General features: G+C 43.1%; 62 protein-coding genes, 1 rRNA gene and 2 pseudogenes (1 of these 65 cut by a window edge). 46 read left to right on the plus strand and 19 right to left on the minus strand.

Annotation, left to right across the window (positions count from 1 at the left end; genetic code table 11):
* Positions 1–324: the final stretch of an amino acid permease gene (locus tag BQ4305_RS03295; protein ID WP_110926456.1), read on the plus strand. Its footprint begins 1,065 nt before the window's first position; only the last 324 of its 1,389 coding nucleotides appear in the window; its start codon lies off the left edge, out of view; its stop codon occupies positions 322–324.
* Between the two features lie 82 nt (positions 325–406).
* On the opposite strand, the gene BQ4305_RS03300 is transcribed toward BQ4305_RS03295, so the two are convergent.
* Positions 407–937: a hypothetical protein gene (locus tag BQ4305_RS03300; protein ID WP_110926457.1), complete on the minus strand. Its 531-nt coding sequence runs from the start codon at positions 935–937 to the stop codon at positions 407–409.
* Between the two features lie 244 nt (positions 938–1,181).
* On the opposite strand from BQ4305_RS03300, the gene BQ4305_RS03305 reads away from it, so the two are divergent.
* The 5 genes from BQ4305_RS03305 to BQ4305_RS03325 all read left to right on the plus strand — a co-directional run bounded on the left by BQ4305_RS03305 (position 1,182) and on the right by BQ4305_RS03325 (position 4,812).
* Positions 1,182–1,397, plus strand: a complete 216-nt coding sequence (locus BQ4305_RS03305) for a YjzC family protein (protein ID WP_110926513.1) — start codon at positions 1,182–1,184, stop codon at positions 1,395–1,397.
* A 72-nt stretch (positions 1,398–1,469) separates the two neighbouring features.
* Complete coding sequence (yunB, locus tag BQ4305_RS03310; protein WP_110926458.1) at positions 1,470–2,228, plus strand: sporulation protein YunB; 759 nt, start codon at positions 1,470–1,472, stop codon at positions 2,226–2,228.
* Positions 2,229–2,330: 102 nt separating this feature from the next.
* A complete protein-coding gene (locus BQ4305_RS03315; protein WP_110926459.1) occupies positions 2,331–2,945 on the plus strand; it encodes a class I SAM-dependent methyltransferase in 615 nt (204 codons plus the stop codon).
* Between the two features lie 75 nt (positions 2,946–3,020).
* Positions 3,021–4,079: a C45 family autoproteolytic acyltransferase/hydrolase gene (locus BQ4305_RS03320; protein WP_110926514.1), complete on the plus strand. Its 1,059-nt coding sequence runs from the start codon at positions 3,021–3,023 to the stop codon at positions 4,077–4,079.
* A gap of 175 nt (positions 4,080–4,254) precedes the next feature.
* Positions 4,255–4,812, plus strand: coding sequence for a tyrosine-type recombinase/integrase (locus BQ4305_RS03325; protein WP_110926460.1), 558 nt, complete (start codon positions 4,255–4,257; stop codon positions 4,810–4,812).
* Between the two features lie 55 nt (positions 4,813–4,867).
* On the opposite strand, the gene BQ4305_RS03330 is transcribed toward BQ4305_RS03325, so the two are convergent.
* Positions 4,868–5,560, minus strand: coding sequence for a universal stress protein (locus BQ4305_RS03330; RefSeq protein WP_110926461.1), 693 nt, complete (start codon positions 5,558–5,560; stop codon positions 4,868–4,870).
* A gap of 342 nt (positions 5,561–5,902) precedes the next feature.
* Here BQ4305_RS03330 and BQ4305_RS03335 point away from each other — a divergent pair, with 342 nt between their 5' ends.
* From BQ4305_RS03335 to BQ4305_RS03390, 12 genes are all read left to right on the plus strand, one after another.
* Entirely contained in the window at positions 5,903–8,284 is a 2,382-nt protein-coding gene (locus tag BQ4305_RS03335; protein ID WP_110926515.1) for a Na+/H+ antiporter subunit A, read from the plus strand.
* On the plus strand, positions 8,281–8,706 hold the full coding sequence (locus tag BQ4305_RS03340; protein WP_110926462.1) for a Na(+)/H(+) antiporter subunit B: 426 nt from the start codon (positions 8,281–8,283) through the stop codon (positions 8,704–8,706). Before BQ4305_RS03335 ends, BQ4305_RS03340 begins: the two co-directional genes overlap by 4 nt.
* A gap of 2 nt (positions 8,707–8,708) precedes the next feature.
* Positions 8,709–9,047 (plus strand): Na(+)/H(+) antiporter subunit C, encoded by a 339-nt coding sequence (locus tag BQ4305_RS03345; protein WP_110926463.1) that lies wholly within the window; start codon positions 8,709–8,711, stop codon positions 9,045–9,047.
* Complete coding sequence (locus tag BQ4305_RS03350) at positions 9,040–10,515, plus strand: Na+/H+ antiporter subunit D (protein WP_110926464.1); 1,476 nt, start codon at positions 9,040–9,042, stop codon at positions 10,513–10,515. The genes BQ4305_RS03345 and BQ4305_RS03350 overlap by 8 nt, the downstream gene beginning before the upstream one ends.
* A gap of 38 nt (positions 10,516–10,553) precedes the next feature.
* Positions 10,554–11,033 carry a Na+/H+ antiporter subunit E gene (locus BQ4305_RS03355; protein ID WP_110926465.1) on the plus strand — a complete coding sequence of 160 codons (480 nt, stop codon included), beginning with the start codon at positions 10,554–10,556 and terminating at the stop codon, positions 11,031–11,033.
* Entirely contained in the window at positions 11,033–11,317 is a 285-nt protein-coding gene (locus BQ4305_RS03360) for a Na(+)/H(+) antiporter subunit F1 (protein ID WP_110926466.1), read from the plus strand. The genes BQ4305_RS03355 and BQ4305_RS03360 overlap by 1 nt, the downstream gene beginning before the upstream one ends.
* The gene (mnhG, locus tag BQ4305_RS03365; protein ID WP_199880539.1) at positions 11,295–11,690 is read left to right on the plus strand and encodes a monovalent cation/H(+) antiporter subunit G; all 396 of its coding nucleotides are present in this window, start codon (positions 11,295–11,297) and stop codon (positions 11,688–11,690) included. Before BQ4305_RS03360 ends, mnhG begins: the two co-directional genes overlap by 23 nt.
* A 165-nt stretch (positions 11,691–11,855) precedes the next feature.
* Positions 11,856–12,791, plus strand: a complete 936-nt coding sequence (locus BQ4305_RS03370; protein WP_110926467.1) for an AEC family transporter — start codon at positions 11,856–11,858, stop codon at positions 12,789–12,791.
* 283 nt (positions 12,792–13,074) lie between these two features.
* Positions 13,075–14,037 (plus strand): YsnF/AvaK domain-containing protein, encoded by a 963-nt coding sequence (locus BQ4305_RS03375; protein ID WP_110926468.1) that lies wholly within the window; start codon positions 13,075–13,077, stop codon positions 14,035–14,037.
* 340 nt (positions 14,038–14,377) lie between these two features.
* On the plus strand, positions 14,378–15,712 hold the full coding sequence (gene brnQ, locus BQ4305_RS03380; protein WP_110926469.1) for a branched-chain amino acid transport system II carrier protein: 1,335 nt from the start codon (positions 14,378–14,380) through the stop codon (positions 15,710–15,712).
* A 137-nt stretch (positions 15,713–15,849) separates the two neighbouring features.
* Positions 15,850–16,080 (plus strand): excisionase family DNA-binding protein, encoded by a 231-nt coding sequence (locus BQ4305_RS03385; RefSeq protein ID WP_110926470.1) that lies wholly within the window; start codon positions 15,850–15,852, stop codon positions 16,078–16,080.
* A gap of 160 nt (positions 16,081–16,240) precedes the next feature.
* Positions 16,241–17,278, plus strand: a complete 1,038-nt coding sequence (locus BQ4305_RS03390; protein WP_234396861.1) for an AI-2E family transporter — start codon at positions 16,241–16,243, stop codon at positions 17,276–17,278.
* A 68-nt stretch (positions 17,279–17,346) separates the two neighbouring features.
* On the opposite strand, the gene BQ4305_RS03395 is transcribed toward BQ4305_RS03390, so the two are convergent.
* Entirely contained in the window at positions 17,347–18,627 is a 1,281-nt protein-coding gene (locus BQ4305_RS03395; protein ID WP_110926471.1) for a histidine--tRNA ligase, read from the minus strand.
* 429 nt (positions 18,628–19,056) lie between these two features.
* Between BQ4305_RS03395 and BQ4305_RS03400 the strand changes: the two genes are divergently transcribed.
* The 3 genes from BQ4305_RS03400 to BQ4305_RS03410 all read left to right on the plus strand — a co-directional run bounded on the left by BQ4305_RS03400 (position 19,057) and on the right by BQ4305_RS03410 (position 21,399).
* Positions 19,057–19,878: a basic amino acid ABC transporter substrate-binding protein gene (locus BQ4305_RS03400; protein WP_110926472.1), complete on the plus strand. Its 822-nt coding sequence runs from the start codon at positions 19,057–19,059 to the stop codon at positions 19,876–19,878.
* 145 nt (positions 19,879–20,023) lie between these two features.
* Positions 20,024–20,680 carry an amino acid ABC transporter permease gene (locus tag BQ4305_RS03405; RefSeq protein WP_110926473.1) on the plus strand — a complete coding sequence of 219 codons (657 nt, stop codon included), beginning with the start codon at positions 20,024–20,026 and terminating at the stop codon, positions 20,678–20,680.
* The gene (locus BQ4305_RS03410) at positions 20,677–21,399 is read left to right on the plus strand and encodes an amino acid ABC transporter ATP-binding protein (RefSeq protein ID WP_110926474.1); all 723 of its coding nucleotides are present in this window, start codon (positions 20,677–20,679) and stop codon (positions 21,397–21,399) included. The genes BQ4305_RS03405 and BQ4305_RS03410 overlap by 4 nt, the downstream gene beginning before the upstream one ends.
* Before the next feature lie 52 nt (positions 21,400–21,451).
* Here the strand turns inward: BQ4305_RS03410 and BQ4305_RS03415 are convergent, their stop codons facing one another.
* The 3 genes from BQ4305_RS03415 to BQ4305_RS03425 form a co-directional block, all read right to left on the minus strand.
* Entirely contained in the window at positions 21,452–21,823 is a 372-nt protein-coding gene (locus BQ4305_RS03415) for a hypothetical protein (protein WP_110926475.1), read from the minus strand.
* A 121-nt stretch (positions 21,824–21,944) separates the two neighbouring features.
* The gene (cidR, locus tag BQ4305_RS03420) at positions 21,945–22,850 is read right to left on the minus strand and encodes a cidABC operon transcriptional activator CidR (protein ID WP_110926518.1); all 906 of its coding nucleotides are present in this window, start codon (positions 22,848–22,850) and stop codon (positions 21,945–21,947) included.
* Positions 22,851–22,980: 130 nt separating this feature from the next.
* Positions 22,981–23,406 carry a universal stress protein gene (locus BQ4305_RS03425; RefSeq protein WP_199880540.1) on the minus strand — a complete coding sequence of 142 codons (426 nt, stop codon included), beginning with the start codon at positions 23,404–23,406 and terminating at the stop codon, positions 22,981–22,983.
* A 270-nt stretch (positions 23,407–23,676) separates the two neighbouring features.
* Here BQ4305_RS03425 and BQ4305_RS03430 point away from each other — a divergent pair, with 270 nt between their 5' ends.
* Genes BQ4305_RS03430 through BQ4305_RS03440 form a run of 3 tightly spaced genes read left to right on the plus strand, consistent with a single transcriptional unit; the run spans position 23,677 to position 27,567 of the window.
* Complete coding sequence (locus tag BQ4305_RS03430) at positions 23,677–24,822, plus strand: acyl-CoA dehydrogenase family protein (protein ID WP_110926477.1); 1,146 nt, start codon at positions 23,677–23,679, stop codon at positions 24,820–24,822.
* A gap of 18 nt (positions 24,823–24,840) precedes the next feature.
* Entirely contained in the window at positions 24,841–25,992 is a 1,152-nt protein-coding gene (locus BQ4305_RS03435; protein WP_110926478.1) for a thiolase family protein, read from the plus strand.
* Between the two features lie 18 nt (positions 25,993–26,010).
* Positions 26,011–27,567, plus strand: a complete 1,557-nt coding sequence (locus tag BQ4305_RS03440; RefSeq protein WP_110926479.1) for a fatty acid--CoA ligase — start codon at positions 26,011–26,013, stop codon at positions 27,565–27,567.
* A 97-nt stretch (positions 27,568–27,664) separates the two neighbouring features.
* Here the strand turns inward: BQ4305_RS03440 and BQ4305_RS03445 are convergent, their stop codons facing one another.
* From BQ4305_RS03445 to BQ4305_RS03455, 3 genes are all read right to left on the minus strand, one after another.
* Complete coding sequence (locus BQ4305_RS03445) at positions 27,665–27,844, minus strand: YfhD family protein (protein WP_110926480.1); 180 nt, start codon at positions 27,842–27,844, stop codon at positions 27,665–27,667.
* A gap of 103 nt (positions 27,845–27,947) precedes the next feature.
* Entirely contained in the window at positions 27,948–28,073 is a 126-nt protein-coding gene (locus BQ4305_RS03450) for a YfhE family protein (RefSeq protein WP_110926481.1), read from the minus strand.
* Positions 28,074–28,125: 52 nt separating this feature from the next.
* Complete coding sequence (locus BQ4305_RS03455) at positions 28,126–29,037, minus strand: TIGR01777 family oxidoreductase (RefSeq protein ID WP_110926482.1); 912 nt, start codon at positions 29,035–29,037, stop codon at positions 28,126–28,128.
* A 148-nt stretch (positions 29,038–29,185) separates the two neighbouring features.
* Here BQ4305_RS03455 and recX point away from each other — a divergent pair, with 148 nt between their 5' ends.
* Together recX and BQ4305_RS03465 are read left to right on the plus strand one after the other, a co-directional pair.
* Positions 29,186–29,977: a recombination regulator RecX gene (gene recX / locus BQ4305_RS03460; RefSeq protein ID WP_324611560.1), complete on the plus strand. Its 792-nt coding sequence runs from the start codon at positions 29,186–29,188 to the stop codon at positions 29,975–29,977.
* Positions 29,978–30,043: 66 nt separating this feature from the next.
* Positions 30,044–30,370, plus strand: a complete 327-nt coding sequence (locus tag BQ4305_RS03465) for a YfhH family protein (RefSeq protein ID WP_110926484.1) — start codon at positions 30,044–30,046, stop codon at positions 30,368–30,370.
* Between the two features lie 25 nt (positions 30,371–30,395).
* On the opposite strand, the gene BQ4305_RS03470 is transcribed toward BQ4305_RS03465, so the two are convergent.
* The gene (locus BQ4305_RS03470) at positions 30,396–30,548 is read right to left on the minus strand and encodes a small, acid-soluble spore protein K (RefSeq protein WP_110926485.1); all 153 of its coding nucleotides are present in this window, start codon (positions 30,546–30,548) and stop codon (positions 30,396–30,398) included.
* 103 nt (positions 30,549–30,651) lie between these two features.
* On the opposite strand from BQ4305_RS03470, the gene BQ4305_RS03475 reads away from it, so the two are divergent.
* Positions 30,652–30,918, plus strand: coding sequence for a YfhJ family protein (locus BQ4305_RS03475; protein WP_110926486.1), 267 nt, complete (start codon positions 30,652–30,654; stop codon positions 30,916–30,918).
* Between the two features lie 6 nt (positions 30,919–30,924).
* Here the strand turns inward: BQ4305_RS03475 and BQ4305_RS21790 are convergent.
* Positions 30,925–32,634: pseudogene (locus BQ4305_RS21790) on the minus strand (IS1182 family transposase); the annotation flags it as partial.
* A 448-nt stretch (positions 32,635–33,082) separates the two neighbouring features.
* Here BQ4305_RS21790 and BQ4305_RS03485 point away from each other — a divergent pair.
* On the plus strand, positions 33,083–34,441 hold the full coding sequence (locus BQ4305_RS03485) for an IS1182 family transposase (RefSeq protein WP_110926488.1): 1,359 nt from the start codon (positions 33,083–33,085) through the stop codon (positions 34,439–34,441).
* Between the two features lie 150 nt (positions 34,442–34,591).
* On the opposite strand, the gene BQ4305_RS03490 is transcribed toward BQ4305_RS03485, so the two are convergent.
* Positions 34,592–35,569: a metal-dependent hydrolase gene (locus BQ4305_RS03490; RefSeq protein WP_110926489.1), complete on the minus strand. Its 978-nt coding sequence runs from the start codon at positions 35,567–35,569 to the stop codon at positions 34,592–34,594.
* 394 nt (positions 35,570–35,963) lie between these two features.
* Between BQ4305_RS03490 and BQ4305_RS03495 the strand changes: the two genes are divergently transcribed.
* Both BQ4305_RS03495 and mutY read left to right on the plus strand, forming a co-directional pair.
* Positions 35,964–36,194, plus strand: coding sequence for a hypothetical protein (locus BQ4305_RS03495; RefSeq protein WP_110926490.1), 231 nt, complete (start codon positions 35,964–35,966; stop codon positions 36,192–36,194).
* A gap of 269 nt (positions 36,195–36,463) precedes the next feature.
* Positions 36,464–37,579: an A/G-specific adenine glycosylase gene (gene mutY / locus BQ4305_RS03500; RefSeq protein WP_234396862.1), complete on the plus strand. Its 1,116-nt coding sequence runs from the start codon at positions 36,464–36,466 to the stop codon at positions 37,577–37,579.
* A gap of 65 nt (positions 37,580–37,644) precedes the next feature.
* On the opposite strand, the gene BQ4305_RS03505 is transcribed toward mutY, so the two are convergent.
* A complete protein-coding gene (locus tag BQ4305_RS03505; RefSeq protein WP_110926492.1) occupies positions 37,645–37,869 on the minus strand; it encodes a hypothetical protein in 225 nt (74 codons plus the stop codon).
* 81 nt (positions 37,870–37,950) lie between these two features.
* On the opposite strand from BQ4305_RS03505, the gene fabL reads away from it, so the two are divergent.
* From fabL to BQ4305_RS03535, 6 genes are all read left to right on the plus strand, one after another.
* Positions 37,951–38,700, plus strand: coding sequence for an enoyl-[acyl-carrier-protein] reductase FabL (fabL, locus tag BQ4305_RS03510; RefSeq protein WP_110926493.1), 750 nt, complete (start codon positions 37,951–37,953; stop codon positions 38,698–38,700).
* A 118-nt stretch (positions 38,701–38,818) separates the two neighbouring features.
* The gene (locus tag BQ4305_RS03515; protein WP_110926494.1) at positions 38,819–38,974 is read left to right on the plus strand and encodes a gamma-type small acid-soluble spore protein; all 156 of its coding nucleotides are present in this window, start codon (positions 38,819–38,821) and stop codon (positions 38,972–38,974) included.
* 168 nt (positions 38,975–39,142) lie between these two features.
* The gene (locus BQ4305_RS03520; protein WP_110926495.1) at positions 39,143–39,400 is read left to right on the plus strand and encodes a YgaB family protein; all 258 of its coding nucleotides are present in this window, start codon (positions 39,143–39,145) and stop codon (positions 39,398–39,400) included.
* Positions 39,401–39,766: 366 nt separating this feature from the next.
* Complete coding sequence (gene ntdP, locus BQ4305_RS03525; RefSeq protein WP_110926519.1) at positions 39,767–40,297, plus strand: nucleoside tri-diphosphate phosphatase; 531 nt, start codon at positions 39,767–39,769, stop codon at positions 40,295–40,297.
* A gap of 143 nt (positions 40,298–40,440) precedes the next feature.
* Entirely contained in the window at positions 40,441–42,192 is a 1,752-nt protein-coding gene (locus BQ4305_RS03530; protein ID WP_110926496.1) for an ABC transporter ATP-binding protein, read from the plus strand.
* A 139-nt stretch (positions 42,193–42,331) separates the two neighbouring features.
* Positions 42,332–42,451, plus strand: coding sequence for a DUF4023 domain-containing protein (locus tag BQ4305_RS03535; protein ID WP_110926497.1), 120 nt, complete (start codon positions 42,332–42,334; stop codon positions 42,449–42,451).
* Positions 42,452–42,683: 232 nt separating this feature from the next.
* On the opposite strand, the gene BQ4305_RS03540 is transcribed toward BQ4305_RS03535, so the two are convergent.
* Positions 42,684–43,589 (minus strand): EamA family transporter, encoded by a 906-nt coding sequence (locus tag BQ4305_RS03540; protein WP_110926498.1) that lies wholly within the window; start codon positions 43,587–43,589, stop codon positions 42,684–42,686.
* A gap of 305 nt (positions 43,590–43,894) precedes the next feature.
* Between BQ4305_RS03540 and BQ4305_RS03545 the strand changes: the two genes are divergently transcribed.
* Positions 43,895–44,341: a MarR family winged helix-turn-helix transcriptional regulator gene (locus tag BQ4305_RS03545; RefSeq protein WP_110926499.1), complete on the plus strand. Its 447-nt coding sequence runs from the start codon at positions 43,895–43,897 to the stop codon at positions 44,339–44,341.
* 110 nt (positions 44,342–44,451) lie between these two features.
* Here the strand turns inward: BQ4305_RS03545 and BQ4305_RS03550 are convergent.
* From BQ4305_RS03550 to BQ4305_RS03565, 4 genes and pseudogenes are all read right to left on the minus strand, one after another.
* Positions 44,452–45,776: pseudogene (locus BQ4305_RS03550) on the minus strand (IS1182 family transposase).
* 216 nt (positions 45,777–45,992) lie between these two features.
* On the minus strand, positions 45,993–47,084 hold the full coding sequence (locus BQ4305_RS03555) for an FUSC family protein (RefSeq protein ID WP_110926500.1): 1,092 nt from the start codon (positions 47,082–47,084) through the stop codon (positions 45,993–45,995).
* 292 nt (positions 47,085–47,376) lie between these two features.
* A complete protein-coding gene (locus BQ4305_RS03560) occupies positions 47,377–48,699 on the minus strand; it encodes a glutamate-1-semialdehyde 2,1-aminomutase (protein ID WP_407640131.1) in 1,323 nt (440 codons plus the stop codon).
* A 66-nt stretch (positions 48,700–48,765) separates the two neighbouring features.
* A complete protein-coding gene (locus BQ4305_RS03565; RefSeq protein ID WP_110926502.1) occupies positions 48,766–49,077 on the minus strand; it encodes a hypothetical protein in 312 nt (103 codons plus the stop codon).
* Between the two features lie 100 nt (positions 49,078–49,177).
* Here BQ4305_RS03565 and BQ4305_RS03570 point away from each other — a divergent pair, with 100 nt between their 5' ends.
* The 7 genes from BQ4305_RS03570 to perR all read left to right on the plus strand — a co-directional run bounded on the left by BQ4305_RS03570 (position 49,178) and on the right by perR (position 54,623).
* Complete coding sequence (locus BQ4305_RS03570) at positions 49,178–50,185, plus strand: ABC transporter ATP-binding protein (RefSeq protein WP_110926503.1); 1,008 nt, start codon at positions 49,178–49,180, stop codon at positions 50,183–50,185.
* Between the two features lie 42 nt (positions 50,186–50,227).
* Complete coding sequence (locus BQ4305_RS03575; protein ID WP_110926504.1) at positions 50,228–51,019, plus strand: ABC transporter permease; 792 nt, start codon at positions 50,228–50,230, stop codon at positions 51,017–51,019.
* 4 nt (positions 51,020–51,023) lie between these two features.
* A complete protein-coding gene (locus BQ4305_RS03580; protein WP_110926505.1) occupies positions 51,024–51,809 on the plus strand; it encodes an ABC transporter permease in 786 nt (261 codons plus the stop codon).
* A gap of 102 nt (positions 51,810–51,911) precedes the next feature.
* Positions 51,912–52,322, plus strand: a complete 411-nt coding sequence (locus tag BQ4305_RS03585; RefSeq protein ID WP_110926520.1) for a potassium channel family protein — start codon at positions 51,912–51,914, stop codon at positions 52,320–52,322.
* A 72-nt stretch (positions 52,323–52,394) separates the two neighbouring features.
* Complete coding sequence (gene bcp, locus BQ4305_RS03590; RefSeq protein ID WP_110926506.1) at positions 52,395–52,865, plus strand: thioredoxin-dependent thiol peroxidase; 471 nt, start codon at positions 52,395–52,397, stop codon at positions 52,863–52,865.
* Positions 52,866–53,069: 204 nt separating this feature from the next.
* On the plus strand, positions 53,070–54,014 hold the full coding sequence (locus tag BQ4305_RS03595) for a D-2-hydroxyacid dehydrogenase (protein ID WP_110926507.1): 945 nt from the start codon (positions 53,070–53,072) through the stop codon (positions 54,012–54,014).
* Positions 54,015–54,185: 171 nt separating this feature from the next.
* A complete protein-coding gene (gene perR, locus BQ4305_RS03600) occupies positions 54,186–54,623 on the plus strand; it encodes a peroxide-responsive transcriptional repressor PerR (protein WP_110926508.1) in 438 nt (145 codons plus the stop codon).
* 61 nt (positions 54,624–54,684) lie between these two features.
* Here the strand turns inward: perR and BQ4305_RS03605 are convergent, their stop codons facing one another.
* Entirely contained in the window at positions 54,685–55,050 is a 366-nt protein-coding gene (locus BQ4305_RS03605) for a YgzB family protein (protein ID WP_110926509.1), read from the minus strand.
* A 138-nt stretch (positions 55,051–55,188) separates the two neighbouring features.
* Between BQ4305_RS03605 and BQ4305_RS03610 the strand changes: the two genes are divergently transcribed.
* Positions 55,189–56,052, plus strand: a complete 864-nt coding sequence (locus BQ4305_RS03610) for a nucleotidyltransferase-like protein (RefSeq protein WP_110926521.1) — start codon at positions 55,189–55,191, stop codon at positions 56,050–56,052.
* Between the two features lie 332 nt (positions 56,053–56,384).
* Positions 56,385–56,601 (plus strand): 16S ribosomal RNA (locus BQ4305_RS03615); the annotation flags it as partial.

Consider the following 56,601-nt stretch of genomic DNA (forward strand, 5'->3'; position numbering starts at 1 on the left):
TTTGTCTATGTGTACAGTGCCAGTGTTCTGCCTGGGATGGTTCCATGGTTCGCCCTGCTGATCAGTGAGCTTCGGTTCAGAAAGATAAAAGCGGATGAAATGGAAGATCATCCGTTCAAAATGCCGTTTGCTCCTTTCAGCAATTATGCAACGATTGTCTTTTTATTAATCGTGCTCGTCGGAATGTGGTTTAATCCGAGCACCCGGCTTTCTCTGATTGTCGGCATCGTATTCCTTTTACTCGTTACCGCAAGCTTTTTCATGCTGAAAATGGGTAACAGGACACCGCTTCATGTGCGTCAGGAAGACAAGCTTTCTAAGTAAAACAGCAAAAAGGATAAAGGACGGCTGATGCCGTTCCTTTATCCTTTTTTTATGGGATGCTGTTTAAGCAATCCGGCTTGTATTATTTTGTTTCTCCGGCAGCAGCGGCATCAGCTGTTGCTGAATAGTCGCCATTGCTGTAGACAACGGTAATGTTGGAAAGGGTGACGAATTCAGGTGCATCCTCTTCTCCTTCTGTTTGTGTGCCAGTCAGGGCTTCTGGATTATTGATTGCCACTTCTACCGGTTTAGGAGATTTGAATCCTTTATGGTGATAATATTTGTGAACTGGCGGAATTACTTTAAGTGTTCCGTCTTCTTCATCATAAAATCCTTTTACAGTGATTGACCCACTGAGTCCGACCGTTTTTGTATCATTTTCTTCTGTAACAGAGGCAACAGTCAATCCTGCAAACTGGTCCCCTTCTTTGAGTTTTTCAAGCGGGTTAAATTGGTGCTTACCCCAATGTCCTTTATGTCCAAAGTGTTCGGCTTTTACATCTTGATTTCGATCATTATGAGTTGGTTCATCTGCCATGGCGGGGACGGCTAATCCAAACGATGATGCTAAAATCGCTCCTGCTGTAAGTTTTTTGACTGATTTCAATTTCATAATCTGCATCTCTCCTCAAGAAGTATTTGCCTGATCTTCCAGGCATGTTCTAACGGTACCCGCCTATTTTAAGAGAAAAACGCAATTCCAGACTATTAACAGGAATGTAAAATGACGGAAACATTGAAACCTTAACGAAATCCCTCTGTTTTTTCTGTTATAAGCGGGAAGGCGTATAGTTTAGGGAAACAATCATAATATGAATGGAATGGAAAAACGGATAAAGGAAAGGGATGAAGGGCATATGTCAGTATGTAAATCAGGAGAAGTGGCCGTCTTGTCAGGCATATATGCGGAAGTGGGGCATGGCGGAGGCAGAGTGAAGGGCGGACGCCGTGTGGAAGTGAAGCAGGGAGAAAAATTGCCGGAACTTGATCCGTATACGGTTACCGTTGAATATAAAGGAGAGAAGAAATCAAGGAGACGCCAGCGCGGCTGGCAGCTGGTTAAAAGGAAATAATGTGCTTTCACCTGTTCATGGGACGAAAAATCTTGGATTTCCTGCATAGATTGATAGAAAGGAGTTGAATCTATGTTCAGGAAACGATTCCGTCCTAGAATGAAGCAGCTGAAACGGCCTTTCTCATGGAAGAAAACCTTTATCTATACTCTTTTGTTTTTTGCGGTTACGAATTTACTGACAATCTGGCTGGTGGATCGATCGATTGAGCCGGTCATCAAAAATATTGCCAAAGCCGAAACAAGACGGATTGCGACGCAGTCTATTAATGACTCCATATATGAAAATATAACAAAGAAATTAGATGTAAAGGATTTGATCCTTCTCCAAAAAAATGGGGAAGACGGGCCGACGACGTGGAGTTTTGATTCAAAAGTGTACAATACCTTTTTGCTGGAAACAACAAAGGATATCGAAAAAAGATTAAACATCAGCCAGAAGGAATCACCGAGCTCTAATTTCAATGATGTCATGGATGAGGAGATGCAATCCATTGTCTATGATATCCCTCTGGGTGTGGTTACCGGCAACTCGCTTCTTTCCAATTTTGGACCGAAAATCCCAGTGCAGCTTTCATTGGTGCAAAATGTAGAGCCAAGATTTGAAACAAAGGTCACCTCATCAGGCATTAATAATACCTTCCTTGAACTATTTGTCTATTTCAAAGTGAATGTGCAAATTGTCATTCCATTTTATAAAGATACATATACCATTGAAAACCAGACGAAGGTCGGTGACATGTTTTTCCCTGGAGAAGTTCCTGAATATTACAGCTCGGATAAAAGCCTCCCTAACCCAGTCATAGTGGAGCCGGATAAAAAAAACAAATAGCGCTGTCTGACTTTAAAGCCTGAAGAAGGCTTTTTTCTTTTGCAATGGAGGGCGGGGAGGTTTATGGTAACAATGAAAACATCTTTAAAATAGGAGAGAAATATGAAAAAGAAGGATTATGAAGCATTCCTGCATATTAACACTGGAGCCATTCAGAAATCGTTTTACGATTCTCTTCATTATAACCGTTATGAACCCACCCCTTATCAAGCGTTAGAAGTGCTGTTTGAGCATTGGGATGCAGAGGAGACAGACCGGTTGATTGATATTGGATGCGGAAAGGGAAGACTTGGTTTTTTTGCAGATTATTGGCTGGGAATGCCCGTTTTGGGAATTGAGATGAACCGGAGATTTGTTGAAGAAGCGATAGAGAACCGCGAAAGCTATCTTGAAAAAACAGGCCGGGCCGGTGCGGATATCCAATTTGAATGCTGTCTGGCGGAGGAGTACCACGTTCAGGATGCGGATACGGTTTTCTATTTCTTCAATCCTTTTTCCGTCCAGATTTTCATGAAAGTAGTCAGGAACATTCTGCGGTCTGCAGAGAATAAACCAAGGAACATCCGGCTCGTTTTATATTATAGTTCTGCTGACTATCTATTTTATTTGGAAAATCAGACACCGTTTGAATTGCTGCAGGAAATTGCTGTACCTGGACTGACGGAGCATGATCCGTCAGATAAGTTTTCCATTTACAGCCTGTTTTTTTCTTCTTAGAAAGCCATTCTTTATTTTTGGGAAACCTTCCCGTATCCTTAAGTGGACAAGACTATGAAAAAAGAGGGATGGAGATTGAGAGACATATACATCGATGTGATTCAGTTTCGGGGCACACATTATGATTTTGGCTTTATGGAAGGGGAGAAGCTGAAGGACTCCCTGACCGTTCGGAACCGTGAGAACCAATGGAAGGTCAGGCAGCCGCGCTTTGAGGTGCCGGAACAGGAGATCAGGCAGGCGATCACTTCTTTGGCACCCGGCATATGGGAGGAATTCCTCGGACTGCAGGATGCCTTGAAGTGGCCGATGGAGAAGATCTTAATGGAATTCGGGGGGTACCGGGTCAATTATGTCAAATCAGGCTGTTCCATTATGACAGGCGGCGATTACCTGATTCGGAATTATGACTATCATCCGAAAACCTATGATGGCCGTTATATGCTTTTTCAGCCGACAGATGGGGGATATGCGATGGTTGGGCCGAGCCAGAAGATTACCGGCCGGATGGATGGAATGAATGAAAAAGGACTTGCGATGGGATACAACTTCATGAACCGAAAAAATCCGGGAGAAGGTTTTGTCTGCAATATGATCGGCAGGCTGATTTTGGAATGCTGCGGCAATGCAGAGGATGCTGTCGATTTGCTGAAAGAAATACCGCATCGTCATTCGTTTACATACGTTGTATATGACCGCACCGGCAAGACCTATGCAGCGGAAACCTCCCCAAGAGGAGTAGAAATTCGTGAAACCAATGCCTGCACCAATCATTTTGAAATCATGACACATGAAAACAGACGGCATCTGGCGGATTCCAATCGAAGGCTTAGTGTGATCAAAGAAAAGCAGAATCTGCCCGCATATGAAGCATTCCGCCTCATGAATGATACAGGCCGGGGCGTCTTTTCTGATCTGTACAGCAGCTGGGCAGGAACGATTCATACCTCTGGTTATTTTCCGAAGGAATTGAAAGCCTGGATGGCACTTGGCGGGGACCAGAAGCCTGCAGAAGTCGATTTTGGCAGCTGGCTTTCAGGAGAGAATCTGAAGGCGGACACGATTCAAGGACAAATTGCAACGGATATTCCGTTTGTACATATAGATGAAAAAGCAGATTGGTTTTCACGCTGACTGCTAAGAGTTTGCTCCCTGCCGATTGGCAGGGAGTTTTTTTGGTTAAGAGCTGACTGTTAGCAGGAACTGATTTTCCTGTCTGAGAAAAAATTCAGAAAAAAGTGGGCGGTTTCTTTGTTATGTAACTTAAATTATGATACCATTAAATTAAGTAACATTAGGAGGAATTCTGGTGGAGTATGTTGAGCCCATTAGGGAGATTGAAAGCATTAATGATATTAAGGAAAATCTCTATAACCACTCGAAACGGGATTATCTTCTTTTCGTCCTGGGGATCAATACGGGCATCCGGGTCAGTGATTTACTTTCCTTGAAAATAGAGGATGTATGGGATGACGGAAAAATCAGGGAGTTTATGAAATGGGAAGACGGGGAAGAGAAAAAGGCTTTTTATCTCAATGGAAATGTAAAAAAAGCTTTAGAAGAATACTTGGCTTCCATTTCATTTAAGGGTTCTGATTATCTATTTAAATCCAAAAAAAATGACCTTCCGATCACAAGGCAGCAAGCCTACCGGATTATCAACCAGGCGGCAAGAGATGTAGGCATTCCGGGGAAAATCGGTACCCATACCCTTCGAAAGACTTTTGGCTACCATGCTTATCGCAAAGGAATTGCCATTTCTATCCTTATGTCCATCTATAATCACCACTCAAGGGGAGAGACGTTACGGTACATTGGGATTGAAAAAAATGACCAGCAGGCCATTAGGGTGGATGTCAATCTGTAATAGAAAGAAGCGGACAAAAAAAGCCCCCGCTTAGGAGCGGAGGCCTGTCTTCCAATTATTTATCATCATTATACGTTTCAATGGTACTGTTCATGTCAACATTGGTTAATTCTTTAACAAGGTCATCCGTTACTATGACTTGCAGCGTTTCCTTGTTGCGCATGAATTTAAAAATACCGTTATTGAAATCAGTTCCATAATCCTTAAAGAAGATTCCTTCATATTCCACGTCTTTGGTGTATTTGAAGGTCAGGCGATAATGGTCCCCTTCCGGAATCAAGTAAGCCCGAACACCCTTTTCATATTGGCCTTCTTCGCCTTTCAATGCACGCGCCACTGAAATGATATGAAGATCGATGAAGGGAATTTCCCGCAGCAGAGAGTTAATGATCGACCCTTTGGCAATCTGTTCCCAGCGGCTTTGGGCGGTTTGGCCAAGAATAATTTGGGTGATGTGCTTTTCTCTGGCTACCTCTGCTATTACTTTAGTAACCGGACGCTTTTCGTCATCTTTTATGATGAATTCCTCTGCATTATGTTCTTCTGCAAGCTGTTTCCATCTTGTGATATAAAATGATTTTTCAGCATCCATTTCATCAAATGGCTTGGGATCGATCGTTAATATATATAGAGGGCAGTCAAGCATTCCGGCGATTTTACAGCCTCTTTTAATGAGACGTTCCCCATTAGGTCCATAATATACGCAAACGAGAATGCTTTCGTCCATGCGTCCTTTTGCTTTCTTCATCTTTCTCACCTCATGATCGATGGGAATATTGATATTTTTGGTGTTGTTCACCCAAACTATGTATGACTATAGCTTATGCTACTACGTGAGTCAATGAGATTTATGAAAAATCATACGACAGCGCAGGTGAACCTTGTCCAAAATCGATGAAAATACTAAATAAAAAGGACCGTTGAATACGGAAAGAATGCCTTATGTTTTTGATCTCGACCGTGTTTTTCATCTTATTGAAAAATGTCTCTTCTCGCAAACGGATTGATCATTTACATCATTTTATTGAAACAGTAAAAAAGAGTTTTATGTTTTAACGAGTTAGGAGGGGTGGATATTTTGCTAGTAATCATGCTTTTGCTTCCGTTTGTTTTTGCCATATTGGTTCCTTTTCTGTATAAACGCTTCGTTTCATCTATACATACAGGATGGTTCGTGATGGCAGTCCCGCTTGTGATCTTTCTCTACTTTCTTAGTTTGATACCGGAAATCGCTAAAGGGAATGTGCCATCCTATACTGCCGCCTGGATTCCTTCTGTGGGAATTAATTATTCGGTTTACGCAGACGGCTTAAGTCTTATTTTTGGTCTGTTAATTACAGGAGTCGGCGCGCTTGTTGTGCTTTATTCCATCTATTATCTATCCAAGAAACGGGAAGCCCTGCACAATTTTTATGTGTATTTGCTTCTATTCATGGGGGCGATGCTAGGCGTTGTCTTTTCTGATAATATTCTTGTTTTGTATGTATTCTGGGAGATGACGAGTGTTGCTTCCTTCCTATTGATTGCTTATTGGTATCAGCGGGGGAAATCCCGCTACGGAGCCCAGAAATCATTATTGATTACAGTGATGGGCGGACTGTGCATGCTGGCTGGTTTCATCCTGCTGTCCATGATGGCTGATACCTACAGCATTCGAGAACAGTTTAAACAGATCAGTACGATTCAGGAAAGTCCGCTGTTCCTTCCTGCAATGCTATTGATTCTGACCGGAGCTTTTACAAAGTCTGCGCAGTTCCCTTTCAGTATCTGGCTGCCGGATGCCATGGAAGCGCCGACGCCGATCAGTGCTTACCTGCATTCAGCGACAATGGTCAAGGCCGGTATTTATTTAGTGGCGAGGCTGACACCCATCTTCGGAGGTACAGGTGAATGGTTCTGGCTCGTTTCTGGAATCGGAATGATTACTCTGCTGTATGGGTCATTGAATGCCGTTAAGCAAAAAGATTTAAAAGGACTGTTGGCTTTTTCAACAATCAGTCAGCTTGGCTTAATTATGAGCCTGCTGGGACTTGGTTCAGCTTCTGTGTATTTCGGAGGCGGCGAAGAATCGTCGTTTTATGCGGTAGCAGTATTTGCTGCACTCTTCCATTTAGTTAATCACTCCACGTTCAAAGGCAGTCTGTTCATGGTTGTCGGAATCATTGACCATGAAACCGGTACACGTGATATTCGGAGACTTGGCGGTCTGATGGCTCTCATGCCTCTTTCTTTCACGGTTGCCGTGATTGGCAGTTTTTCGATGGCTGGATTGCCGCCTTTTAATGGATTCTTGAGTAAGGAAATGTTTTTCACGGGCGTTCTGCATGCATCGAAACTGCAGCTGTTCGGAATGGATCATTTTGGCACGGCATTTCTCGTTGTTGCCTGGGTCGCCAGTGTCTTTACTTTTATCTATTGTATGATCTTGGTCTTCAAGACGTTTACAGGGGAGTATGAACCTTTAAAGCTGGAGAAAGAGGCCCATGAAGCGCCAATAGGGATGCTGATTGCTCCGCTTATCCTGGCTGGATTGGTTGTCTTAATTTTCTTTTTCCCGAATACGCTCGCAGACTATTTACTCCATCCTGCCCTGAATGTGATTCTCCCGGAGATTGCTGCAAATGGCGGGCTTGCATTAAAGATCAGTGCGTGGCATGGATTTACACCGGAATTATTCATGACGTTCGGGGTCGTGGCATTCGGTGTGCTGATGTACATCTATTTATGGAAATGGGTGAGACTGTATCGTCTGTATCCGCAGGCTTTAACGCTCAATCATCTGTATGATGCCGGCCTTGAAGGGATAGAAGGGTTCTCCCGCGGTTTAACTGGAGGATATATGACAGGCTACAGCCGGGATTATCTCCGCTATATTTTCCTTTTCATGATCATTCTGGTAGGCGGCGCTTTATGGCTGCTGGACGGTGTCTCGTTTGATTTCAGCAAGGATGCTCCTATCCGGTTTTATGAGGGGGGACTGGTCTTAGGCATGTTTATTGCTGCTTTGACGGTACTCTTTTCGAAGACGCGTTTGGTTTCGCTCGTAGCAGTAGGGGCAGTAGGCTATCTCTTATCTATGCTGTTTGTCGTCATGAGTGCGCCGGATTTGGCTCTGACTCAAATCGTCGTAGAAACCGTGACAGTCACCTTATTTCTGCTCTGCTTCCGCCATCTGCCGGAGCTTTGGAAGGAAAAGCTTCCTTTCAAGTGGGTGAACATGTTGATTTCCGTTGGAGTTGGGGCGCTAGTTACACTGACAGCTCTTGCTGCAAATGGCCATAAATTGTTCGATTCGATTTCGGGATATTATAAAAATTCATATGAACTGGCCGGAGCGAAAAATATAGTGAACAGCATCCTGGTTGACTTCAGGGGGCTGGACACGATGCTGGAGATTTTTGTTTTATGTATTGCCAGTCTGGGCGTATACACCTTAATTAAAATACGCATGTCAGGAGGCGGGGATGAATGAAGGAACCTAATGATTTAATCCTGCATTCCGTTACCAAAATTGCGGTTGTCATCATTCTGACCTTTTCCATTGACCTTTTTTATTCCGGTCACCATAATCCCGGGGGAGGCTTTATCGGAGGATTGAGCATCGCTTCAGCACTGACCCTGCTTTTCCTTTCTTTTGATGTAGAAACGGTGACCGAAAACATGAATGTGGACTTCAAGATTTTTACGGCAGTCGGCCTGCTGCTGGCCCTGTTGACCGGGGGAGGCTCCTTTCTTTTTGGGGAACCATTTTTAAGCCAGGCGTTCAATTACTTTGATCTTCCGGTATTTGGAGAAACGGAATTGGCGACTGCCTTGATTTTTGACCTGGGGGTGGCCATGGCCGTAATCGGTACGGCAGTCACTATTATATTAACGATAAGTGAGGATCGATAAGCATGGAAACTTTATTGTCAATCTTGGCTGGTCTGTTTTTCATGATCGGAACTTATTTAATTCTGTCCAGGCAATTACTACGAATCATTCTGGGGACCTCTATTATCAGCCATGGCGTCCATATCCTTATTCTTACGATGGGCGGGCTGAAAACAGGCGGGCCGCCGCTTTTAGGTTTTAAAAGCAGCAGTTATACAGACCCGCTTCCCCAGGCGCTGATATTAACAGCGATTGTCATTAATTTTGGGACGACCGCTTTGTTTCTTGTATTAAGCTACAGGGCGAATAAGGTGCTGGGTTCGGACGATATGAAGCAGCTGAGGGGAAATGAAGATGAATAATTTGATTATACTGCCTATAGTAATTCCGCTGTTGTGCGGAATCGTGATGCTTATTTTTCAGAAGCGGATTAAGCTGCAGCGGTTGGCCGGGATTCTGGGACTGGTTCTCGTCAGTGCAGTTTCTGTCATTTTGATCAGAACGATCCATACCGAAGGCATCCTGGTCCTCCATGCAGGAGGCTGGAAGGCTCCTTATGGAATCAGTTTTGCCGCAGATATGTTTTCCGCCTTGCTGTTACTGACGGCAAATATTGTTGCTTTATGCTGTTATATTTTTTCTTTTAAGACGATTGGAAGTGAACGGGAAAGGCATTATTACTACCCCTTGTTCTTGTTTCTCATCGCAGGTGTCAATGGTTCATTTTTGACCGGGGATATCTTTAATCTGTTTGTCTGTTTTGAAGTTATGCTGATTTCTTCGTATGTGCTGCTTGCGCTCGGAGGAACAAGGAGGCAGCTTCGCGGTTCTTTAAAATATATCTTGATCAATCTGCTTTCCTCTTTCCTCTTCCTTATAGCTGTGGCCTATTTATACTCCGCTTTGGGAACGTTGAATTTCGCCCACTTGTCTGTAAGGGTGGAAGAGGCGGGACAGGATGGATTGCTGACAGCCATATCTCTCTTGTTTCTGATTGTTTTTAGTATAAAAGCAGCCCTGCTTCTCTTCTTTTGGCTTCCGGATTCGTATGGGTCTGCACCAAGTGCGATTGCAGCTCTTTTCTCGGCGCTGCTGACAAAGGTAGGGCTTTATGCGATCTTCCGATTGTTTACTCTTATCTTTTATCATGAGCCGCAGGTTACTCATCTTATTATTGGGATCATGGCGGCCCTGACCATGCTTCTGGGGGCATTTGGCGCAGTAGCCTATGGAGATATCCGGAAAATCCTTACTTATAACGTCATTATCGGAGCCGGGTTTATCGCGGCGGGACTGGCGGCATTTAATCATGATGCCCTGCTCGGCGCCCTGTATTACCTGATCCATGACATCATCATTAAGGCCTTGCTGTTCATGATCGGCGGAGTGATTATCTTATTAACAGGCACAAGCAGGCTGAAGGAAATGGGGGGGCTAATCTCCACCCATCCTTATCTCGGCTGGTCCTTTTTTATCGGTGCCCTGTCCCTTTCCGGTATTCCGCCTTTAAGCGGTTTTCTTGGGAAAGTGTTTATTACGGAAGGAACATTCGAAGCCGGGCATTATTGGCTGGGGGCCATTGGCCTCTTGACGAGCTTAATGATCCTGTATTCGGTGATGAAGATTTTCATGAATAGCTTTTGGGGAGGGGGCTCGCTCGGCTCAGATAAAGAGGCCAAAGGCGCAGCAGTTGCCCTGCCGATTGGCATTCTGACAGCCTTGACCGTCCTCCTTGGCATTGGTGCGGAAGGGATTATGGCGTATGCTGGCCAGGCAGCAGATGAATTGCTTGATCCCGCTCAATATATTAAAGCCGTTTTAGGAAAGTGAATCTGTAGTTAGCCTTATATGAAAGGGGGTGCAGCCCTTTGCCCATCCAAGTATTAGTTCATTTAATCATTGCCTTCCTGTGGATGTTTCTGCAGGACGAATGGAGCGTTCTGTCCTTCATAAGCGGATACTTTGTCGGTATTATCGTTTTGTTCATGATCCGCCGTTTTTTTCCTACCGAATTATATTTCAGGAAGTTATTTTCGGTTATCAAGCTTATTCTTGTTTTCATTAGTGAGTTGATTACATCAAGCATCCTGGTCACTCGTGAGGTGATTCAGCCGAAAGTCAATATCACGCCTGGCATTTTCGCTTTGGAAACAGACCTGGAAGGGGAACTGGAGATTACCATGCTTGCTTTATTGCTGAGCCTTACTCCGGGATCGGTTGTGCTTGAAATTACACCGGATAACAAAGTGTTTTATATTCATGCGCTGAATATTCCGGAATCGAGTGATGCCGTGTTTAAAGCCCAGGCCCGTTTCGAGGCTGCCATTAAGGAGGTGACCCGGAAATAATGTTTTCGTTTATTTTATCAACTGCATTATTCTTTCTCACGCTTTCTATACTGGCTGCCTTATACCGGCTCATCAAGGGCCCGTCGATACCGGACAGAGTCCAGGCACTGGATTTTATAGCGATTAATTTGGTTGCAGGTGTAGCGATTTTCTCTATTATATTCAGAACGTACGCCTATTTGGAAATCATCCTTTTGATCGGAATTCTGTCGTTTGTCGGCACAATTGCGCTTGCCCGGTATCTTGAAAGGGGGATTGTCATTGAGTATAAAAGACGTAGGTGAAATTCTGGGCGCTTTGTTTGTTCTTGCCGGATCCGTGCTCACGTTTTTGAGTGCCATTGGGCTCATCAGACTTCCAGATGTATATACTCGGTCACATGCGGCTTCTAAAAGTGCCACGCTGGGTGTTTTATGCATTCTGCTGGGCACCCTGCTTTACTTTATTTTCTCTGAAGGATACTTCAGTATCCGGCTGATTCTCGGCATTTTGTTTGTCTTCCTTACTGCTCCCGTGGCAGCTCATCTTATCTGCAGAGTGTCCTACCGGACGAATGTAGAATTGACAAACAGCAGTGTACGGGATGATTTGAAAGCTGTTTTCGAGAAGGAAAAGGGAATAGTGCGGGAAAGTGAAAATACGCATGGTAAGCAGTGATCTGTAAAAACAGACAGAGAAATCTTTTTCTTTGTCTGTTTTTTAATGGCGGAAAACCTAAGTGTTTTATTGACTGAATATTCTAAATGATTTACGATTTATAAAGCTAATCTTCCATAAAAAAAGGAATTTTGCTAAAGAAGACACGGGGTGAGGGGGGATGGGATGGACTATTTTGTTCTCATAAGCACGATTTTAAGACTGGCGGTTTTATTGGGGATTGGAATGTGGCTGACAAGGAAGGTTTCTGTCACAAAGGATGTCAGAGGATTTCTGATTTTTTTGCTGATTAATCTGGCACTGCCCGCCATTATTCTTAATGGATTCTTTCAAATTGAAATTACAGATGAGTTAATGAAACAGATGATTTTTGTGTTTCTCTTTTCTATTTCTTTCAATGCTGCAGGGCTGCTTTTAGCGTGGGGTGTCTCAAGGGGAATCGGACTTGGAGCGCTTAAGGCAAGGGAGACGGCTTTTTTATCTGCCTTTGGAAATACCGGGCTTATTGGAATCCCCTTATGCGCTTCTATTTTCGGAGCAAAAGGAGCAGTGCTCGCGGCCGTATTTGATGCCGGTATGTCACTGACCCTCTGGACGCTCGGGGTGCTTTTTATCCAGGGAAGCAAAGAGATTTCGGCGAAGAATATGAAGGCAATGATTTCGGCTCCGAATGCCGCCGTCTTTATTGGATTGATTGTAACCGTTTTTAAGCTGGATATGGTTTTTTTTGTCAAGGATGTAACGGCTTCAGTATCGGCTATCGCAAGCCCGCTTGCGATGTTTTACATAGGGATGCTGACGATGACCATTATTAAAGAAAAAAGGAAAGTGCCGGCCAAATTAATTATGATGCCGCTTTCACTCAAGCTTATCGCCTTTCCTATTTTAGGAATCCTGGTGATTTCCGCCATGAACCTGCCGGCGGATATGGGGCAATTGATGATGATTGAAATGGCTATGCCTACGGTTACAAGCGCATCGGTCATTTTCGGACTCTATCAGGCGGATGAAGATTATGGGGTCATGCAGACACTGGTGACAAATTTGGCCGTATTAGTAACGGTTCCGGTCATTGTCTTACTCGGCGGGCTGCTGCTATAAAGTAATGAAAATCGATTGGTACGGAGGGCGGCGGCTCCAGCGGGAAAAGCGGCTCTGCCCTGCCCGCAGAATGCGTTATCCGAAGTGGAGTTTGACCTACACTCTTAAACAGCTGATTTCTCTATGAAATGGGCTTTTTTTATTTTCTCACGCCTTTTTAAGTAAAGGGTTTTTTATCCAATTCCAGCGGGCTTGTTTAGGGGGGACCAGAGCGGGTAAAAGTAGGGTGTAGCAACAATTAACATTGACAAAAGCAAAAATGAATCCAGAGGAGGAAGTTGAAATGGCTAAAAAAATCATCGGAGTATATGAAACACCACAAGAAACGGTAGCGGCAATTGAAGGCTTGACTTCTAAAGGATACAATTCGGATAATATTGCAGTCATTACCAATCGGAACGATACGAATTATGTAGAAAATCGAACAGGTGCAGATGTGGCACATGCCGGAACGGCGAATGAACCAGACTCTTTTTGGGATAAACTAAAGGAATTCTTTGTGATGGATGATACGGCAGCCAATCGATTCCAGGGGGTTGATGTTCCTGAGGGTGAACTGGATGCCTATATGACAGATTTAGATGAGGGAAAATATTTGCTGGCTGTTGACACAGCAGCTCAAGCGTCTGATATTGATCAAATTGGCAATGATACGACTGGAGCATCTGGCCTTTATGGAGGACGCAGCGGTCTTGATGAAAGAGGAAGCACCCCGTTAACCGGCGTATCCGGAACAGCAGGTGAGGCGGATACTTCAGTGGGTGATTATGGCGTGACGGAGACGCGGGCCGGCAATCCACTGGAAAGTGATAATGCCAACCTTGATACAGTAGAGGAAAACTCAATGAAACTTCGCGAGGAAGTTTTGGATGTGGATAAGGACCAAGTGAAGACAGGTGAAGTCCGCGTAGAGAAAGAAGTGACGACAGAGGAAAAGAATATCGATGTTCCTGTTTCCCGTGACGAGGTGTATGTCGAGCGGCGTCCGGTAAACGAAGAAGATGGAACAACTGAACCGGTGGATGGAAATGAAACCATCAAGGTGCCGATTGTTGAAGAGCAGGTGGAAGTGACAAAGAAACCTGTCGTAACTGAAGAAGTTGTGATCGGAAAACGTAAAGTTCAGGACACCGAACATATTTCCGAGACACTGAAAAAAGAAGATGCGCATGTGGATGAAGAGAATGACAAGGAACTATTTAGGGAGAGTGACAGGGAAACATCTTCCTCTATGAACCGCAGATAAAATAGTACTGTCTGTTCTTTCAAAAGGGATCGAGAAACTTTCTCGATCCTTTTTGCTGCGGGAAAAGGCATGGTGGGTTCGTTATCTAATGGAGGAGAAGTAAATGTATGAAAAATGTAAATGAAAGGGAAAATACAAGCGAATGAATGACAATAATCCCTTTTTTTACAAAAAAATTGTCTAAAAAACTGAAATTTTATATTTTTTTGCGATAATTAGGTTCAAAGCCGTACGTCTTTATGTTAAGATACGTAATCGACAGTGTTAATTCTGATATTGAATCATTGAAAAGAAAATTCAGAATTATTGGAAGTTTAAATGAATTTTGGAGGTCCTGTTTGTGTCGAAAAATGTTCCATCATCTTTTATTATTGTTGTGGGCTTTATGCTCTTTGCTTTATTTTTCGGGGCAGGAAACTTAATTTTCCCGGCCATGCTTGGTCAAGCCTCGGGATCAAATATATGGGAAGCTAACGCCGGTTTTATTGTGACGGGTGTCGGTTTGCCGCTCCTTGGTGTAATGGCCTTTGGCTTTTCTGGAAAGGGTGATTTACACTCTCTTGCCAGCCGTGTTCATCCTGCATTTGGATTAATCTTTACAGTCGTTTTATATTTGGCGATTGGTCCGTTTTTTGCATTGCCGCGTACAGGCAGTGTTTCTTATGAAATAGCGGTCAAACCATTTTTGTCAGGAGATCCCGGCTTTTTGCCTTTGTTGCTGTTTACGGTTCTTTTCTTTGCGGTGACTTGCTTTTTCTCTCTTAATCCTGCCCGTATTGTGGATGTCGTGGGCAAATGGCTGACACCTTTATTGCTGATTTTCATCGCAATTCTCATTTTTACGGTGATTTTCAAGCCAATGGGTGAGTTTGGGGAGGCAACAGGTCCATATGTTTCCCATCCGTTCTTTAAAGGGTTCCAGGAAGGATACTTAACGATGGATACACTGGCATCGTTTGTATTTGGAATTATTGTCATCAATGCCATTCGGGAAAAAGGAGTTACAGGAAAGAAGCAGCTGATGATCATTTGTACGAAAGCTGGTCTGATTGCCGCACTCCTGTTGGCTGTCATTTATACGTCGCTTACTTATATGGGGGCGCTAAGTATTGAGCCGCTTGGCTATTTAGATAATGGCGGAGCTGTTCTGGCCGGTATTTCCCATTATTACTTCGGCGGTTTTGGCGGTGTCCTGTTAGGTTTAATTGTAACGGCTGCCTGCCTGACGACGAGTATCGGCCTGGTAACTGCATGTGCCGCTTACTTTCATAAGCTATTCCCTAGATTGTCCTATAAAGCATTGGCTATTATTTTATCTGCGTTCAGTGCAGTAGTAGCAAATATAGGATTGAATCAATTAATTTCGATTTCTGTTCCAATCTTAACAGCCATTTATCCATTGGCGATTGTGCTCATCGCTTTAACATTCACTCATTCATGGTTCAAAGGCAGAGCTGCTGTATATCGCATGTCCCTTTTATTTACCTTTATCGTCAGCCTGTTTGATGGATTGAAAGCAGCGGGTTATGAATGGTCCGCTCTTTCGGATTTCTTCATGTCCATCCTGCCGCTGTATGAAGAGGGGCTTGGCTGGCTTCTGCCTGCGATCATCGGTGCTCTGTTAGGGTATATCATCAGTCTGCTGGTGAATCCGAAGCTTGAAACAACAGAATGATCAAATTTTTGAGAGCCCTTTTAGTCCATAATGGTCTAAAGGGCTCTCTTCATAAAAAAATGCTGATTCCGTCAGAAAGCCAAACAGATGAAATGCAAACGAGAATTTAGTATAGTAATGATTAGAGGTGATGGTGTATGTACATGACTATAAAAGAAACAGCAGAATATCTATCATTGCCGGAATCCTATATTGAAAGCCTCGTGCTTCAGAATAAGATTCGTACAGTGGACGATGGGGAACAATGCTTGATTTATAAAGAACAATTTAATGCCCATCTTGAACAAATGGAGAAATACCGAAAGCAGCTTGCGGAGTATTATAACGAACCCATACCGGAAGATATCGACATAAAAGATGAAGATTAATGTCTGCCTGGATAAGGCAGATTCTTTTTTTGCCGATGCTTTGGTATAAAAAGGTTAAGGAAATGAACAAAAAAATAGTAATGGTAGTACATTGAACATATTATGTGTAAAATAAAAGATAGAGTCTTGAAAAGCAAATTGTTAGTTAGGGGATAGTGAATTGTTTAAAGAATACATTCAAAGTGAAGGATTTTCAAAGCTGATAACTTTGATTGTGCTGATTGTTCTGCTGATCAGCATAGGCGATATGATTCATCTATTGTTATTCACCTTCATTTTTACCTTTTTGATGGGCAGGCTCGAACAGTTTGTAACCGAACAGCTTCGGAAGTTCATCCCGGTAAGCTCGAAGCTTGTAACCATCATCTTGTATATCATTCTGTTTTCAAGTCTGGCGATTGTTCTTTATAAGTATTTGCCGGTGATTACCGCACAAATGACGGCTCTTATATCCCAGATTGTCGTATTCTTTCAGCATCCCCCAGACAACCGGGTGATCCAGTACATCTCAGGTTATCTGAATGATATGGAGACACCGCTTGATTTCCAAAAGCAAGTCAACATGCTTTATCTGTATATTGCAGATATTGGACATCTTACTTTGCAAATCTTCCTTTCCATCTTATTGAGCCTATTTTTCTTATTGGAAAAAGATAAGATCTTTCGGTTCGCAGGAAGATTCACAAAAGGAAAATTCAGCAGCTTCTTTATCAATCTTGGGCATTTTGGACAGAAGTTTATCAACACCTTTGGTAAAGTCATCGAAGTACAGTTCTTGATTGCTACAACCAATGCGATTCTGTCAGTTGCTTTACTATGGATTTTAGGTTTCCCGCAGCTGATCGGACTGGGAATTATGATTTTCTTCCTTGGTTTAATCCCTGTCGCCGGCGTCATTATCTCGCTGGTTCCGCTCAGTATGATTGCCTACAGTATTGGCGGGCTTTCTAAAGTCATCGCTGTACTGATCATGGTCGTTGTGATCCATGCTCTGGAAAGCTATATCCTTAACCCGAAATTCATGTCAGCGAAGACGAACCTTCCGACATTTTTCACCTTTATGATTCTCCTGTTTTCCGAGCATTTCCTTGGTATATGGGGGCTGATTATCGGGATTCCTATTTTCATTTTCCTTTTGGATATGCTGGAGGTGGACGAACCGATGCCAGGTATCCAGAAAAAGAAGACCATTACCTGATTGGCCTTCTTCCTATCAGCCAGAAACCAAACTGCAGCGTGAAGTTTGGTTTCTGGCTTTTTTATATGTTACAGACTGGTAAAAGAGAAGCTTACGTTTCTTTCTTCGCCGGTCATCATATCTTTCACCTTGAAATAGCTGTTCTTCACTTCTTCTTCGCCTATGATGACTACATTTCGCACGTTTGCTTTGTTTGCATAATCCAGGGATTTCGCAAGCTTTTTAGGTCTCATTTCCATTTCAACTTTAAATCCTTTATCTCGCAGATCAGCGGCTGCTGCAAATGCTTCTTTCCGTGTCCCAATCGGAATTATATAATAATCTATATAAGATGCGGCTGAAGAGAGCTCCTTCTTTTGTTGGACGGCATTGAAAATAACATCAAGCCCAAAGGAGATTCCGACAGTAGAAAAGGTTTGAGAAGTTCCCAAGAGACCGCCAATGGCCTGATCATATCTGCCGCCGCTGCCAATGCTTGAAGTGATGGTTCGATCGGCCAGAAAGATTTCATAAATGGTACCCGTATAGATGTCCAGCCCTCTGGCCAGATAGGGATTAAACACACACTGTTCCTTTATGCCCAAGACAGATAAATAGGTTTCAAGTTCTTTCATCTCCTCTAATCCCTGTTTGATTTGATCATTTTGCTCGGCAAAGGGCAGAAAGTAATTAAAGCTCCCGGCGTTTAAAAAGTGAGTGATCGATTCTGCAGCCGAATCTGTCAGGCCCAGTTCTTCCAATTCTTTCGTTACCCCTTGTCTGCCGGCCTTTTCAAGTTTATCTAAGATGAGAATAACAGGATTGCGTTTCTCCATCGGAATTTCAAAGTCTTCTAAAAGTCCCGTTAATAATTTGCGGTTATTCAGCTGAATCTTCACGTCAAGGTCTAACCTCTGAAAAACATCTGCAGCCATTTTCATTAATTCGGCTTCTGCAAGAACCGAATCGACGCCTGCAATGTCTACATCACACTGAGTAAATTCACGGAGCCGTCCGGTCTTAATGGGACCGTCTCTAAACACTTTGCCAATTTCGTATCTCTTAAAGGGCAGTCTGATTGCGGGATTCATGGCCACGACTTTGGCAAAAGGAATTGTGAGATCATAACGAAGAGATAAATCTCTATTTCCCCTGTCAGTCAGTGTGTACATTTCTTTTAAAATTTCTGAACCTCCCCCATATTTAGAAGCAAGCAGCTCTGTATAATGCAAAATTGGCGTCTCTAATGGCTTGCATCCGTATAGACTGAAGACCTCCTCTAAGGTTCTCCGAATGTCTCTTCTGACCAATTCTGCCTCCGGTAAATAATCCTGTGTGCCTTTAACATTTTGATCTTTCATTTTTTTCATTCGGTTTGCCTCCAAGGTTTTGTAAAATAAAAAACCGCTCAGAGTAAGTTGTTTCAACTTAATCCATGCGGTTTAATGGGAAATAGCCTTCCTAATACGATTTTTTTAATCGAATAGCAAGGCTATCATGTATGATGATGTTGGAAAAGAGAAGAGAGCGGTATGTATGTCAGCATGTTATCACCTCATATATTTCCAATTACTGTAACATCCTTTTGGATTCGTTACAACCCTGTTTTAAAAGACAGCTGCCATTTAGTCAGATTGGTATGTTCTGTGTGGGAATTTCTTCGCAGAATAACGAAGATAAACAAAACTTCCTAGACTTTATTGCCTAATATAACAAAAAAAAGTATAATATTTTTAAAATACTGAATATTCCTTATTTGGATTTGTGAAAATGAATACATAGTGAAAAGGGGAGAATTTATGAAAAAAAGATCTTGGTTTGCGGCAATGCTGGTTTCTGTCTGTATGCTGATTTTGGCCGCATGCGGCGGGGAAGAGGCATCCACCACGAATGAGGGCGAAGACTCAGGAGAGAAAAAGGAACTTCGTGTGGTCACGGATGCAGCCTATGCACCTTTTGAATACATGAAAGGTGACAAGGTCGTCGGGTTTGATGTGGACTTTATTAATGCCGTTGCAAAAGAAGCAGGGTACGATGTGAAGATTGAACATGTAGGCTGGGATCCAATCTTTGTTGAAATTGAATCAAAGAGAGCGGATTTGGCGATTTCGGCGATTACGGTTAATGATGAAAGAAAGGAGTCCTATGATTTCTCAAGAAACTATTTTCTGTCAACCAACAAAATCCTTGTTCCAGAATCCAGTGATATTCAGTCAGGGGAGGATTTAAAAGGGAAAACCGTAGCTGTTCAAACATCTACAACGGGTCAGGAAGCGACCGAGGCACTGCTTGGAAAAAATCATAAAGATATTAAAAAGTTCGAGAATAATAACTTGGCCATCCAAGAGCTTCTTCAGGGAGGAGCAGATGCAGTCGTGGCTGATAATACAGTCGTGGAAGAGTATGTGAAGAATAACCCGGATCAAAAGCTTAAGGTAGTAGAGGACAGTGACAGTTTTGAGCAAGAGTTCTATGGGTTAATGTTCCCGAAAGGAAGCAAGCTGAAAACTGAATTTGACGAAGCAATCAACACGGTCTTCGATAATGGAAAATATGAAGAAATCTACAAAGAGTGGTTCGGCTCAGAGCCTGACTTAGAAACGCTGAAGGCACAGCAGTAGATCTGCCAGTCTGACTTATTTGCGTAACTTTATGTAAATAAAGTTACGCCATTTTTTTTCAGGCAGGGAAACCGTTGGCATAAAACCTGTCAGCCTTCTAGTTGCAAGAATCCGCTCTGCTTTCATTCTGACAAGGAGGAAGACTATGAATTTTCGGTGGGATATTATTATAGAATACATGCCTTACTTGCTGAAAGGAACGCTGCTTACCGTTGGCTTTTCCATCGGATCCATCCTGCTTGGGACCATTTTGGGTCTGTTGATTGGCCTCGGACGGACGATGAGAAATAAGGTGCTTGCCTTTCCTTTTTTAGTATATGTAACGGTTTTTAGAGGAACGCCATTATTAGTTCAAATCTTTTTGATTCATTTTGGAGCAGTGCCGCTCTTCTTAGGAGAGACCAACGCCATTACGGCAGGGGTCATTGCCTTATCATTAAACGCAGCTGCCTATATTGCGGAGATTTTTCGTGCCGGGATCCAATCAATCGACCGCGGTCAAATGGAAGGGGCCCGCTCACTCGGCCTTACCCATGGCCAGTCGATGCGCTATGTTATTTTGCCGCAGGCTTTCAAACGGATGATTCCGCCGCTAGGAAATGAATTCATCGTATTGCTGAAGGATTCTTCACTTCTTTCTGTCATTGCGGCACCTGAGCTTATGTATTGGGGAAGGGCAATGGGAGGCCAATACTTTAAAGTATGGGAGCCTTACCTGGCCAGTGCATTCATCTACTTGATATTGACGCTTGTCCTCAGTTATCTGCTAAATCTTCTCGAAAGAAGGATGAAAACAGAATGATCAAAGTCGAAAATCTAAAAAAGTCATTTGGATCAAATGAAGTTTTGAAAGATATTAATGTGACAGTGGATCCAAAAGAAGTGGTCGTCGTGATCGGCCCTTCCGGATCTGGAAAATCAACCTTCCTCCGGTGCATTAATCAGCTGGAAACGGTCACTTCAGGAACCATTCTAATTGAAGGGCTGGATACGACGGATAAAAAGGTGAATATCAATCAGGTTCGGACAGAGGTAGGGATGGTCTTTCAGCACTTCAATCTGTTTCCGCATAAAACGGTTCTGGAGAATATCATGCTTGCTCCCCTTAAAGTACGAAAAGCGGCGAAGCAGCAGGCGGCAGAGAAGGGAAGAGAGTTACTGAGAAAGGTCGGGCTTTCTGAGAAAGAGAATGCCTACCCTGATTCCCTGTCAGGAGGCCAGAAACAAAGGGTGGCTATTGCCCGGGCGCTGGCGATGGAACCTAAAATCATGCTTTTTGATGAACCGACGTCGGCACTCGATCCTGAAATGGTTGGGGAAGTGCTGGAGGTCATGAAGCAGCTTGCCAAGGAAGGGATGACGATGGTTGTTGTAACCCATGAAATGGGATTTGCAAAAGAGGTAGGGGACCGGGTCATCTTTATGGATGAAGGCTACATTATCGAACAGAACAGACCTTCCGAGCTGTTTGCGAACCCGCAGCAGGACAGAACAAAAGCTTTTCTAAGCAAGGTATTATAAAGTGCTCAATGAAAAAACCCTTCCTGGGCGGGAAGGGTTTTTTGATAAGGAGTTATTTGATATAAGATGTTCCAAGTAGTGATTCAGGGGTATTTCCAAGCACTAGCATACAGATTTTTGCGTAACCTATATTTTCACATTCTGTAAAAAGCTGCTGCAGAACGGTAATATCAGGATCACATTTCAGCTGTTCAACTTCACGTACATACAGGCTGAGAATGGAAGGCATCACAAATTCAGGGGTATGTGGATTTGCCGCATCTCCCATAATCAAAGATCCCATGTACTGGTATTTAAATTGAAAAGCTCTGGTTAGACCAACGACATGAAGGAGCTTCTTAAATAATTCGGGGTAGGAGTCTTTAAGGGAAACAACTCTTTCTTCTGTCTCCTTCAGCTCATTCATACTGGATAATGCAATCATGCTGTCTGCCCCTTTCGCAGAATATGTAGTGCTTACGATGCTTTCAGTGTACGCTCATTGGAAAAGAATGTACAATGGAAGTTTTTTATTGAATCTATAGTCCTTGTCTATGATATCGCTTTCAAACCTGAGACTGATTTCCCTGAGGTCCTTCTAGGGAAAGCGACGTTTTGATGAACTGAATCCATTCTTTCGCTGCATAGGAAAGGTAGCGGTCCTTCATCCAAAAGACCCCCAGCTCCCAGCTGATAGAAGGATTTTTAAGACGGACAGCACTTACTCTTTCTGTCCGGCAAAGGCTTTCAGGCAGAAGGGCGACACCGAGTCCGCCGGCTACCATTTCTTCAATGAAGTCCCATCTTGAACTTTCGGTGATAATATGAGGGGTGAAACCTGCCTCCCTGCAAGAAGAGAGTACGAGATCATGGAGAGTAAAATCCTTGTTAAATAGAATGAAGGGTTCTTCCTTGAAGTCGGCAAGATCCATCACTTCATTTTTTGCATAAGGATGTGATGGGTGAAGGATCATCATAATATCTTCTTTAATGATGGGAAAATGGCTATAGAATGTGCCATTAGCCGGCAGAACCATCACTCCGAGGTCCAATTGATCCTTCTCTACATATTCTTCAATCTTCTTAGAGCCATCCTCTACTAATTGAAAAGTGATCTTCGGATATTTCTTATGAAATTTGCCAATCATTTCCGGAAAGAAAGAAGCTTTCAGGATAGGCGGGAGCCCAATTCGAATATGCCCTGTTTTCAGTCCGAGCAGGTTATCCATCTCTATTTCGAGATTGTGGAAGGCATTATTGATCAATTTGGCCTGTTCTAATACGACCTGCCCTGCATCCGTCAATGTCAGCTGCTTTCTCGAACGGTCAAAAAGTTCCACGCCCAGTTCAGTTTCCAGGTTTTTAATCATTTTACTGATGGTCGGCTGGGTAATATAGAGCCTTTCAGCGGCTTTTGTGAAACTATTATATTTGGTTACTTCTATAAAATATTGAAGATGTTTAATATCCATTTTGCCACCCGCTTTCACTGCTACCATTTTACCTTCTGTCCGCAGGAAAAGTAAAACAATACATTCCCCATAAAAAAAGATCCGCCCTGCAGCGGATCACAAGCTTACCATAGTTATAAATTGGGTCCATCTATTTTACTAAAAAGACTGGTACAGGTGATTTTTGAACGATGTAATGACTGACACTTCCGAGGAATTCCTTCAGCCCGCTCAAGCCTCTACTTCCCATAATTATCAAGTCGCAGCCGTTATTTGTCACATGCTCCAGAATTGTTTGGGTAGGAGCCCCTTCGAGCAAATGCACGCTGCATTTATTGGGAAGATCCGTCAAAAGGTTTTCCGCTTTTTTGACGATGGTTTCTCCGTATTCTTTTAGAGAATCTTCAAGCTCTGTATACGCATTTCCATACATATTGGGATGGATAGGGAACGTAATGGAATAGAGCACGTCCACTTCAATCTCAGGATTTGTCCGGGCAATGTCAACGGCCTTTTGGAGGGCTTTTGCTGCAAGCTCGGAGTCATCAAAAGCTACAAGAATTTTTGAACAGATCATCTCAATCACAAACCTTTCATTAATAGGTATGAATTGCACACCCTTATTATAGCATTTATTTAATGGATAGACTTTCCTGAAAATTGAACGTTTATTGAATACAGTCAATCAGGAGGATCGGCTCCGTTAGAATGAAAATTCACATAAAAATAATGAATAACTATTCAGGATGGGTTAATATGTATATATGAACTTGAATATTCTGGCAATATCATTTTCTTTTTGAAAGCGCTAACAATTAAGCTGTCGTGTAAGAGAGGGCGTGATGGTATGCATCCTTCTTATTTAACGGAGGAGCATCAGATATTTCGAATGGCTTTAAGAAAGTTTTTGGAAAAAGAGGCGGAGCCCCATTATGAACAATGGGAGACGGACCGCATCATTCCAAGAGCGTTTTGGAAAAAACTTGGGGAACAGGGTTTTCTTTGCCCGGGTTTGAAAGAGATGTATGGCGGATCAGAGGCGGACTGGGGTTTCTCTGTGGTTATCAATGAAGAACTGGAGAAGGTTGGTTCAGGAATGGTCGGCATAGGGCTTCACAGTGATATCGTTGTCCCGTACATTGCCTCTTACGGAACGGAGGAGCAAAAGAAAAAGTGGCTCCCAAAATGTGCATCTGGAGAAATGATCACAGCCATTGCCATGACCGAGCCTGGGGCGGGATCAGATCTAGCGAATATTAAAACGACAGCGGTACTTAAAGACGGACATTATCTGGTCAATGGGGAAAAGACCTTTATTACAAATGGAATTCATGGAGATTTAATTATTATTGCCTGCAAAACTGATCCAAATGCTGTCCCAAAGCATAAAGGTATCAGCCTCCTGGCAATTGAAAGAGATACACCCGGCTTTTCCCGCGGACGGAAGCTGAATAAGGTAGGTCTTCATTGCCAGGATACAGCAGAATTAATCTTTGACGACTGCAAGGTACCAAAGGAGAATCTCATAGGCGAAGAGGGGAAGGGTTTTGCTTATCTGATGGAGAAACTTCAGCAGGAACGCCTGGTCGTTGCCATCAGTGCGCAAACTGCATCAGAGGATATGCTTTCTGAAACGCTGGAATATGTGAAGAGCAGGGAAGCCTTTGGCAGGCCGGTCAGCCAGTTTCAAAATACGCAGTTCAAACTGGCAGAGATGGCCACCGAGGTGAAAATGGGCAGAGTTTTTCTTGACCAGCTGATTGCCAGACATATGGCCGGACAGGATATTGTGACAGAAGTATCCATGGCGAAGTGGCGTCTGACGGATACAGCCCGCAAAATCTCAATGGAATGTATGCAGCTGCATGGCGGATACGGATATATGGAAGAATACAAGATTGCCAGAAGGTACAGGGATATTCCTGTAGCAAGTATTTATGCGGGCACGAACGAAATCATGAAGAAGATCATTGCCAAAAATCTTGGGTTATAGCTGAAAGGGGAGGATAGTATGCGAGAGGCTGTCATTGTGGAAGGAGTCCGGACACCGGTTGGCAGGAGGAATGGGGTATTCAGGGAGTTTCGTCCTGATGAGCTTGCAGCGCTTGTGCTGAAAAGCCTTGTGGAACGTACAGGGATTGACCCTGGTTTAGTGGAGGATGTGATCTTGGGGTGTGTTTCCCAGTCAGGAGAACAGGCGGGAGATATAGCGCGTGCAGCAGCCCTCATTGCTGGATTTCCAGCCAAAGTCCCCGGAACGACAATTGACCGTCAATGCGGTTCCAGCCAGCAGGCTGTTCACTTTGCTGCCCAGGCAATTCTTGCGGGAGATATGGATATTGTGGCGGCAGGAGGAGTGGAAAATATGAGCCGTGTCCCAATGGGGTCTAATTTTCAAGGGGCCAAGCCAAGTCCAAAATACGCTGAAAAATATGAAATTATTCATCAAGGCCTTTCGGCGGAACGAATCGCTCAAAAATGGGGCATCAGCCGCGCTGAATTAGACTATTATTCAGCAGAGAGCCATAAGCGCGCATTGCATGCCCAAAAATCAGGTTTTTTCGAGCGGGAAATCATCCCGGTCAGCGGGATAGATAAAGAAGGGCACCAGATCATCGTAAGGGAAGATTCAGGGCCGCGTGAAGGAACAACTCCAGAAGTGCTGTCAGGCTTGAAAGCTTCCTTCATGGAGAATGGCCAAATCCATGCAGGAAATTCAAGCCAGATCAGTGACGGTGCGGCAGCTCTTCTGATTATGGAACGGACAAAAGCAGAAGAACTTGGCTTGAAACCGCGTTTCAAAATTCATACGAGAATTGTTGTTGGCTCAGATCCGACCTTGATGCTGACAGGACCGATTCCAGCAACGGAAAAAGTGCTTCAAAAGGGAGGCCTTTCAGTTGAAGACATCGATGTTTTTGAGGTGAATGAGGCTTTTGCATCTGTACCGCTGGCCTGGCTGAAAGAGACAGGTGCCGATCCTAAGAAACTGAATCCGAACGGCGGTGCTATCGCACTTGGCCATCCATTAGGGGCGAGCGGTGCGCGGCTCATGGTGACCATGATGCATGAACTGGAACGAACAGGCGGGCGATATGGGCTGCAAACTATGTGTGAAGGACACGGGATGGCGAATGCAACAATTATTGAAAAGCTTGATTAACTAAAGGGGGGAAATAAAATGACATGGACGGTCGGCAGGATATTTGAGGCAGCGGCGGAAAAATTCAGTGAAAAAGAAGCGATTTATGATGTGCGGCGAAACCGGAGATATACGTACGGACAGTGGGCTGACAGAATTGACAGGATTGTCGGAGCCCTTCAGGCCGAAGGAGTAAAGAAAGGGGACCGGGTATCCGCCTATTTGTATAACAATGAGGAATTGGCGGCCGTTTATTTTGCCTGTGCCAAAATGGGGGCTGTTTTCAATCCGATTAATTTTAGACTTGCGGCAGAGGAGTTAGCGTACATTCTTAAGGATGCAGGACCGAAGATTGTCTTATTTGAAAAGGCTCTGGAGCCTGTCATTACGGCTGTTGAATGGAGGCATCCAGAAATGGCCTTTTGGTACATTGATGAACAGCCGCCGTCCTATGCTAAAAGCTTTCAGGAAAAAATAGACTCAGCCCCTTCACCGGAATGGAAGGAGGAAATCACGGAGGACGACCTGTATGCAATCATGTATACAAGCGGGACAACGGGGCGTCCGAAGGGTGTCCTCCACTCTCATCGGGAAATGGCCATCCAAAGCGATATATTGATGGAGGCAATGAAATTGGAAAGCGAGGATGTCGGGCTGATCACAGCTCCGATGTTTCATTGTGCCGAACTGCATTGCGCTTTTCTGCCCCGGGTGCAGGCAGGTGCCAGGAATGTCGTCCTGCATCAGTTTCAGGCGAAGAAAGTGCTGGAACTCATTGAAAACGAGCGGATTACTAAGCTTTTTGCGGCCCCGGCCATGTGGAATATGCTGCTGCAGGAGAAATTGGCGGACTTTGACCTCTCAAGCCTGCATCTTGGCTTGTATGGAGCAGCCCCTATGGCTCCGGCCCTTGTTACTGCCTGTCAGGAGAAGCTCGGCGTCCGGCTTATTCAGGCATATGGAATGACGGAAATGGGGCCGGCGATAACGCTGCTCTCAGAAGAAGATCAAATCAGGAAATCCGGCTCAGCGGGAAAGGCCTGCAGGGAGCATGAAATCATCATTGCCAGACCGAGTGAAGACGGGCCGTCGGATCCTGATGACAGGATGGAGCCAGGAGAAGCAGGAGAAATTCTTGTCAAGGGACCATGTTTGATGCAGGGATACTTCCAGCTGGAGGAAGTAACGGAAAAGGCACTGTACAAAGGGTGGTATCATTCAGGAGATATTGGTTTCCTGGACGAAGAAGGGTACCTGTGGGTGAAGGACCGGGTGGATGACATGATTATCTCCGGCGGGGAAAATATCTATCCGCGGGAGGTCGAAGATACGTTATATGAGCATCAAGGGATCTTGGATTGTGCAGTAATTGGCCAGCCGGATGAAAAGTGGGGAGAACGGGTAACAGCCTTTATTGTAGCCAAGAAGCCGGGTCTCACGGAGGAAGAGCTGGAGCAGTGGTGTAAAAACAGCAGGAAACTTGCCAATTATAAGCGGCCGAGAACGTACATTTTCTGCGATGAATTGCCGCGGAATGCAAGCGGCAAAATTCAAAAGTTTCTTCTGCGCAAACGGTTGGATACAATTACAGGTTAATTTTTCAGAAAATACTGATATTTATCCACATCCGTGGATAAACCTGTGTGTAAAACAAGAGAAGGATGGGCTATTTCCCATCCTTCTCTCCATTATGTTAGCCTTTTTTTGCCCGGCGGTCTGCTTCTGCTGATCTTTTTTGGGCAACTAGATCGTCATGATCGGCAAGTTCAGCGGAAAATTCAATATCACGGCCGTCACTTTTCATGTTTTGAGGCACTTGAGGAAGATATTGCTTATTTTTATCACGATTTTTGTGTATGCTGTTCCTGCCCATTCGAAACGCCTCCCAAGCTAATCTGGAAATGGTTAAAGTCAAAACCACTTCTGGCTTAGTCTGCGTCAGTGCTCCCCTCTTCATGCACGCTCTCAGCAAAAAGTTAACGGTCGGACCTTTTTTCCGTAAACCCGCCTGCCCGGTCAGCCTTTTTGAATTCATGGGCATATAGCACAGCTTGGGTAGTTGTCAGATTGCTTTTAAGTTTTACCTGTTTATTTTTAGACATATTTCTTCAGCTCCTATCCATTTATTTCTATCCTCCCCCTATAAATTAAGGCTCATACCTCTTTTTTTAAGAGATTCTTTAAGGCGCTGTCTAAATCAGGGTACCTAAAAGGAAACTGCGCATCCAGCAGCTTCTTCGGCAGCACTTTTTGTCCTTTCAAGACTAGTATGCTTTTTTCTCCGAGTGCCGCTTTCAAAGCCGGTGAAGGTACAGGAAGCCAATGCGGACGCCGCAAAATTCTCCCTGCTGTCTTTCCAAAATCCTTCATTCTTGATGGAGAAGGAGAGGTTAGATTGACAGGACCTTCAATATTCGGATGTGTCAGGCAAAAATGAATGGCTGCCGCCGTATCTTCAATATGGATCCATGACAGCCACTGTCTGCCATTGCCGACTGTTCCGCCTGCGAACAATCGGTAAGGAAGAAGGATGGAAGGCAAAGCCCCTTCTTCTTTCCCAAGAATGACGCCAAAACGCGTCAGGACGACTCTTCTGCTGTAAGCGCGGGATTTGGATGCCTCTGCTTCCCAAAGCTTGACTGTTTTTGCAAGAAAATCATCCCCGGAGGACTCGCTGCTTTCATCAAAAACCTGTTCTTCTGAAGTTCCGTAAAAGCCGATCGCACTTGCATTGATTACAACAGATATCTTTTCATCGAGTTGGGAGAGAATCCGGTTCATCTCCTTGGCGGCTTCAAGTCTGCTTTCAACGATCTCTCTTTTGCGCGGCTGGGTCCAGCGGCCGCTGTTCAGAGAGGTTCCGGCCAGATTTATGAAAGCGTCAATATCACGCAAGTAGTCTTCAGGAGCTGTTCCTTCTTGGAGCCAGCCGATATATGTAACATTTTGCTTATTTTGAAACCTGTCTGGATTTCTTGTCAGAATATAAAGGAAATGCTCATCTGAAAGCTGTCTGATAAGCTCTCGGCCTACAAAACCGCTTCCGCCGGCTATCGCAATTTTCATGGACTGCTGCCCCCTTGCTTTTAGTTTATGAACCTCTCCCAGGCATAGGGCGGTTTCTTGTCTTTACTTTATCATGGATGGGTTTTGGAGAGAAAACGTAAGGGGGCAAAAATTGTGGTAAAGTAGAGTGGGGGTGAGCAGATTGCCGGTGATCTCGAAAGTGACAGTGCAGAAAAAAAGAAGTGACCGTTATAATATCTTCATTGATGATCAGTATGCTTTTAGTGTCGATGAAGAGATTTTACTGAAATACGAATTGAAAAAGGGAAAAGAAGTGGATTCCCTTCTTTTATCACAAATACAGTATGTGGATGAAATTCAGAAAGCGTTTAATGATGCCTTGAATTACCTTTCCTTCCGGATGCGTTCAGAATCAGAAGTCCGGAAGCACCTAAAACAAAAAGGAATAGAGGATCCTGTTATTAAAGAAGCCATTCACAAGCTTTATCAGTATAATTATCTGAATGACCTTGATTTTGCAAAAGCCTTTGTACAGACAAAGGCTAATAATGGAGCGAAAGGGCCGATTACGACAAGACTCGAACTGAAGGAAAAGGGAGTAAGTGAAGCTTTGATTGATCAGGCGATGGACGAATATCCATTCGAGCTTCAGCTGGAACATGCTATAAAATTGGCGGAGAAAGCCATCCAGAAGGAGAAAAAGCTGTCTGAACGGGCTCTTGAACAGAAAATCAATCAAACGCTTGCCAGAAAGGGCTTCAGCAGTCAGGTCATCCAAGAGGTGCTTATGGAAGTGTCCCTTGAAAAAGAGCAGGATGAACAATGGGAGGCTTTATGCTATCAGGCAGAAAAGGCCAGCCGCCGATACTCCGGCTATGAAGGCTTTGAATATGAACAAAAAATGAAGCAGGCTTTATTTCGAAAAGGCTTCCCAATCGAATTGATTGACCGTTACTTGGATGCAGATAAAGAGGAATAGCCAAAAATCATTATTTTAGGTACTATATAAGTGAAAATGCAAACTAACGAATTTGGGGTGTAGAACATGGCTGACGCTAGATACAGCACCATGACAGAATATGAGCTCAATCAAGAGATTGCTGCCTTAAAGGAAAAGGCCAGAAAAGCAGAGCAATTAGGGATGGTAAGCGAGTTTTCCGTTCTCGAGCGAAAAGCTGCCATGGCTAAAGCATATTTACTGGATCCAAAAAATTTTAAGCCAGGGAAAATATATGAAATTGAAGGGGATCCGGGGGTCTATTTCAAAATTGATTATATGAATGGGGTATTTGCCTGGGGATATCGTTTAGGCGGAAATGGAAAAGAAGAAGCTTTGCCGATATCCATGCTGAAAGGGGAATCAGGGAATTAAGCAGCCGCTTAATCCCTGACTACATTTAACCGCGTTGGTTTGAAGCTTTCATCCGTTCCTGCGGATGGGAGTTAATCGAACCATCTGCACGTTTTGATGCAAATTCGGCTTTAGCTCGGGGTTCACCCTGGAACTTATTATTTGCTTGATTAGGAAATCCTTTTGCTTTATTCCGCATTTGGCCACTTCCTCTTATTTTTTACGCGTTTCCGCGTATTACTAGTATGGGTATAGAACACCGAGATTAATGCTGCGAAAATATGGGTAATGAGGTGGTTGTAATGAACGATTACCACGAAAAATTAGCGAGGAAATTGCTTGAAAAAAATGACTTAATCTCCTATGGAGAAGCCTTGACCTGGGTAGAGTTATTATGGGAGGATTTTGAGTCCACCTACGCAAAAGCCGGACATGAGTACGCCGGTGAAGAAATGACCATGCGGGTGGTCAATACGTGGATTGATAATTATGGAGAGCGCCTGCATGAATTTGTCGCTCAAAATCCTAAATATAAGGATTTTTTTGCAAACCAGCAGCGTTATCATTAAAAAAAAGGGGCTGTCTGATAAGTCCCTAAAATAAAGCACGTGGAGAAAAACCAGCCGTTTTTCTCCACGTGCTTTTGTATGTTTTCGATTTTTCTCTGAAAGTAGCTGGCGGATGCCTGCTACTTTCAGTATATTGTGGGCTAATGCCACAATCCCAAACTCGACATGTACCTTGTCGAGACCCCGCAAAGAAAATCTGCGGAACGACCGATTGCCCTTGATGTGACCGAACACACTTTCTACTTCGACTTTCCGCCGAGCGTAGATGGTGGCTTTCTCTTCACATTCAAGGGCTGTTTTTGCCTTCGCTTTCATTTCCTCGAAGACGGTATTCCAGTGTACTTGACGATTTCCCTTCGCTTTCGTGCATTTCTCTTTCAATGGGCAATCTGTACAATCTTCACATTCGTATATTTTGAAGCTTTGCTCATAACCAGACTGATTCTTTTTGTTTTGGTATTTTTTAAGCGTAACTTTCCTTCCATTCGGGCAAATAAAACAATCATCTTGCTCACAGTAGGTCCAGTTTTTCGCGTTTTTGATGTCCTTTTTGTATTTGCGTGTCTGTTCTTGTACATAGGATCCATAAGGAATGAGAAAATCAAATCGAGGCTCTTTCTCATCACCCACCGCATATACGTAGTTTTCTTCACTGCCATATCCTGCATCCGCGATGACTGTTTGGGGCATCGGTAAAGAAGTAGACGCCAGTTTCTCCAAATGCGGGATAAAACAACGCGTGTCTGTAGGCCGTTGATGAATGGTATAAAACAAGATAAATTGGTTCTCCGTCCCCATTTGCACGTTATACCCCGGCTTAAGCTGACCGTTTTTCATATGATCTTCCTTCATGCGCATAAAGGTTGCGTCTTTGTCCGTTTTGGAATAGCTGTTACGGTCGCCAAAGATTTCGTTCTGTTCCTTGTATTTCGCTAGTCGCGGTAAGAAATTTTCCCGAATCAGCTTTAAAGGTTTCTTCCATTTACTGCGTTCTTGTCGCTTCTCCTTACGAATCTTTGCATCTGTTTCCTTTTCAATTTCCTCTGTTAGCGTTCCTGCTTTTTCTTCTATTTCCTTAGCGACTGTCTCTAGATGATGTTCGGTGATCTCTGCATTTTGTTCGGTTTCCTTTTCTCCCGTTCCAGCTTCTAATTGGGTTAATTCGTGGATTTGTTGCAGGGTTTCCTGTATTTTCTCTTTTAGCTTGGCTTCAAATTTCGCCGTTGCTTTTTTCCACACGAAAGAATACTTATTGGCATTGGCTTCGATCTTGGTGCCATCCAAAAAGTAGTTTTCCATCGTGATGTATTTTTCTTCAATCAATTTCAGAATCATGGCTTCAAATAACTCATCCATCAAGACTTTCATCCGTTCCCCACGAAACTCGTTGATCGTACGGAAATCTGGTTGTTGCATCGCAGCTAACCACATGGCTGGGATGTTTTCTTTTATTAGCTTTTCGATTCCTCGGCAGGAATAAACCTTTTGGGAATAACCAAATAGAATGATTTTAAGCATCATTTTGGGATGGAAGGGACTTCGGCCACCCCCTTTATAATGAGAAAACAATTGCTCATCCGGTACGGCTTCCACCATTTCGTCTACCACACGTGCGACGTGATGTTCCGGTATAAGGGCTTCAACATCCAAGATCATTTGAATTTGGCGATTGTCGTAGGGTTTAAAAGTAGGGGCTAATGATCTTTTAGGGGCCATTTTCTCCTCTGTCTCTGGAAGAAGTGTCATTTGAGTGGTATAATTTTCGGTAGTAATCATTTGATTGCTCATAAAAATCGTCCTTTCTCGAATGTTGGTGTGGATAACTTTCATTTTACAGGAAGAGACGATTTTTTTGTGCTTTTTTATAGAAATTAAAAAGGGGCGCCGGCAAGTCAGATAAACCGACTTTCTGGACAGCCCCTTCAGACTGTAGACAAACTCGAAATTCGAGTTTGCCTACAGTCTTTTTTCTTTTAAAATAATAGTAATAGTTTTTGAAATAGTGTTAGTTGATTTTCGTTTCGGCGGACGCTTCCGCGGGCGTGGCCCAATCCTCCTCGTCGCTTTGCTCCTGCGGGGTATCGGCCTTCACGCTTTTCCCGCAGGAGTCGCCGCCTGCACTACAATCAACTCCTTTCTAAATAAATGTCTGAGGTGAATGGATATGATGACAAAAAATCAAATAAGTGAACGTGATCAAATGGAAATGATTACAATAGAGCAACTTGTACCACAGGATCATTTGGTCAGAAAGCTTGAATCAGCGATTGATTTTTCTTTCATCTATCCACTAGTTGAATCACTTTATTCAACACTAGGTCGACCTAGTGTTGATCCAGTCGTATTAATTAAAATGACATTTGTTCAATATGTATTTGGAATTCGTTCAATGCGTCAAACAATAAGAGAAATTGAAACAAATATGGCGTATCGTTGGTTTTTAGGGTTTGGATTTCATTCAGAAGTACCGCACTTTTCTACCTTCGGTAAAAATTATGAACGTCGTTTCCAAGATACGGATATCTTCGAACAGATTTTCTATCGAATTCTTAAAGAAATTGCAGATAAAGGACTACTAAGTGCTGACCATGTCTTCATCGATTCAACACATGTTAAAGCAAGTGCGAATAAACGTAAATTCGAAAAGAAGATAGTTCGTAAAGAGACTCGGGCATATGAAGCTAAACTTCAAGAAGAATTGAATCAGGATCGAGTTGATCATGGGAAGAAACCATTCCCATCAGATAAATTTGAAAAAGAAGAAGTTAAGGAGATTAAAGAGAGTACAACAGATCCTGAAAGTGGCTATTATGTAAAAGATGAAAGAACGAAACAGTTTGCTTATTCATTCCATGCGGCTGCGGACCGGTATGGGTTTATACTTGGGGCGGTTGTGACACCTGGAAATGTTCATGATAGTCATATGCTTCAGCCACTTGTTGAAAAGGTTATGGAAAAAGTGAAGAAGCCACTTGCTGTTGCTGCCGATGCTGCTTATAAAACTCCTGCGATTACTAAATTCTTATTTGAACATGAGATTCAACCAGTACTTCCTTATACAAGACCCAAAACGAAAGATGGGTTTTTACGCAAGCACGATTATGTATATGACGAGTACTATGATTGCTACCTATGTCCGGAAGGACAGGTTCTAAAATATTCAACTACCACCAAAGAAGGCAAACGCCAATACAAGTCGAACCCAGTTCAATGTGCCAATTGTCCTTTACTCGCTCAATGTACAAATAGTAAGGAGCACAGAAAAATGATTGAACGTCATATTTGGGCGCAGTATGTGGAGGAAGCAGATCATCTTCGTCATCAAAACGATATCAAACAAATATATGCAAGACGCAAAGAAACGATTGAACGTGTCTTTGCGGATGCGAAAGAAAAGCATGGTATGCGATGGACAACCCTTCGAGGGATTAAAAAATTGTCCATGCAGGCGATGCTTACTTTTGCTGCTATGAATTTAAAGAAGCTTGCCAATTGGACATGGCAAGCTTCGGCTATGGTCTAAAATAGAATACTCGAAGAGCATTTTGCTTAAAATCAGACCATAAAATACCTAAGAAAATCTCAAAAAGACAAAAGGCCTTCAGAATGAGACCATTCTGAAGGCCTTTTGTCGACAATCTGAAGCTGATTCCTCAGAATCAGCTTTTTTGTATTACAGGATTAAATTTAACTTCTTTTGCAGTTTGGCTTCACTGAAGATCCACCCTGTAAACGAGTTGAGAATATTCAAATCTTGATCCAAGTGAACGACGGCGACAAAAGGATAATATCCATTGGTTCGGTACCTGAGATCAATAAAGCGGACTTCGTGAATGCCGTTAATCTCCTCGATTTCCCACCGATAAACAGGGGAAAAGGAGAGAAAGGCAGCAAGGTTTTTATCTGACTTAGCTGCTTCTAATACTTTGCTCTCAGGCAGAGGAAGGCGTTTAAATGTATCCAAGACAGTAACAATGCCATTTTCGGCACGAGCCACATGATAATGCTTTTCTGTAATCACCGCTATTTTCCATCGATGATAGCGCATAGTCGGTGATAAAATGATTTTTCGGGCATCCGGAATTTTCATTTTCACCAGACGTTTAATGTATTTTTGCTCCCTGAATCTGGCGAGATAATAAATTATCAGCACACCATAAATGGCCAGGAACAAATAGCCGGGAGGAAAACCAAATCCCCATAAAATCAATCCGGCTGCATGAATGCCAAAAATGAACGGATCAAATGTATTGATAATGCCCAGTGCCACCCATTTTGAGGAAATCGGCCTGATCGCCTGTGTGCCATAGGCATTGAATATATCAACAAACACATGCAGGAAAACGGCCAAAAATGTCCACAGCCATAAATGCAGCAGATTGGCCTCAGGGGCGAAAGCAAAAATAGACCCTGTAATCAAGATCGGCCACAGCAGCACGGCCGGAATCGAGTGGGTAATGCCGCGGTGGTTCCTTATATATACTGCATTATTTCTTAATTTGAGTATGGTATCAATATCAGGTGCCTGTGATCCTATAATCGTACCGGCTAAGACTGCCTGAGCCGTAATGGATCCATCAGCTACAACAGGGTCCAAGGTTGCCAGCCCCCCAAGTGCAATACCCATAACAAAGTGAGTACCTGTATCCAAATAAGAGACCTCCTTGAACTTCCAAAATTTCCGTTTTTCTAAAAATGTATGATAACCGCCGGGAAAATGTGATAAATGTAATGGTTTTTCTATAGTTTACCTTATTTTATCTCATCCACCAAAGAAATATTGTTTCTTTTCACTTCTAAGGAAAATAAGTCCTGATAAAATGATTGGATCCTACACGATCCCCGATTGGTTCAGCTAACCTTCAGGGAAAATCACCCTGAAGGAAGTTTCACTTTATCCCGAATTAACTGGCTGTACAGTGAAGAGCATCCAAAGATGAGTAAACAGCCAGTAAAATCCCGATTGGTTCAACCTAACCATCATGAATGATGGAAGTTTCACTTTATCCCGAATTAACTGGCTGTACAGTGAAGAGCATCCAAAGATGAGTAAACAGCCAGTAAAATCCCAATTGGTTCAACTAACCATCATGAATGAAGGAAGTTTCACTTTACCCCGAATTAACTGGCTGTACAGTGAAGAGCATCCAAAGATGAGTAAACAGCCAGTAAATCCCCGATTGGTTCAGCTAACCTTCAGGGAAAATCACCCTGAAGGAAGCTTCACTTTATCCCGAATTAACTGGCTGTACAGTGAAGCATCCAAAGATGAGTAAACAGCCAGTAAAATCCCGATTGGTTCAGCTAACCTTCAGGGAAAATCACCCTGAAGGAAGTTTCACTTTATCCCGAATTAACTGGCTGTACACGGGAAGCTATGAAGTAAGGGACAGCCAGTAAATCCCCGATTGGTTCAGCTAACCTTCAGGGAAAATCACCCTGAAGGAAGTTTCACTTTATCCCCCTTGGGAGAATGCGTATAATGTTAGTATTACTTACCTATTCCCAAATAATATGAGACTTTAACATTTTCGGAGGCATGAAATTGAATAATGATTTGCAGCTGTCGCTAGAACAGACAGATATAGATGGATTTCAGAATGACTTGATCACCTGGTTTAAGGAAGAGCAAAGGAGCCTTCCTTGGAGAGAAAATAAAGATCCTTACCGTGTATGGGTTTCTGAAATCATGCTTCAGCAGACAAGGGTGGATACGGTCATTCCGTACTTTAACCGGTTTATGGAATGGTTCCCTACACTTGATGCTTTTGCAGAGGCGGATGAGGAAAAAATGCTGAAAGCGTGGGAGGGCCTGGGGTATTATTCAAGGGTTCGCAACCTTCATACGGCTGTGAAAGAAGTGAAGGAAAGCTACGGCGGAGCTGTGCCGGATGATCCAAAGGGGATTTCTGCCCTGAAAGGGGTCGGTCCGTATACAGCCGGAGCCATTTTGAGCATTGCTTATGGAAAGCCGGAGCCGGCAGTGGACGGTAACGTGATGCGGGTGCTGTCACGGATCTTGCTTATCAGGGAAGATATCGCGAAACCAAAGACAAGAAAAACATTTGAAGAAGCAGTGAGGGCTTTGATTTCCCATGAGGACCCATCATCGTTCAATCAGGGGCTGATGGAGCTTGGCGCTCTTATCTGTACACCGGGAAAACCCGCCTGTCTGCTTTGCCCTGTACGAAATCATTGTCAGGCTTTTGAAGCGGGCATTCAAAGTGAGCTTCCTATTAAAATTCAGAAAAAGAAATCAAGAGATGTACCGCTCGTTTCGGCCATCCTGACGAATGAAAAAGGAGAAATCCTGATTCACAAACGGCCGTCTTCCGGTCTTCTCGCGAATTTATGGGAATTTCCTAATTTTGAAATGCAGACTACACTGCAGCCGAAAAGAGATTTTTATGCAGGTCGTTTCTTGGAAGCTTATGGGGCAAAACCATTGATGGGCGATCATCTTGTGAAAATTGAGCATATCTTTTCCCATTTGGTCTGGAAAGTCGACACATATACAGGCTGTATGGATAGCCCGCTGGATGAAGAAGTCATGCAGGCCAATCAGTTGAGATGGGCAAGTCTTCAAGATCTTGAAGAGTATGCTTTTCCTGTTTCAAATCAAAAAATGCTGAAGGCGTACGTAGAAAGAGAAGAAGAGTAAATATAGACGGTATTGCCCGGGAAATGCCGAAACACGGAGAAGAATTCCTCCGTGTTTCAACAAATTCAGTCATACTTGAGTTGAGTTCCGTGTGTATAATCAGCCTCTTCTGTGCCGATTCCTCCCCGGTTTTCGATTTCTTCGATAATTTCACGATGAATGGTCTGTCCTTCTAGGTTCAAATAAGGTACCATTTGCTGGAGGGAGTGATGGAAATAAGCTAGTTCACTTTTATCCCATTCTGATTTAGGCAGCATGGAAAGCTCGGTCATATCTCGGCCAACGTACATAAGTATCACCCCTTTTCCACTATTTTTCTTACTTAAATGATTATTTATACTGTTTTTCCACAATGAAAGGATGTATAAACTATGGAACAGAAAGTTGCACTTGTAACAGGAAGCAGTAAAGGCCTGGGACGCCAAACTGCCATCAGGCTGGCAAAGGAAGGCTATGATCTCGTAATTAACTATGCCCGGAGTAAATCTAAAGCGCTTGAAGTGGCTGCAGAAATTGAGGCATTAGGCCGGAAAGCCTTGGTGATTAAAGCGAACGTTGGGGATGTCTCTAAGGTAAAAGCGATGTTTGCAGAAATCGATGAACATTATGGAAGGCTGGATATATTAGTGAACAATGCCGCTTCCGGTGTTCAGCGTCCGCTAATGGAGCTGGAGGAAACTCATTGGAACTGGACGATGGACATTAATGTAAAAGCCCTGCTGTTTTGTGCCCAGGAAGCAGCGAAGCTAATGGAAAAAAACGGCGGCGGAAAAATCGTCAGCATCAGTTCTCTTGGATCAATCCGCTATCTGGAAAACTATACAGCAGTGGGCGTTTCTAAAGCAGCACTTGAAGCATTGACCCGTTATTTAGCAGTAGAACTTGCCAAGAAGAATATTGTTGTCAATGCAGTATCAGGCGGTGTAATTGATACGGATGCCCTGAAGAGTTTCCCAAACCGAGAGCAAATGCTTCAAGAAGCAGCGGAACAGACCCCGGCAGGAAGGATGGTCGAGATGGAGGACATGGTTCATACCATTATGTTCCTGCTCTCTGACGGAGCATCCATGATACGGGGACAGACAGTCATTGTCGACGGCGGAATTTCACTCCTTGTTTAACGTGTATGGACAGATACAGCTGCTAAAACGAATGCTTGAACTGGTAAAAATTGAGAAAAAATAAGCCGGATACTCCTTTTTCATAATGGTTATGTTATTACTTGTGGAGGTGATTCAGATGGCGAAGAAAACTCAAACAGGAACTGATGTAGAACAAGTGAAACAGCAAAACGCAGGTCAAAGCGGTCAATTCGGAACAGAATTTGGCAGCGAAACAAACGTACAAGAAGTAAAACAGCAAAATCAGCAAGCTGAAAACAGAAAGAGAAAATAATTTACCTTTCATACAAAAAAGGAGCGCTCTTAACAGAGTGCTCCTTTTCGTTTTTTAAATCTTTTCGACAAAGTTTCTGACCCGTTTACATATTAAGCTAAAGGAGATTAGGCCGCGTGAAACGAATATACCATTCAGAGGAAAAATCACTTAAGGCAGGTGCAGGATATGGAAGAATTCGATCAGCTCATACAGAAGCAATTACAGACAATGGACAAGCTTTTATTTTTGCAATCTGAAATCGAAAGATGCCAGGACATCGAAAGCCAATTGAGTGCATTGCAGGAAATGAGCAAAGCGGATACAGTAAAGGATGAAATTTCAAAAAAACAATCAGAGCTGCAAGCAATTCATGACATGTTTGAAAAGCAGACAGAGGAAGTTATCCGCTATTTTCAAAAGAGCCAAGCCTCGATTCTTAAGTAAAAAATGCCATCTTACAATATTCAGTAGCTAATTTGAAGCAAGGTGAATAAGGAAGTCGGAGAATCCTGATTGAAATTTTCGACTTTTTTGCACATTTTTGCTGAAGGATTAGCTACTTTTGTTTTAAATTTAGGAATAAATCGCTATAATAAAGGAATAAGAAAATGGATACTTGTTTCATATTCACTCGTATATAAATTTCGCATGAAAAAACAATTTATTTGGGGACCCTCAGAAAATGAATTGTTCAAAGAAAATGTTTCAGAAAGGGATTACAAAGGGCAGATTGCATATAGGCAGAAAGGAAAAAAGAAGAGAACGCCGCTGCATTTTTCCTGCTGCCTAGAGAAAGTAGGGAGAGAAAACATGGGGATTGTTCCTGCTGAAGGCGGAAAAATCCAAATCCAAAGCTACAAACACAACGGACATATTCACAGAATCTGGGAAGAAACGACCGTGTTGAAGGGGACGCAAAATATTGTTATAGCCGCGAACGACCGGACCATGGTAACGGAATCAGACGGAAGAACATGGATCACACGGGAACCGGCGATTTGTTATTTCCATTCAAAATACTGGTTTAACGTAATTGGGATGTTAAGAGAAGATGGGGTCTATTATTATTGTAATATCAGTTCTCCGTTTACATGTGATGAGGAAGCACTAAAATATATCGATTATGATCTTGATATTAAAGTATTTCCGGATATGACGTTTAATTTATTGGATGAGGATGAATATGAAAGGCACCGGAAGGAAATGAACTACCCGGATGCTATTGATGGGATTTTAAAACGCAATGTCGATTATTTGATTTATATGATCCGCCAGCGGAAAGGTCCTTTTTCCGCCGAGTTCATTGATTCGTGGTATGAGAGATTTCTGACGTACCGATAAGGACAGGCCCTGTATAATAGCAGGGTCTTTTTTCTGTTTTCAGAGTTAATGGCAAAACTTGAAGGCAGATTCGCAGGGAATGGAATTGCTTTAGGGTATAATGGGTATAGAGTAATTAAATTTATAATAGTTGGAGGAGCCAGTTGGACAGCGTAAAGAGATATTTAACATTTGTAAAACCATATAAGTGGCCCATCATTGGCACTGTGATTATAGGGCTTTTGAAGTTCGGCATCCCCTTGTTAATCCCTTTGCTCAGTAAATATGTAGTTGATGATATTATTGGGAATACCAGTATGGCTGTTGATGAAAAATTGGACAGGCTTTGGTGGGTAATCGGCATTATGCTGTTTATTTTTGTCGTCCTGAGGCCGCCGATTGAATATTTCAGACAGTATTTCGCCCAATGGACAGGAACCAAGATCCTGTTTGACATTCGAAATCAGCTTTTTACTCATATTCAAAAGCTCAGCTTTAAATATTACTCGAACCATCGTGTCGGGGAAGTCATTTCAAGGGTCATCACGGATGTAGAGCAGACGAAAAACTTTGTCATTACCGGTCTGATGAATCTGTGGCTTGATATTGCTACAATTATCATTGCGATCACCATTATGTTTACGATGGATGTTCCCTTGACAATTGTCTCTTTGATCATGCTGCCTTTCTATGCTTTTTCGGTGAAGCATTTTTTCGGGAAGCTGCGGATCTATACACGTGTACGCTCACAAGCCCTGGCCGACCTGCAAAGTCATCTGCAGGAAAGGGTTCAAGGCATGGCTGTCATCAAAAGCTTTGCCATCGAGGACTATGAGCACGAACAATTTAAAAAGCAAAATGCAAATTTTCTTGATAAAGCACTGACGCATACAAGCTGGAATGCAAAGTCATTTGCCGTAGTTAATACAATTACCGATATTGCCCCTTTGGTGGTGATTGCCTATGCAGGCTATCAGGTCATTCAGGGGGATATGTCCATTGGAACAATGGTGGCTTTTATCGGCTTTATTGACAGGCTGTACAATCCGCTTCGCCGTCTTGTCAATTCGTCGACTACAATGACACAGACGCTTGCTTCTATGGACCGGGTTTTTGAATTCATCGACGAGAAGTATGATATCGTGGACCGCCAGAATGCAAAGGAAGCCCGAAATATCAAAGGCCACATCCAGTTTGACCATGTCAGCTTTGCTTATGATTCAGAGGATGAAGAGATTCTGAAAGATATCAATCTGGACGTGAAGGAAGGGGAAACCATTGCGTTCGCAGGCATGAGCGGGGGCGGAAAATCCTCACTGGTCAGCCTGATTCCCCGGTTTTATGATGTGACAGGCGGAACGATATACCTGGATGGGACAGATATCAGAGAGTTTAACGTCAGAAGCCTCCGTGATAATATCGGGATGGTGCTGCAGGACAATATTCTTTTCAGTGATTCTGTTAAAGCAAATATCCTGATGGGAAAGCCGGATGCCAGTGATGAAGAAGTTTATGCAGCAGCAAGGGCAGCCAATGCGGATGAGTTTATTCGAAACCTGCCGAATGGATATGATACAAAGGTGGGGGAACGCGGGGTTAAATTATCGGGCGGCCAGAGACAGAGAGTGGCGATTGCCCGTGTCTTTTTAAAGAACCCGAGGATTTTGATCTTGGACGAAGCAACATCTGCGCTTGACTTGGAGAGCGAACAATTTATCCAGGAAGCGCTGGATACGCTGGCGAAAAACAGAACCACCTTCATTGTCGCCCATCGTTTGTCGACAATTACTCATGCTGACCGGATTGTAATGGTTGAGCATGGAAAAATCACAGAGATGGGAACACACAGCGAATTAATGAAAAAGCACGGAAGGTATTGGGAGCTGTATAATGTCCAGCAGCTGGATCAAGCATGACCGTTACTAAAGCATCGATTTTTTTTCGATGCTTTTTTTATATGATCCGGATATGTCATGAATCTCTTCTTAAAAAGGATGTTTTTACATCAATCGGACAAAATAAAGAAGAAATGACATGAGAAGGAGAGACAGAACAATGAAGGATACGAATGAATTTGTGGAAGAAATAAACGAAAATCAGAAAAAAGCGGAAAAGAATAAGAAACGGCAAAGCAAAGGCACACAAAGTGATAAACTGCCAAATAAACAGCATTGATAAGAGTCTGGGGAAAAAGCGGAACAGTCGTAGAATAGGATTACTGTTCCGCTTTTGTAATCTTTGTACATCAGCAAAAAAATCTCTATGAAATTTGATATGTCAGAGTGTGAGCTGATGGGAACGCAGGGTGTTCCTATGTATTCGATCCGAAGATATAGAAAATATAACAGGCATCGAGAGGGGGTCCTTTCAATGCCTGTTGTTGAGTTATTTATTTTTATTCAGTCTCTTACACAATTTCCTTCGAAAGCCGGAAGTATTTGAGTTTGACGATGGTCAGCAGCTCCGGCAAAATGATGCCGATTACGATTAAGCTTAGTCCGAGCCACTGAAGGGGAGAGACGGTCTCATGTAATAAAAGGATGGAGATGACGGTAGCGGAAGGCAATTCGGCCGCACACAGTATTCCGCCAAGCCCTAAGCCGACTTTCGGGAAAGCGACTGCAAACATGAAGAATGGAATAATTACGCCAAGAACGGCGAGCAGCAGTCCATACTGCCAAAGTTCCGTTGTAGCAAGCCTAGTGACCAGCTGTATTGGATTTGTTGTGCAAACGGCGGTCAGCATGGCTCCTGTCCCGATATAAAACAGCCGCTTGGCAGTAGGTTCATGGGTGGCAACTCTGGAATTGCAGAATATATACAGGGAAAAGAACAGAGCTGCCAATAAACCAAATCCGATTCCTTTTAGACTGAGTCCGGCCAAGGGCTGTCCGAAAAAGGAGCCTGCAAATAAAGTTCCGGCAAATAACAAGATGACTGCCAGAAGTTTGTTCCGGCTTGGCAATTTCCGGGTCACTAGACTTTCGAGAAAAACGCCGATCCATGTAAATTGAAACAAGAAGACAACAGCAATCGATGCCGGCAATTCCTCGATCGACAGCGAATAGGTTTTACCGACAAGGGTCGTCAGCATGCCTGTCAATAACAGCAAAAAAGCATTCTTACCCGAGATGGAATAGCGGAATGAGAATAAAAACAGTAAGCTGATGAGGATCCAGCCAAGCAAATATTGCCCTCCAACCAATTCTCCGGAAGTAAAACCTGCATGAAATCCTATTTTTATAATGGTGGACAACGTTCCGTAGGAGATGGCACCTATTATAATCATGAGTGAATATTTAAAAAGATTCATCATAAACCTCCCTTAAAAGTAAATACAGTTCTCTGACGATCCGCTCAGAAAAAAGATGTAAAACATAAAAAACGCCACTTGTCATGAACAGACAAGTGACGAACGAAAAAAGGCGAAGCCTCTTAAAATTTCGTCTCTCAAACAGAGCTTGAGTTTAAAGATATATACTAGAATAATTTCATTTTCCAAGATTGTCAATCTATCATTATTTGCCTCTTTTTTTGACAGTTCTTTTCAGATTCTTTAGAGTTAATAGAAGATAGGAAATAAGGGGGAGAAACAGGCTGGATATCACAACAGAAATCATGAACAGTATTGAATTGAGTGTATTCAGGGTCAGGAAGAAATTGAAGAAGATTGTCGAAATTAATATCGCGCCGTACGGGATAACGACCTCCCAATTTTATATTTTGATGCTGATCAAAAGAAAGGGCTCCGTAAGGTCCACCCAGCTTGCCGAGTTGTTAAATGTTAAACCGAGCGCCATTACGGTACTGATTGACAGGCTGGCAGAACTGGAATATGTGGACAGACATCCTTCCCGATTAGACAGGAGAGTAACGGAGCTGGAGCTGAGCAAAAAGGGGAAAGAGGCACTCGTGCACATCATGGCAGACCATAATGAGCTTTTTGAACGCCATATTGACTTCTTTTCATTGGAGGAGCTTGAGAAGCTGTTGGCTGAACTTCAAAAACTAGAAAATGTCGCAGATAAAATTCTCGATGGACTTCCGCCGCAATCTTCAATTTAAAATAAGCATAAAAAGGGGCTGCAGGAAATCCTGCAGCCTTTTGTCTTTTTGAGATTTTCTTAGGTATTTTATGGTCTGATTTTAAGCAAAATGCTCTTCGGTATTCTATTTTAGACCATAGCCGAAGCTTGCCATGTCCAATTGGCAAGCTTCTTTAAATTCATAGCAGCAAAAGTAAGCATCGCCTGCATGGACAATTTTTTAATCCCTCGAAGTCGCAAAGACACGTTCAATCGTTTCTTTGCGTCTTGCATATATTTGTTTGATATTTTTTTTGATGACGAAGATGATCTGCTTCCTCCACATACTGCGCCCAAATATGACGTTCAATCATTTTTCTGTGCTCCTTACTATTTGTACATTGAGCGAGTAAAGGACAATTGGCACATTGAACTGGGTTCGACTTGTATTGGCGTTTGCCTTCTTTGGTGGTAGTTGAATATTTTAGAACCTGTCCTTCCGGACATAGGTAGCAATCATAGTACTCGTCATATACATAATGGTGCTTGCGTAAAAACCCATCTTTCGTTTTGTACCTTGTATAAGGAAGTACTGGTTGAATCTCATGTTCAAATAAGAATTTAGTAATCGCAGGAGTTTTATAAGCAGCATCGGCAGCAACAGCAAGTGGCTTCTTCACTTTTTCCATAACCTTTTCAACAAGTGGCTGAAGCATATGACTATCATGAACATTTCCAGGTGTCACAACCGCCCCAAGTATAAACCCATACCGGTCCGCAGCCGCATGGAATGAATAAGCAAACTGTTTCGTTCTTTCATCTTTTACATAATAGCCACTTTCAGGATCTGTTGTACTCTCTTTAATCTCCTTAACTTCTTCTTTTTCAAATTTATCTGATGGGAATGGTTTCTTCCCATGATCAACTCGATCCTGATTCAATTCTTCTTGAAGTTTAGCTTCATATGCCCGAGTCTCTTTACGAACTATCTTCTTTTCGAATTTACGTTTATTCGCACTTGCTTTAACATGTGTTGAATCGATGAAGACATGGTCAGCACTTAGTAGTCCTTTATCTGCAATTTCTTTAAGAATTCGATAGAAAATCTGTTCGAAGATATCCGTATCTTGGAAACGACGTTCATAATTTTTACCGAAGGTAGAAAAGTGCGGTACTTCTGAATGAAATCCAAACCCTAAAAACCAACGATACGCCATATTTTTTTCAATTTCTCTTATTGTTTGACGCATTGAACGAATTCCAAATACATATTGAACAAATGTCATTTTAATTAATACGACTGGATCAACACTAGGTCGACCTAGTGTTAAATACAGTGATTCAACTAGTGGATAGATGAAAGAAAAATCAATAGCTGATTCAAGCTTTCTGACCAAATGATCCTGTGGTACAAGTTGCTCTATTGTAATCATTTCCATTTGATCACGTTCACTTATTTGATTTTTTGTCATCATATCCATTCACCTCAGAGGATTTATTTAGAAAGGAGTAGATTGTAGTGCAGGCGGCGACTCCTGCGGGAAAAGCGTGAAGGCCGATACCCCGCAGGAGCAAAGCGACGAGGAGGATTGGGCCACGCCCGCGGAAAGCGTCCGCCGAAACGAAAATTAACTAACACTATTTCTTAAAAGAAAAAAGACTGTAGGCTGCAGGAAATCCTGCAGCCTTTTTTAGTCCGTATCCTGTTGAACAGAAATCTCATTGACTCCCTGGTGATAGGACTGGAAGCTTGAGATTAATTTTTCCAGGTGTTCCAGCTGTTCTTCATATTCGATGATCGCCGAAATCAGCGGAACAATCCTGGCTGAAAAGTGGGTGATGTTGCAATCCGCATCATCCAGATGTTTCTGCTGCTCAAAGAAGAGAGTGAGCAGCTCCTGACGATGGAAAAATTCTTCTTTCGGATCGCTGATGGCCCCGATTGATTTGATTTTATCAATATGCTGGAGCAGCAGGCGTTCGTGCTTCAAAATTAATTGATCGATATGCATGAAAACATCCTTTTGGAAGGTCTCTGGCATATGATGAATTTCATTTTCAAACTTATGCAGCCTTTTTAACGTTTCAAAAGCTTTCTTTGTCGTTGTAATGATCTGCCTATAGACAACCAATTTCCTTGCAGTGGCAAGCCTGTTCCTTTTGAAGTAATCTCTTTCTTCTTTGAACATCGAGTAGGTTTGTTCGATCTTCATGAGATCGTCCTTCAGTCTGTCGATGTCCTTTTTCAAAAAGGTGTGCTCAGAAGCGTGTCTTGTACTAATCCGAATCCACTTAATGATATCTTCCGTAGCTTCGTTTATCCGATTATATAACCTAGTTTCATATTTAGGCGGTATAAAGACAAGATTTACTACAAAGGATGATAGAATACCCAGCAGTACGGAAGAAAAACGGATAAAGGCAAAGTGCAAAAACTCGCCCTGTTGGCTTTCCATTAAGGCGATAACCGTAACAATGGAAAGGACGATGGTCTTCTCCATTTTCAATCTTAGGTTGATGGAAATGACGATGATAACGGCAAGGCCTACAATGAATAGATGGTTGCCGAACAAAAGGACAAACGTGACAGCAACAATCGCACCGATAATATTTCCTTGAATCTGCTCAAGAACCGTTTGATAGGAACGGTATATCGTTGGCTGAATCGCAAATATGGCCGCAATTCCTGCTAAGACGGGAGCTGGCATATTTAAAAGCTCTGATAAATATAAGGCCAAAACAATGGCTATTCCCGTTTTTAATATGCGGGCACCTAGCTTCATATAGTAAAAGTTCCTTTCTTGTTTTTAAAATTAAATTAAACAGCATCCATGCTTTACATTTAAAATTTACACTAATTCGGGAAAAAGTAAACAAAAAGAAATATACAACCTATTGTACTTCATTTCAACTATTAATATGATATTTAGGTTATTTTATCTAATAACCGAAGAAAAAGGAAGAAAAGCGCCTGCTGTGAGGGAGTCAGCCCACTTGGATGGGAACAGTACGGAAGCCGGAGATAGAAAAAACCTGTGACGGAAGGTCACAGGTTTTTTAGGCTGGTATTCGTTTTTATTCATTGCCAAGCTGTTTGAAGGCCCGGTTTACAGCTTTAAGCGTTTCTTGAATGTCAGCTTCTGTATGAGCTGTAGTTAAGAACCATGCTTCATACTTGGAAGGGGCCAGGTTCACGCCTTCCGCAAGCATCAATTTGAAGAATCTGCCGAATTTCTCGCCGTCTGTATTTTGAGCCTGCTCATAATTCGTGACTTTCTCATCCGTAAAGTAAACGGTGAGCGCACCTTTTAAGCGATTGATCGTAATCGTCACGCCATGTTCGGCAGCCGCCTCCAAAATACCTTTTTCAAGGATTCCTCCCAAACGGTCAAGTTCGTCGTAGACACCTTCTTGTTTAAGCACTTCAAGACAGGCGATTCCGGAAAGCATGGAAGCAGGGTTGCCGGCCATGGTTCCTGCCTGATAAGCAGGTCCGAGGGGAGCAACAGTTTCCATAATTTCTTTTTTGCCGCCATAAGCACCGATTGGAAGTCCGCCGCCAATGACCTTGCCCATAGCCGTAAGGTCAGGCTTTAAGCCAAGCATGTCCTGTGCTCCGCCGTACATGAAACGGAAAGCGGTAATAACTTCATCAAAAATAACAAGTGCCCCTGCTTCATGAGACAGTTCAATGACATCTTCCAGGAATCCCGGTTTTGGCTCCACAATTCCAAAATTGCCGACAATCGGTTCAACAAGAACGCCTGCGATCTCATTGCCCCACTTAGCCAATGCTTCCTTAAATGGTTCAATATCGTTGAACGGCACCGTAATGACTTCCTGAGCGATGCTTTGCGGAACGCCGGCTGAATCCGGGGTGCCGAGTGTAGAAGGGCCTGATCCGGCAGCCACTAGGACTAAATCGGAATGGCCGTGATAGCATCCTGCGAATTTAATGACTTTGTTTCGGCCGGTGTAAGCCCGTGCGACCCGAATTGTTGTCATGACCGCTTCTGTGCCGGAATTGACGAAACGGACCTTATCAAGGTTGGGCATTGCTTCTTTCAGCATTTTAGCGAATGTCACTTCATGTTTGGTCGGTGTTCCGTAGAGGACACCTGTTTCCGCTGCATGTGTAATCGCTTTGGTGATGTGCGGATGGGCATGTCCGGTAATGATTGGACCGTAGGCTGCGAGATAATCAATGTATTTGTTGCCGTCCACATCCCAGAAATAAGCGCCTTCTCCGCGTTCCATCGCAACTGGTGATCCGCCTCCGACGGCCTTATAAGAACGTGACGGGCTGTTTACACCGCCAACGATATGTTCAAGTGCTTCTTTATGTAGCAATTCAGAGTTTTTGAATTCCACTTGTATTCCTCCTCTATAAATACGCATATCCTTATCCATCATAGCACTTTTTGTTCGGAATATGGAGGGATGTGCTGAAAACAGCCATATTCCTTAAACTGCAATATATTCTTTGATAAATGTCAGGACAGCGAGGATGGTCTGGGCATCCTCCACATCAAATTTCTGGCGTTTGAATTCCCCGCTTGATTGATAATAGATGATTTCGCCTGTTCCTTTTGTTTCATTGATCTCAAGCCGGAACATAAGCAAGGTCTCTGCAATGGAGCCTCCTTCATCTCTTTGAACAATTTGGCCAAGCACTTCGTTGTATTCATTTTCATACAAAAAATCAAGCTGCTGGGAGGCTGCAATCTTTTCTGTCTGAGAGAGAATCAGATGCTCCAGACTTTGGTTTTCATTCATATTTACCGCTCCTTTATTTTTAAGCATTATTATTGTTTAATAAGCTGCAGTTGGCTAAACTAATTGATTAGGACTGATCATATGTGGAGGAAGGAATCGAATGAGTAATGCAATCGAAGTAAGACAGCTGCGGAAGGATTTTAAATCGTATACGAGCAGAGCTGGTCTGAAAGGGGCTTTTCGGGATCTGCTAGTAAGAAACTATAAAGTCGTTTCAGCTGTGAACGATATTAATTTTACTGTAAAAAAAGGAGAGATGGTAGCTTATATTGGGGAAAATGGAGCAGGGAAATCGACAACGATTAAAATGCTTACCGGTATATTAACGCCGACCTCTGGTGAAATCATGGTTAATGGAATGAATCCGCATAAGGAACGGGAGCGTTTTACCCGGACGATCGGAGTCGTATTCGGCCAGCGTTCACAGCTCTGGTGGGATATTGCCGTACAGGAATCCTTCCGGCTTTTAAAAAAAGTGTACAAGGTGAGCGATGAACAGTATAACGAGCATATGGAGCATGTAATCCGGACGCTTGATATCGGGCCGCTTCTGGACAAGCCTGTCAGAAAGCTTTCTCTCGGCCAAAGAATGCGCTGTGAGCTGGCGGCTGCTTTGATACATAATCCGCCGCTGTTATTTTTGGACGAGCCGACCATCGGGCTGGATGTACTTGTTAAATTAAAGATTCGGGAGTTCCTAAAAGAAATTAATGAGAAATATAATACAACGATTCTTTTAACGACGCATGATCTGGGCGATATTGAAGCGCTTTGCGACCGCGTCATTATGCTGGATGAGGGAAAAGTGATTTATGACGGGCAGCTCCAGAAGCTGAAGGACGACTGGCTGGAGGAAAAAGAAGTTCAGTTTCAGCTGATTGATCCGGCCCCGCTTCAAGAATTGGAATCACTGCCGTTGCCGTTTCCGATTACATGGGAACTGGATGAAAAGCACCACACCTTTAAGGCGGTTATCAAGGATGAGGGCGATCAGATTTCTCAGCTGATATCCGCGGTTGTTTCCCATTATAAAATCAAGGATGTTAAAATCCATGAAACGAGCATTGAGGAAATTGTGCGCGGCATTTATGAAAAAGGAGCAGTCTGACTCCCTTGAAGGGGCAGTTAGCATAGGAGGGAGACTGTAGAGTTGGACAAGTATCTTGAGATGATCCGGATGCGCTTTTTAATGATGCTCGCATATCGGACCGATTATTACACAGGCATATTAATTTACAGCATTAACATTGGCGCCTATTACTTCTTATGGGGAGCCATTTATGGGGATAAGAGTTCGATTGAAGGAATGTCCGGAGCACAGATGACTACATATGTAGCCATCGCCTGGATGGCCCGTGCTTTTTATTTTAATAACATTGACCGGGAAATTGCCACTGAAATCAAGGATGGCAAGGTAGCGGTCGAATTAATCCGTCCTTATAATTACTTGGGCATGAAAACCATGCAGGGGCTGGGGGAAGGGATTTTTCGTTTCTTTTTCTTCTCCATACCGGGGATGGTGATCGTCTCGCTCATTTTCCCTGTACAGCTTCCGGCAGATCCGCAAATTTGGGGATTTTTTGCACTATCCCTGTTGTTTAGTTTTATCATAAATACTCAAATCAATTTGCTGACCGGCTTGATCACTTTTTTCATTTATAACGGAAATGGGCTCATTCGGGCGAAGCGGGTCATTATCGATTTGTTTTCAGGTTTGCTGCTGCCGATCAGTTTTTATCCGCTTTGGGCACAGGATGTCATGAAATATTTGCCGTTTCAGGGAATCAGCTATATTCCAAGCATGATTTACAGCAATGGATTTACAGGCGGAGAAACGTTTGCTGCCCTACTGCAGCAATTCGTCTGGGTGTTGATTTTACTTATTCCGATTCAGCTTCTGTGGGTGCTCGCTAAGAAACAGCTGATCATTCAGGGAGGGTGAAGAAGTGTTTTATCTGTCGATGTTTTTTCAATATATCAGCCAATATATGAAAACCAGAATGCAATACCGGGCTGATTTAATCATTGAGATTTTTTCAGACTTGATGAACCAGGCGGTGAACCTTGTGTTTATCCTGGTCGTATTTGGCCATACACAGCTGCTGAGCGGCTGGACCCGTGAGGAAATTATCTTTATTTATGGTTTTTTCCTTGTCCCGTATGCCCTGTTTTCAACGTTTTTTAATATATGGGACTTCAATGACCGCTATATTGTGAAAGGGGAGATGGACCGGATCCTGACGAGGCCGATTCACAGTCTCTTTCAGGTGGTTTTAGAGAGGATGGAACTCGAATCTCTCTTCGGACTGATTACCGGGCTGATTATCGTTTTCTATGCAGGCATTTCTCTGGATCTGCAGATAGCTTGGTATGATCCGTTCATTTTCGTCCTATTTGCCATTGGGGGAGCGCTCGCCTATGCAGCCATCTTTGTGATGATTGCAAGCATTGGCTTCTGGTCTGATTCCAAAACATCCATCATGCCGATGATGTACAATATCGGGAACTATGGCCGCTATCCAGTGGATATCTATAATAAGGTCATTCGGTTTATTTTAACCTGGATCATTCCATTTGCTTTTGTCGGCGTTTATCCGGCTTCCTATTTCCTTGGAAAACAGGAATGGTATTACCTTTCTTTTGCCACCCCGCTGATCGGTGTAATCTTCTTTGTGATTGCCGTTCTAATTTGGAATCAGGGTGTGAAGAAATACAGGGGAGCAGGGAACTGATAAAAAGCCGCCCGCTATAAAGCGCCGATTCTCTGCTGTTCTTTTATGGAAGGACAGGGAGTATTTATAAGAGAAAGGTGTTTAATGAAGCGGGGAGTGCCGATGACATTATATCTTGTAGTGGCGGCAAGTATCTTTTGCATGACGATGAGTATCCGGACATTATTTATAGCAGACTCTGCTGAAAAGCGATTTTCCGTAAAGGATTTATATTGGCTGGGGAATTTATATGCCACAATTTTAATCGGGTTTGCCCTGATTTACCTTGTATTTGAGCTGAAGAACCACTCAGTTATTTTGGATACTGGCAACCGTATAGAAGGAGGTTTTACGGATCAGCTGAGGACCTCCTTCTATTTCAGTGCGATGACCATGTTCTCGGTCGGGTATGGCGATGTAAGTCCGATAGCAGCTGGGCGCTTAATTGCCACTATCCAGGCGTTTATTGGCTATACACTGCCGGCGGCTTTTGTCATCCGAACATTTATTGATCGGGGAACCCCGGGCGAGTGAAAGCATGAGAGTTGAGTTTGGAGGGAGTATTCGGTACTCTTACGGTAATGGAATACGATTGGAGTGACGAATATGACTGGTATAATTGGCGAAAAAGCCCCGGATTTCACATTGCCTGCCCAAGATGGGAAAGAGGTATCTTTGAGTGACTTTCGCGGCAAATATGTAGTGCTGTACTTTTATCCGAAAGACATGACACCGGGCTGTACGACAGAGGCATGCGATTTCCGTGATCAGCATGCAAATTTTGAGGAATTGAATACTGTCATTCTCGGAGTCAGTCCCGATCCTGCAGCACGGCATGAAAAGTTCATCGAAAAGCACGGTCTGCCTTTCCTGCTGCTTGCAGATGAAAACCATGAAGCAGCTGAAGCGTATGATGTATGGAAGCTGAAGAAAAACTTCGGCAAAGAATACATGGGAATTGAGCGTTCTACCTTCTTGATTGATGAAGACGGCAATCTGATCAAGGAATGGCGCAAGGTGAAAGTGAAAGGCCATGTAGAGGAAGCGCTGGAATATATCAAGGGGATAAAGAAGTAATTCATCGGAATGCAAGCCTATTTTCTGGAAGGAAGGCTTTTGTCCACTTCCGAAAAGGCATATCCGAATATGCTTTAGTAAGGGAATACCTCCTCAAAAAAATGGTGGCACGGGTTGTAATGACCCGTGTTTTTTTTGTATTTTTTCATAACGCCCAATGATTCATGATAAAATTTTACATATAACAAGGGAGGGAGAATCAAGATGCTCATTTTATCTACAATAATACCGCCGCAAGCCATTCAAAAAGAAATGGAACGCAAATTTCCAAATGAACAGTTTGTATATAGAAAAGGATGGGATGAAGACTATTTATCAAAAGCGGAAATTCTCATTACGTATGGAGAAGATCTTACAGAGGCTGAGATTCAAAAGGCGGGCCAGCTGAAATGGATCATGGTGATGAGCGCCGGTTTGGAAAAAATGCCGCTCAGCACTATTGCGGCTCAAAACATTCTAGTCACCAATGCAAGGGGAATACATAAGATCCAAATGGCTGAATACACAATAGGTGTATTGCTCCAATATGAAAAGCGTCTGAAAAGGCTGATTGCTCAAGAAGAGAAAGGGGTTTGGGACAGAAAGCTGATGATGGGCGAACTGGCCGGTAAAAAGATGGCCGTCTTAGGAACCGGAGCGATTGGCGGAGAAATTGCCAGACTGGCGAAGGCCTTTCGAATGGAAACAATCGGAGTGAACAGAAGCGGCCGGTCTGTCGAGCATGTGGACCGGATGTACAGAATGGAGGAATTGGATGCAGTTCTCGCAGAAGCCGATTATGTGGTGTCCATTCTCCCAAGCACACCTGAGACACGGCATCTGCTGCAGCCTGAGCATTTTAAAAGAATGAAAAAATCGGCCGTCTTTGTCAACCTGGGCCGCGGGGACCTTGTAAAAAGCGAGGACCTGATGGATGCGCTGCAAAAAGGCGAAATCGCCCATGCTTTTTTGGATGTTTTTGACCAAGAACCTCTAAAGCCGGATCATCCTTTTTGGACCATGGATAATGTAACTGTGACTCCCCATGTTTCCAGTAAAACGGATCAATATCTTCCGCGGAGTTTCCGCATCTTTGAAGAAAACTTTAAAGAATATACAACCGGCGGGGAAAACTATATCAACCGAATTGATTTAGAAAAAGGGTACTGACCATATTTAAGCATTTGCTGGCGTACATGCCGGCAAATGCTTATAATAAAGAAAGGGAAATCCCTTATCTGTACAGCAGAAAGATTGACAAATTCACTGGTATCAAGGTAAACTATTTATAAACATTATAATATAAGAATGCATTTTAAATAGAAAACGAGGTGCGTAACGGTGTCTAATGATCAATTACAAGAAGCTTTGCATTCGTTGAAAGATACCGGTGTCAGAATAACTCCTCAACGGCATGCAATCCTGGAATATCTAATTAACTCAATGTCCCATCCGACAGCAGATGAAATCTATAAAGCGTTGGAAGGCAAGTTTCCTAATATGAGTGTTGCCACTGTATATAACAATTTGCGTGTATTCCGTGAAGTCGGGCTTGTAAAGGAATTAACCTATGGAGATTCATCAGCACGTTTCGATTTCGTAACTACCAATCATTATCATGTCATTTGTGAAAGCTGCGGGAAAATCGTGGATTTCCATTATCCTGCTTTAGATGAAGTGGAGCATTTCGCAGCACAGGTGACAGGCTTCAATGTCAGCCACCATCGTCTTGAGATCTATGGAGACTGTCCGGATTGTGCGAAAAAAGAAGCGCATTAAAAAAAAAGTTCCGCCTGACATGGTTGGAACTTTTTTATTGCGTACGCTGGACCAGCTGATTCTACATATCGGTAAATCCATGACGCCCTTTTTTATTATATTTTTCATCGAATTCCATGCCTTCTAGTTTTTTATCCAAGGTGAGGGGATCATTACAGTGCATGCAAATATCCACACGCCCGAGGATTTTCGTGGGTTTCTGGCAATTTGGACAGACAACCTGAATGGTTTTGGCGGAAAGCATGCCAATCCAGAAATAAACGACAGTGCTTGCGATGATAGACAGCAATCCCAACAGCATAAAAATTGTCATGACCACCGGATGGGATTTAAAGAAGATACCAAGGTACATAACGACAAAGCCTATAAAAATCAAACTCAAAGCAAAAGTACGAATTTTGTTTATTTTACTAGAATATTTCGCCATGCATGTCCCTCCTAATTTCTCTAACTATATCACAAAAAATGGATACCGGAAAAATATTTTCCATTTTTAACTTTAGGAGGATAAAGGGTGAGTTTTGTCGAATTACATACTAAATCTATCGTTTTGGAGGAGTTAAAAATGGAGGATATCCTTCGTCCGATTTATCAGGAACGTGCCAGTTCGCAATCAACACTCGGCATCCTTCTTATTGAGAAAAACGAACATGCCAGTTCTGTAACAGATACATTTGATTACATTCTGTTTGTAGTGGTTAAGGAAGCGGAAGATGCATTTTTTCTAAAGCATTATACATACCAGGACAAAAAAGCTGCCCTGCATATCGTTACAGAGGCCCAATTGCAGGAATGGATTCTGCTCGGGAACAACCGAAAAGTAATCGAGTGGATTCATCAAGGAAAAATCCTGTTTGACCGTAATGAATATCTGGAAAAGCTGAAGACGGAAATCAGAGAGTTTCCTTTTTATGGGCGGAAGCTGAAGATGGGGATTGAATTTGCAAAGCTGATAAGGCGCTATATGGACGGGAAATCATTCTTTGAAACAGGACATTATTTAGATGCCTATAATCATGTTGTTCATTCTTTGCATCATTTAGCGAGGCTTGAAATGATCGATCAGGGTTTTTATCCGGAAGTGACCGTTTGGAATCAGGTGAAACACATCGAGCCGGAAATCTATAAGCTATATGAAGAGCTGGTAAGCAGTGAGGAGACACTGGAGAAGAGACTGGAACTTTTATTTTTGGCCAGTGAGTTTCTTATTTATTCACGAACAGAGATTGGTTCCCAGCATATCGTGGAAATTATGGGCCAGAAGGAAGGCTGCTGGACAATTGCTGAATTGATGGAACATCCTGAGCTTTCCTATTATGCGGTGGATATGGGAGTCCTGATTGAATATCTTATAGAAAAGAATGTCATTCATATCGTAAAAGAGGAAACAAAAGGAAAGGGAATTTATCATCGTTATTATACAGTTTAAAAAAATAATGAAAAAAATTCATTTTAGTTGTTGACGATTCAAAAATTAGATGTTATATTAATATACGTCGCTGAGGGACATAAGCTTTCACAGCGGCGGAGTGATCAACGGATCACTAAGAAAAATAAAAAAAGATGTTGACACAAACTAATGAAACGTGTTAAGATCAAAGGGTCGCTTCTGAAAGGAACGGCATCGAAATTGCTCTTTGAAAACTGAACAAAACAAAGCGTAAGCGTACGATATATAGTGAACTAACACTATTTTTAAAAAAAGTAATGTTGACCATTGATTCATATCAATGCCAGCACTTCTATGAGCAAGTCAAACATTCTTCGGAGAGTTTGATCCTGGCTCAGGACGAACGCTGGCGGCGTGCCTAATACATGCAAGTCGAGCGAATCAAAGGGAGCTTGCTCCCGGAGATTAGCGGCGGACGGGTGAGTAACACGTGGGCAACCTGCCTGTAAGACTGGGATAACTTCGGGAAACCGGAGCTAATACCGGATAGTTTCTTCCCTCTCATGAGGGAAGATGGAAAGACGGTCT

The sequence above is a fragment of the Bacillus massiliglaciei genome (assembly GCF_900098925.1).
In the GTDB taxonomy this organism is placed as follows: domain Bacteria; phylum Bacillota; class Bacilli; order Bacillales; family DSM-1321; genus Peribacillus; species Peribacillus massiliglaciei.

Bases quoted from the DNA above. Each gene is read 5' to 3' on its own strand.
- BQ4305_RS03610 (WP_110926521.1), top strand. From the start codon at position 55,189: ATGGAGGATATCCTTCGTCCGATTTATCAGGAACGTGCCAGTTCGCAA.
- BQ4305_RS03370 (WP_110926467.1), top strand. From the start codon at position 11,856: ATGGACTATTTTGTTCTCATAAGCACGATTTTAAGACTGGCGGTTTTA.
- BQ4305_RS03385 (WP_110926470.1), top strand. From the start codon at position 15,850: ATGTACATGACTATAAAAGAAACAGCAGAATATCTATCATTGCCGGAA.
- yunB (WP_110926458.1), top strand. From the start codon at position 1,470: ATGTTCAGGAAACGATTCCGTCCTAGAATGAAGCAGCTGAAACGGCCT.
- BQ4305_RS03595 (WP_110926507.1), top strand. From the start codon at position 53,070: ATGCTCATTTTATCTACAATAATACCGCCGCAAGCCATTCAAAAAGAA.
- BQ4305_RS03305 (WP_110926513.1), top strand. From the start codon at position 1,182: ATGTCAGTATGTAAATCAGGAGAAGTGGCCGTCTTGTCAGGCATATAT.
- BQ4305_RS03570 (WP_110926503.1), top strand. From the start codon at position 49,178: ATGAGTAATGCAATCGAAGTAAGACAGCTGCGGAAGGATTTTAAATCG.
- cidR (WP_110926518.1), bottom strand. From the start codon at position 22,850: ATGGATATTAAACATCTTCAATATTTTATAGAAGTAACCAAATATAAT.
- BQ4305_RS03485 (WP_110926488.1), top strand. From the start codon at position 33,083: ATGATGACAAAAAATCAAATAAGTGAACGTGATCAAATGGAAATGATT.
- BQ4305_RS03335 (WP_110926515.1), top strand. From the start codon at position 5,903: ATGCTTTTGCTTCCGTTTGTTTTTGCCATATTGGTTCCTTTTCTGTAT.
- BQ4305_RS03560 (WP_407640131.1), bottom strand. From the start codon at position 48,699: ATGCGTATTTATAGAGGAGGAATACAAGTGGAATTCAAAAACTCTGAA.
- BQ4305_RS03475 (WP_110926486.1), top strand. From the start codon at position 30,652: ATGAACGATTACCACGAAAAATTAGCGAGGAAATTGCTTGAAAAAAAT.
- BQ4305_RS03495 (WP_110926490.1), top strand. From the start codon at position 35,964: ATGAGTAAACAGCCAGTAAAATCCCAATTGGTTCAACTAACCATCATG.
- BQ4305_RS03605 (WP_110926509.1), bottom strand. From the start codon at position 55,050: ATGGCGAAATATTCTAGTAAAATAAACAAAATTCGTACTTTTGCTTTG.
- ntdP (WP_110926519.1), top strand. From the start codon at position 39,767: ATGGGGATTGTTCCTGCTGAAGGCGGAAAAATCCAAATCCAAAGCTAC.
- BQ4305_RS03395 (WP_110926471.1), bottom strand. From the start codon at position 18,627: ATGAAAAAAATGAAAGATCAAAATGTTAAAGGCACACAGGATTATTTA.
- BQ4305_RS03440 (WP_110926479.1), top strand. From the start codon at position 26,011: ATGACATGGACGGTCGGCAGGATATTTGAGGCAGCGGCGGAAAAATTC.
- BQ4305_RS03545 (WP_110926499.1), top strand. From the start codon at position 43,895: ATGAACAGTATTGAATTGAGTGTATTCAGGGTCAGGAAGAAATTGAAG.
- BQ4305_RS03425 (WP_199880540.1), bottom strand. From the start codon at position 23,406: ATGATCTGTTCAAAAATTCTTGTAGCTTTTGATGACTCCGAGCTTGCA.
- BQ4305_RS03515 (WP_110926494.1), top strand. From the start codon at position 38,819: ATGGCGAAGAAAACTCAAACAGGAACTGATGTAGAACAAGTGAAACAG.
- fabL (WP_110926493.1), top strand. From the start codon at position 37,951: ATGGAACAGAAAGTTGCACTTGTAACAGGAAGCAGTAAAGGCCTGGGA.
- BQ4305_RS03555 (WP_110926500.1), bottom strand. From the start codon at position 47,084: ATGAAGCTAGGTGCCCGCATATTAAAAACGGGAATAGCCATTGTTTTG.
- BQ4305_RS03360 (WP_110926466.1), top strand. From the start codon at position 11,033: ATGTTTTCGTTTATTTTATCAACTGCATTATTCTTTCTCACGCTTTCT.
- BQ4305_RS03345 (WP_110926463.1), top strand. From the start codon at position 8,709: ATGGAAACTTTATTGTCAATCTTGGCTGGTCTGTTTTTCATGATCGGA.
- BQ4305_RS03430 (WP_110926477.1), top strand. From the start codon at position 23,677: ATGCATCCTTCTTATTTAACGGAGGAGCATCAGATATTTCGAATGGCT.
- BQ4305_RS03405 (WP_110926473.1), top strand. From the start codon at position 20,024: ATGAATTTTCGGTGGGATATTATTATAGAATACATGCCTTACTTGCTG.
- BQ4305_RS03350 (WP_110926464.1), top strand. From the start codon at position 9,040: ATGAATAATTTGATTATACTGCCTATAGTAATTCCGCTGTTGTGCGGA.
- BQ4305_RS03445 (WP_110926480.1), bottom strand. From the start codon at position 27,844: ATGGGCAGGAACAGCATACACAAAAATCGTGATAAAAATAAGCAATAT.
- BQ4305_RS03375 (WP_110926468.1), top strand. From the start codon at position 13,075: ATGGCTAAAAAAATCATCGGAGTATATGAAACACCACAAGAAACGGTA.
- BQ4305_RS03450 (WP_110926481.1), bottom strand. From the start codon at position 28,073: ATGTCTAAAAATAAACAGGTAAAACTTAAAAGCAATCTGACAACTACC.
- BQ4305_RS03465 (WP_110926484.1), top strand. From the start codon at position 30,044: ATGGCTGACGCTAGATACAGCACCATGACAGAATATGAGCTCAATCAA.
- BQ4305_RS03315 (WP_110926459.1), top strand. From the start codon at position 2,331: ATGAAAAAGAAGGATTATGAAGCATTCCTGCATATTAACACTGGAGCC.
- BQ4305_RS03470 (WP_110926485.1), bottom strand. From the start codon at position 30,548: ATGCGGAATAAAGCAAAAGGATTTCCTAATCAAGCAAATAATAAGTTC.
- BQ4305_RS03415 (WP_110926475.1), bottom strand. From the start codon at position 21,823: ATGATTGCATTATCCAGTATGAATGAGCTGAAGGAGACAGAAGAAAGA.
- BQ4305_RS03435 (WP_110926478.1), top strand. From the start codon at position 24,841: ATGCGAGAGGCTGTCATTGTGGAAGGAGTCCGGACACCGGTTGGCAGG.
- BQ4305_RS03410 (WP_110926474.1), top strand. From the start codon at position 20,677: ATGATCAAAGTCGAAAATCTAAAAAAGTCATTTGGATCAAATGAAGTT.
- BQ4305_RS03520 (WP_110926495.1), top strand. From the start codon at position 39,143: ATGGAAGAATTCGATCAGCTCATACAGAAGCAATTACAGACAATGGAC.
- BQ4305_RS03455 (WP_110926482.1), bottom strand. From the start codon at position 29,037: ATGAAAATTGCGATAGCCGGCGGAAGCGGTTTTGTAGGCCGAGAGCTT.
- BQ4305_RS03400 (WP_110926472.1), top strand. From the start codon at position 19,057: ATGAAAAAAAGATCTTGGTTTGCGGCAATGCTGGTTTCTGTCTGTATG.
- BQ4305_RS03540 (WP_110926498.1), bottom strand. From the start codon at position 43,589: ATGAATCTTTTTAAATATTCACTCATGATTATAATAGGTGCCATCTCC.
- BQ4305_RS03565 (WP_110926502.1), bottom strand. From the start codon at position 49,077: ATGAATGAAAACCAAAGTCTGGAGCATCTGATTCTCTCTCAGACAGAA.
- BQ4305_RS03585 (WP_110926520.1), top strand. From the start codon at position 51,912: ATGACATTATATCTTGTAGTGGCGGCAAGTATCTTTTGCATGACGATG.
- BQ4305_RS03340 (WP_110926462.1), top strand. From the start codon at position 8,281: ATGAAGGAACCTAATGATTTAATCCTGCATTCCGTTACCAAAATTGCG.
- BQ4305_RS03535 (WP_110926497.1), top strand. From the start codon at position 42,332: ATGAAGGATACGAATGAATTTGTGGAAGAAATAAACGAAAATCAGAAA.
- BQ4305_RS03505 (WP_110926492.1), bottom strand. From the start codon at position 37,869: ATGTACGTTGGCCGAGATATGACCGAGCTTTCCATGCTGCCTAAATCA.
- BQ4305_RS03300 (WP_110926457.1), bottom strand. From the start codon at position 937: ATGAAATTGAAATCAGTCAAAAAACTTACAGCAGGAGCGATTTTAGCA.
- BQ4305_RS03330 (WP_110926461.1), bottom strand. From the start codon at position 5,560: ATGAAGAAAGCAAAAGGACGCATGGACGAAAGCATTCTCGTTTGCGTA.
- bcp (WP_110926506.1), top strand. From the start codon at position 52,395: ATGACTGGTATAATTGGCGAAAAAGCCCCGGATTTCACATTGCCTGCC.